Annotated in this window: 51 protein-coding genes, 1 tRNA gene and 2 pseudogenes (2 of these 54 running past the window's edge); 31 read left to right on the plus strand and 23 right to left on the minus strand. The window is 72.7% G+C overall.

Translation table 11 applies throughout. From position 1 onward, the window contains the following. The 8 genes from D7147_RS18705 to D7147_RS18740 form a co-directional block, all read left to right on the plus strand. On the plus strand, positions 1-358 hold the 3' portion of the coding sequence (locus D7147_RS18705; RefSeq protein ID WP_120679381.1) for a BON domain-containing protein. 314 nt of this gene lie to the left of the window's left edge; 358 of the gene's 672 nt are visible here — the last part of the coding sequence; its start codon lies beyond the left edge, outside the window; the stop codon is at positions 356-358. 204 nt (positions 359-562) lie between these two features. Continuing rightward, entirely contained in the window at positions 563-1,621 is a 1,059-nt protein-coding gene (locus D7147_RS18710; RefSeq protein ID WP_120679874.1) for a glycosyltransferase family 4 protein, read from the plus strand. Between the two features lie 155 nt (positions 1,622-1,776). Further along, complete coding sequence (locus D7147_RS18715) at positions 1,777-2,607, plus strand: patatin-like phospholipase family protein (RefSeq protein WP_120679383.1); 831 nt, start codon at positions 1,777-1,779, stop codon at positions 2,605-2,607. After that, on the plus strand, positions 2,607-3,653 hold the full coding sequence (locus D7147_RS18720) for a 1-acyl-sn-glycerol-3-phosphate acyltransferase (protein ID WP_120679384.1): 1,047 nt from the start codon (positions 2,607-2,609) through the stop codon (positions 3,651-3,653). Before D7147_RS18715 ends, D7147_RS18720 begins: the two co-directional genes overlap by 1 nt. A 9-nt stretch (positions 3,654-3,662) precedes the next feature. After that, positions 3,663-3,983 (plus strand): divalent-cation tolerance protein CutA, encoded by a 321-nt coding sequence (gene cutA, locus D7147_RS18725; RefSeq protein ID WP_120679386.1) that lies wholly within the window; start codon positions 3,663-3,665, stop codon positions 3,981-3,983. Positions 3,984-4,185: 202 nt separating this feature from the next. Further along, positions 4,186-5,235 (plus strand): fatty acid desaturase family protein, encoded by a 1,050-nt coding sequence (locus D7147_RS18730; RefSeq protein ID WP_199716589.1) that lies wholly within the window; start codon positions 4,186-4,188, stop codon positions 5,233-5,235. Positions 5,236-5,326: 91 nt separating this feature from the next. Next, complete coding sequence (locus tag D7147_RS18735) at positions 5,327-5,620, plus strand: 4a-hydroxytetrahydrobiopterin dehydratase (protein WP_120679389.1); 294 nt, start codon at positions 5,327-5,329, stop codon at positions 5,618-5,620. Beyond that, on the plus strand, positions 5,617-6,765 hold the full coding sequence (locus D7147_RS18740) for an FHA domain-containing protein (RefSeq protein ID WP_120679392.1): 1,149 nt from the start codon (positions 5,617-5,619) through the stop codon (positions 6,763-6,765). Before D7147_RS18735 ends, D7147_RS18740 begins: the two co-directional genes overlap by 4 nt. A 158-nt stretch (positions 6,766-6,923) precedes the next feature. On the opposite strand, the gene rocD is transcribed toward D7147_RS18740, so the two are convergent. From rocD to D7147_RS33115, 3 genes are all read right to left on the minus strand, one after another. Further along, positions 6,924-8,138 carry an ornithine--oxo-acid transaminase gene (gene rocD / locus D7147_RS18745; RefSeq protein ID WP_199734209.1) on the minus strand — a complete coding sequence of 405 codons (1,215 nt, stop codon included), beginning with the start codon at positions 8,136-8,138 and terminating at the stop codon, positions 6,924-6,926. Next, a complete protein-coding gene (gene ddaH / locus D7147_RS18750; protein WP_187398661.1) occupies positions 8,138-8,953 on the minus strand; it encodes a dimethylargininase in 816 nt (271 codons plus the stop codon). The genes rocD and ddaH overlap by 1 nt, the downstream gene beginning before the upstream one ends. Positions 8,954-9,403: 450 nt before the next feature. Continuing rightward, positions 9,404-10,117 carry a DUF4190 domain-containing protein gene (locus D7147_RS33115; RefSeq protein ID WP_233563217.1) on the minus strand — a complete coding sequence of 238 codons (714 nt, stop codon included), beginning with the start codon at positions 10,115-10,117 and terminating at the stop codon, positions 9,404-9,406. Positions 10,118-10,313: 196 nt separating this feature from the next. On the opposite strand from D7147_RS33115, the gene D7147_RS18760 reads away from it, so the two are divergent. Continuing rightward, on the plus strand, positions 10,314-11,159 hold the full coding sequence (locus D7147_RS18760) for an Fpg/Nei family DNA glycosylase (protein ID WP_120679396.1): 846 nt from the start codon (positions 10,314-10,316) through the stop codon (positions 11,157-11,159). Between the two features lie 146 nt (positions 11,160-11,305). On the opposite strand, the gene D7147_RS18765 is transcribed toward D7147_RS18760, so the two are convergent. Both D7147_RS18765 and D7147_RS18770 read right to left on the minus strand, forming a co-directional pair. Then, positions 11,306-11,671 (minus strand): hypothetical protein, encoded by a 366-nt coding sequence (locus tag D7147_RS18765; RefSeq protein WP_120679397.1) that lies wholly within the window; start codon positions 11,669-11,671, stop codon positions 11,306-11,308. Between the two features lie 85 nt (positions 11,672-11,756). Further along, positions 11,757-12,638 carry an aminoglycoside phosphotransferase family protein gene (locus D7147_RS18770; protein ID WP_120679399.1) on the minus strand — a complete coding sequence of 294 codons (882 nt, stop codon included), beginning with the start codon at positions 12,636-12,638 and terminating at the stop codon, positions 11,757-11,759. 189 nt (positions 12,639-12,827) lie between these two features. On the opposite strand from D7147_RS18770, the gene D7147_RS18775 reads away from it, so the two are divergent. Both D7147_RS18775 and D7147_RS18780 read left to right on the plus strand, forming a co-directional pair. After that, entirely contained in the window at positions 12,828-13,343 is a 516-nt protein-coding gene (locus D7147_RS18775; protein WP_120679401.1) for a SigE family RNA polymerase sigma factor, read from the plus strand. Between the two features lie 2 nt (positions 13,344-13,345). After that, positions 13,346-14,623, plus strand: a complete 1,278-nt coding sequence (locus D7147_RS18780) for a hypothetical protein (RefSeq protein WP_120679403.1) — start codon at positions 13,346-13,348, stop codon at positions 14,621-14,623. Positions 14,624-14,668: 45 nt separating this feature from the next. Here the strand turns inward: D7147_RS18780 and D7147_RS18785 are convergent, their stop codons facing one another. The 3 genes from D7147_RS18785 to D7147_RS18795 all read right to left on the minus strand — a co-directional run bounded on the left by D7147_RS18785 (position 14,669) and on the right by D7147_RS18795 (position 18,746). Continuing rightward, positions 14,669-16,090 carry a WGR domain-containing protein gene (locus D7147_RS18785; protein WP_120679405.1) on the minus strand — a complete coding sequence of 474 codons (1,422 nt, stop codon included), beginning with the start codon at positions 16,088-16,090 and terminating at the stop codon, positions 14,669-14,671. Positions 16,091-16,205: 115 nt separating this feature from the next. Then, complete coding sequence (locus D7147_RS18790; RefSeq protein ID WP_120679407.1) at positions 16,206-17,585, minus strand: FAD-dependent oxidoreductase; 1,380 nt, start codon at positions 17,583-17,585, stop codon at positions 16,206-16,208. Positions 17,586-17,597: 12 nt separating this feature from the next. After that, positions 17,598-18,746: a carboxylate-amine ligase gene (locus D7147_RS18795; protein WP_120679878.1), complete on the minus strand. Its 1,149-nt coding sequence runs from the start codon at positions 18,744-18,746 to the stop codon at positions 17,598-17,600. Between the two features lie 208 nt (positions 18,747-18,954). Here D7147_RS18795 and D7147_RS18800 point away from each other — a divergent pair, with 208 nt between their 5' ends. The 3 genes from D7147_RS18800 to D7147_RS18810 all read left to right on the plus strand — a co-directional run bounded on the left by D7147_RS18800 (position 18,955) and on the right by D7147_RS18810 (position 21,760). Then, the gene (locus D7147_RS18800; protein WP_233563218.1) at positions 18,955-19,248 is read left to right on the plus strand and encodes a DUF6412 domain-containing protein; all 294 of its coding nucleotides are present in this window, start codon (positions 18,955-18,957) and stop codon (positions 19,246-19,248) included. Positions 19,249-19,530: 282 nt separating this feature from the next. After that, a complete protein-coding gene (locus D7147_RS18805) occupies positions 19,531-20,274 on the plus strand; it encodes a YidC/Oxa1 family membrane protein insertase (RefSeq protein ID WP_120679409.1) in 744 nt (247 codons plus the stop codon). Positions 20,275-20,347: 73 nt separating this feature from the next. Further along, positions 20,348-21,760, plus strand: a complete 1,413-nt coding sequence (locus D7147_RS18810; RefSeq protein WP_120679412.1) for a carbohydrate-binding protein — start codon at positions 20,348-20,350, stop codon at positions 21,758-21,760. 51 nt (positions 21,761-21,811) lie between these two features. On the opposite strand, the gene D7147_RS18815 is transcribed toward D7147_RS18810, so the two are convergent. Both D7147_RS18815 and D7147_RS18820 read right to left on the minus strand, forming a co-directional pair. Beyond that, entirely contained in the window at positions 21,812-22,483 is a 672-nt protein-coding gene (locus tag D7147_RS18815) for a DedA family protein (protein ID WP_120679413.1), read from the minus strand. Positions 22,484-22,728: 245 nt separating this feature from the next. Further along, a complete protein-coding gene (locus D7147_RS18820) occupies positions 22,729-23,337 on the minus strand; it encodes a DUF1349 domain-containing protein (protein WP_120679882.1) in 609 nt (202 codons plus the stop codon). 69 nt (positions 23,338-23,406) lie between these two features. Here D7147_RS18820 and D7147_RS18825 point away from each other — a divergent pair, with 69 nt between their 5' ends. After that, positions 23,407-25,053: an alpha-amylase family protein gene (locus D7147_RS18825; RefSeq protein WP_120679415.1), complete on the plus strand. Its 1,647-nt coding sequence runs from the start codon at positions 23,407-23,409 to the stop codon at positions 25,051-25,053. A 101-nt stretch (positions 25,054-25,154) separates the two neighbouring features. On the opposite strand, the gene D7147_RS18830 is transcribed toward D7147_RS18825, so the two are convergent. Next, on the minus strand, positions 25,155-28,880 hold the full coding sequence (locus D7147_RS18830) for a S8 family serine peptidase (RefSeq protein WP_199734203.1): 3,726 nt from the start codon (positions 28,878-28,880) through the stop codon (positions 25,155-25,157). A gap of 219 nt (positions 28,881-29,099) precedes the next feature. Between D7147_RS18830 and fabG the strand changes: the two genes are divergently transcribed. Then, the gene (gene fabG, locus D7147_RS18835; protein WP_120679417.1) at positions 29,100-29,858 is read left to right on the plus strand and encodes a 3-oxoacyl-ACP reductase FabG; all 759 of its coding nucleotides are present in this window, start codon (positions 29,100-29,102) and stop codon (positions 29,856-29,858) included. Between the two features lie 136 nt (positions 29,859-29,994). On the opposite strand, the gene D7147_RS18840 is transcribed toward fabG, so the two are convergent. Next, positions 29,995-30,411 carry a hypothetical protein gene (locus tag D7147_RS18840; protein ID WP_120679419.1) on the minus strand — a complete coding sequence of 139 codons (417 nt, stop codon included), beginning with the start codon at positions 30,409-30,411 and terminating at the stop codon, positions 29,995-29,997. Continuing rightward, complete coding sequence (locus D7147_RS18845; RefSeq protein WP_120679422.1) at positions 30,404-30,802, minus strand: hypothetical protein; 399 nt, start codon at positions 30,800-30,802, stop codon at positions 30,404-30,406. The genes D7147_RS18840 and D7147_RS18845 overlap by 8 nt, the downstream gene beginning before the upstream one ends. A gap of 170 nt (positions 30,803-30,972) precedes the next feature. Between D7147_RS18845 and D7147_RS18850 the strand changes: the two genes are divergently transcribed. After that, the gene (locus tag D7147_RS18850; RefSeq protein ID WP_199734204.1) at positions 30,973-31,878 is read left to right on the plus strand and encodes a Gfo/Idh/MocA family protein; all 906 of its coding nucleotides are present in this window, start codon (positions 30,973-30,975) and stop codon (positions 31,876-31,878) included. 459 nt (positions 31,879-32,337) lie between these two features. Next, complete coding sequence (gene erm, locus D7147_RS18855) at positions 32,338-33,135, plus strand: ErmE/ErmH/ErmO/ErmR family 23S rRNA (adenine(2058)-N(6))-methyltransferase (RefSeq protein ID WP_120679423.1); 798 nt, start codon at positions 32,338-32,340, stop codon at positions 33,133-33,135. Between the two features lie 75 nt (positions 33,136-33,210). Here erm and D7147_RS18860 read toward each other — a convergent pair whose 3' ends face one another. After that, positions 33,211-33,402, minus strand: a complete 192-nt coding sequence (locus D7147_RS18860) for a DUF2795 domain-containing protein (RefSeq protein ID WP_120679425.1) — start codon at positions 33,400-33,402, stop codon at positions 33,211-33,213. 99 nt (positions 33,403-33,501) lie between these two features. Between D7147_RS18860 and D7147_RS18865 the strand changes: the two genes are divergently transcribed. Beyond that, positions 33,502-34,758 (plus strand): erythromycin esterase family protein, encoded by a 1,257-nt coding sequence (locus tag D7147_RS18865; RefSeq protein WP_120679427.1) that lies wholly within the window; start codon positions 33,502-33,504, stop codon positions 34,756-34,758. Between the two features lie 53 nt (positions 34,759-34,811). Here the strand turns inward: D7147_RS18865 and D7147_RS33710 are convergent. The 3 genes and pseudogenes from D7147_RS33710 to D7147_RS18875 all read right to left on the minus strand — a co-directional run. Next, positions 34,812-35,951: pseudogene (locus D7147_RS33710) on the minus strand (MMPL family transporter); the annotation flags it as partial. A gap of 122 nt (positions 35,952-36,073) precedes the next feature. Then, positions 36,074-37,079: pseudogene (locus tag D7147_RS33715) on the minus strand (MMPL family transporter); the annotation flags it as partial. Then, entirely contained in the window at positions 37,079-37,654 is a 576-nt protein-coding gene (locus D7147_RS18875) for a TetR/AcrR family transcriptional regulator (RefSeq protein ID WP_120679887.1), read from the minus strand. The gene D7147_RS18875 and the pseudogene D7147_RS33715, both read right to left, overlap by 1 nt. A gap of 193 nt (positions 37,655-37,847) precedes the next feature. Between D7147_RS18875 and ligD the strand changes: the two genes are divergently transcribed. Then, a complete protein-coding gene (gene ligD / locus D7147_RS18880) occupies positions 37,848-38,807 on the plus strand; it encodes a non-homologous end-joining DNA ligase (protein ID WP_120679431.1) in 960 nt (319 codons plus the stop codon). A 19-nt stretch (positions 38,808-38,826) separates the two neighbouring features. On the opposite strand, the gene D7147_RS18885 is transcribed toward ligD, so the two are convergent. Next, positions 38,827-39,465 carry an HD domain-containing protein gene (locus tag D7147_RS18885; RefSeq protein ID WP_120679433.1) on the minus strand — a complete coding sequence of 213 codons (639 nt, stop codon included), beginning with the start codon at positions 39,463-39,465 and terminating at the stop codon, positions 38,827-38,829. A gap of 168 nt (positions 39,466-39,633) precedes the next feature. On the opposite strand from D7147_RS18885, the gene D7147_RS18890 reads away from it, so the two are divergent. The 4 genes from D7147_RS18890 (at position 39,634) to D7147_RS18905 (ending at position 42,553) form a co-directional block, all read left to right on the plus strand. After that, positions 39,634-40,602 (plus strand): GlxA family transcriptional regulator, encoded by a 969-nt coding sequence (locus D7147_RS18890; protein WP_120679436.1) that lies wholly within the window; start codon positions 39,634-39,636, stop codon positions 40,600-40,602. 65 nt (positions 40,603-40,667) lie between these two features. Continuing rightward, positions 40,668-41,249, plus strand: coding sequence for a TetR/AcrR family transcriptional regulator (locus tag D7147_RS18895; protein WP_120679438.1), 582 nt, complete (start codon positions 40,668-40,670; stop codon positions 41,247-41,249). Between the two features lie 75 nt (positions 41,250-41,324). Next, a complete protein-coding gene (locus D7147_RS18900) occupies positions 41,325-42,137 on the plus strand; it encodes an oxidoreductase (protein ID WP_120679440.1) in 813 nt (270 codons plus the stop codon). A gap of 212 nt (positions 42,138-42,349) precedes the next feature. Beyond that, positions 42,350-42,553, plus strand: a complete 204-nt coding sequence (locus tag D7147_RS18905; protein WP_120688897.1) for a hypothetical protein — start codon at positions 42,350-42,352, stop codon at positions 42,551-42,553. A 213-nt stretch (positions 42,554-42,766) separates the two neighbouring features. Here D7147_RS18905 and D7147_RS18910 read toward each other — a convergent pair. The 4 genes from D7147_RS18910 to D7147_RS18925 form a co-directional block, all read right to left on the minus strand. Next, positions 42,767-42,838, minus strand: a tRNA-Arg gene (locus D7147_RS18910). Between the two features lie 195 nt (positions 42,839-43,033). After that, positions 43,034-43,726 carry a winged helix-turn-helix domain-containing protein gene (locus D7147_RS18915; RefSeq protein WP_120679445.1) on the minus strand — a complete coding sequence of 231 codons (693 nt, stop codon included), beginning with the start codon at positions 43,724-43,726 and terminating at the stop codon, positions 43,034-43,036. Between the two features lie 239 nt (positions 43,727-43,965). Continuing rightward, on the minus strand, positions 43,966-44,628 hold the full coding sequence (locus tag D7147_RS18920; protein ID WP_120679448.1) for a DUF305 domain-containing protein: 663 nt from the start codon (positions 44,626-44,628) through the stop codon (positions 43,966-43,968). A gap of 8 nt (positions 44,629-44,636) precedes the next feature. Beyond that, positions 44,637-45,437 carry a DUF3105 domain-containing protein gene (locus tag D7147_RS18925; RefSeq protein ID WP_120679449.1) on the minus strand — a complete coding sequence of 267 codons (801 nt, stop codon included), beginning with the start codon at positions 45,435-45,437 and terminating at the stop codon, positions 44,637-44,639. 99 nt (positions 45,438-45,536) lie between these two features. Between D7147_RS18925 and argS the strand changes: the two genes are divergently transcribed. The 6 genes from argS (at position 45,537) to D7147_RS18955 (ending at position 56,191) form a co-directional block, all read left to right on the plus strand. Then, positions 45,537-47,210, plus strand: a complete 1,674-nt coding sequence (argS, locus tag D7147_RS18930; RefSeq protein WP_120679451.1) for an arginine--tRNA ligase — start codon at positions 45,537-45,539, stop codon at positions 47,208-47,210. Between the two features lie 59 nt (positions 47,211-47,269). Beyond that, positions 47,270-48,655 carry a diaminopimelate decarboxylase gene (lysA, locus tag D7147_RS18935; protein WP_120679888.1) on the plus strand — a complete coding sequence of 462 codons (1,386 nt, stop codon included), beginning with the start codon at positions 47,270-47,272 and terminating at the stop codon, positions 48,653-48,655. Positions 48,656-48,663: 8 nt separating this feature from the next. Beyond that, positions 48,664-49,977: a homoserine dehydrogenase gene (locus D7147_RS18940; RefSeq protein ID WP_199734211.1), complete on the plus strand. Its 1,314-nt coding sequence runs from the start codon at positions 48,664-48,666 to the stop codon at positions 49,975-49,977. Positions 49,978-50,229: 252 nt separating this feature from the next. Then, positions 50,230-51,279 (plus strand): threonine synthase, encoded by a 1,050-nt coding sequence (gene thrC, locus D7147_RS18945; protein WP_120679455.1) that lies wholly within the window; start codon positions 50,230-50,232, stop codon positions 51,277-51,279. 287 nt (positions 51,280-51,566) lie between these two features. Then, positions 51,567-54,842 carry an efflux RND transporter permease subunit gene (locus tag D7147_RS18950; protein ID WP_120679457.1) on the plus strand — a complete coding sequence of 1,092 codons (3,276 nt, stop codon included), beginning with the start codon at positions 51,567-51,569 and terminating at the stop codon, positions 54,840-54,842. Between the two features lie 116 nt (positions 54,843-54,958). Next, positions 54,959-56,191, plus strand: a complete 1,233-nt coding sequence (locus D7147_RS18955; protein WP_120679459.1) for an MFS transporter — start codon at positions 54,959-54,961, stop codon at positions 56,189-56,191. Here D7147_RS18955 and D7147_RS18960 read toward each other — a convergent pair. Beyond that, complete coding sequence (locus D7147_RS18960; RefSeq protein ID WP_120679461.1) at positions 56,160-56,660, minus strand: hypothetical protein; 501 nt, start codon at positions 56,658-56,660, stop codon at positions 56,160-56,162. The genes D7147_RS18955 and D7147_RS18960 overlap by 32 nt on opposite strands. Before the next feature lie 103 nt (positions 56,661-56,763). Between D7147_RS18960 and thrB the strand changes: the two genes are divergently transcribed. After that, positions 56,764-56,949, plus strand: the 5' end (the start) of a protein-coding gene (thrB, locus tag D7147_RS18965) for a homoserine kinase (protein ID WP_120679463.1). Its footprint extends 759 nt past the window's final position; the window shows 186 of its 945 coding nt (coding positions 1-186); it begins with the start codon at positions 56,764-56,766; its stop codon lies beyond the right edge, outside the window.

Raw genomic sequence — 56,949 nt, forward strand, 5'->3', positions numbered from 1 at the left:
GCGGCTGGACGTGACCGTCGCCAACGGCTGGGTGATGCTCCGCGGCGAGGTGGAGTTCGGCTGGCAGCGCCGCAGCGCCGAGCGTGAGCTGCGCCGGCTGCGGGGCGTACGCGGCGTCACCAACCTCCTCGAGGTGCGCCCGCCCGCGCCGACGGAGACCGACCGGCTGCTCCGCGACGTCCGGCGGGCGATGGGGCGGGCTCTCGCCGGCGGGCGGGTCGAGGTGGCGGTGCACGGGGACGTCCTGGTCCTCAGCGGTGTGGTGCGCTCCTGGTGGGAGCGGGATCAGGCTGAGCGGATCGCCTGGGCGGCGCCGGGCGTACGGGAGGTGGAGAGCCAGCTGCTCGTCGGCGATTGAGGCGTCCGAGACGTCCGAGGCAGGGCGAGCAGAGCGTCCCGGTTGTCCGGTTTATCCGCGCCGCCTGCGGGAAAGCGGGCCGCCGGTGCGCCGGGGTACCGCGCGCACCTGCGGTCACCACGCACCGGGGAGCGACGGGGAGGACGCGTGGGCGGAATCCAGCTGACGGGCGATCGGTACGCCGGTCGGCCGCTGCGGATCGCGATGGTGGTGCCGCCGTGGCTCTCCGTGCCGCCACCCGGCTACGGGGGGCTGGAACAGGTCGTCGCGGGCCTGGTGGACGCCCTCGTGGGCCGCGGTCACCGGGTGACGCTCTTCGGCGCCGGGGAGTGGCACGGCACCACCGCCCAGGAGTTCGTCTCCACCGAGGCGCAGCTGCAGTTCGCGCGGCTCGGCGAGTCCCTGCCCGAGCTGGCCCACCTGGCGCGGGTACGAGAGTTGATCGACCCCGCCGACTTCGACATCATCCACGACCACACCACCATCGGGCCGCTGGTGGCCGGTCGGCGCAGCGTGCCGACGGTGGCGACGGTGCACGGCAACCCCGTCGGCGAGTACGGCACCGTGCTCAGCGACACCGACCACGGCGTCCGGCTGGTGGCCATCTCGCACGCCCAGCGCGGGTTGAACGCGGGGCTGCCCTGGGTCGGCACGGTGCACAACGGCCTGGACCTGCGGGACGTCCCGCACAAGACCGCGCCCGCGCCGGGCCCCGTGCTGTGGCTGGCCCGGTTCAGCCCGGACAAGGGGCCGGACATCGCGATCCGCGCCTGCCGCGCCGCCGGCCTGCCGCTGCTGCTCGCCGGGAAGTGCAACGAGCCCGCCGAACGCCGGTACTACGACGAGGTGGTGACGCCGATGCTCGGCGACGACGTCGAGGTGGTGCTCAACGCCGACCGGGCGGAGACGCTGCGGATGCTGCTCGACGCCCGCTGCCTGATCATGCCGATCCAGTGGGAGGAGCCGTTCGGCATGGTGATGGTCGAGGCGATGGCGACCGGTACGCCGGTGGTCGCGCTCGGTCGGGGAGCCGTGCCGGAGCTGGTCACGACCGGCGTCACCGGCGTCGTGTGCAGCGGGCCGGAGGAGCTGCCGGCGGCGCTGCGCGCCGTGGAGTGGATCGATCCGGCCGACTGCGTGCGGCAGGTGGCGACGAACTTCTCCACCGGCCGGATGGCGCAGGGCTACGAGGCGGTCTATCGGCAGGTCGCGGCCGCGCCCTGGCGGCCGGTCCAGGAGGCGGTGCGGCTCGGCCGGCGCTGACCGGACCCGGCCGGACTCGGCCGGCCGTACCCCCGTTCGCCGGTCCGGTGGTCGCCGCCCGGCTCGCCCGCTGCGCGACCTCCGCGCTGCACCGCGGCCCGGGGTGGTCGGGCTCACCAGGGTGAGCGGCGGCCAGTCGTGCCAGGATGAACGGCATGGCGGGGGGACCGGTGGCGTTCGTGCTCGGCGGCGGCGGTGTGCTCGGCGCGGTCGAGGTGGGCATGCTCCGCGCGCTGTTCCGCGCCGGTATCCAGCCGGACCTGGTGCTCGGCACGTCGATCGGGGCGGTCAACGGCGCCCTGGTCGCCGCGGACCCGTCCGAGGCGGTCACCGACCGGCTGGTCCGGCTCTGGGCGTCGCCGGAGGCGAGCGAGGTGTACGGCGACTCGGTCGCCCGCCAGCTCCGCCGGTTCGCCGCCCGTACGCACCTGCACTCGCCGCGCCCGCTGCGCCGGCTGCTCGAGTCGGAGCTGGGGGCCGAGACCACCTTCGCCGACCTGCGGGTCCCGTTCCGGTGCTGCGCGGCGCACATCGAACGGGCCGCCGAACACTGGTTCGACAGCGGGCCGGTGGTGCCGGCCGTGCTCGCCTCCGCCTCGGTGCCCGGACTGCTGCCGCCCAAGGAGATCAACGGCGCGCACTACATCGACGGTGGGATCGTCAACTCGATCCCGATCGGCGAGGCCGTCGCGGTCGGCGCGACCCGGATCTTCGTCCTCCAGGTGGGCCGGATCGAACGGGAGCTCTCGCCTCCCCGGCGGCCCTGGGAGATCGCCCAGGTCGCCTTCGAGATCGCCCGGCGGCACCGGTTCTTCCGGGAGATGGCCGCGCTGCCCGAGGGGGTCGAGGTGCACGTGCTGCCGACCGGCGGGCTCAACCCGCGCGACGACACACCGTGGGCGTACCGGGACATGGCGGCCGTGGGGCGGCGGATCAGCCGCGCCTACACCGCCTCACGGCGGTACCTGGCCAACCTGGACCGCTGATGCCGTTGCCGCCACGGTGGACGCGCCGGGTGCTGCTGGGGCCCGCCGTGGTCCTGCTCGCCGTCACGGTCGTCACCACCCTGCCGCTCTGGGCCCTGGTCGCGGCGGCCCTGTCCCCGCTCGTTCCCGGCCGGCTGCGCCCGCTGCGGCTGCTCTGGATCGGCACCGTCTACCTGGTGTGGGACGCGGCGGCGCTGATCGCGCTCTTCGTGCTCTGGGTCGGGGCCGGCTTCGGCGCCCGCGTGCACTCGCCGGCCTTCCAGCGCGCCCACTACGTGCTCGCCGGCTGGTTCCTGCGGGTGCTCTTCTGGCAGGCGCGCTGGACGCTGCGGTTGCGGATCGACGTGACCGGCGCCGACCCGGACACCGCCCTGCCCGGCCGGCCCGAACTGGTGCTCTGTCGGCACGCCGGGCCGGGCGACTCGTTCATCCTGATCCACGCCCTGGTGAACTGGTTCAAGCGCGAGCCACGGATCGTGCTGAAGGACAGCCTCCAGTGGGATCCGGCGATCGACGTGCTGCTCAACCGGTTGCCGAATCGCTTCATCGCGCCCTCGCCGGACCACGACCGGACCGAGGCGGTGATCCGTCAGGTCGGGCACCTCGCGGCCGGGCTGGACGACGACGACGCCTTCGTGATCTTCCCGGAGGGCGGCAACTTCACCCCCAAGCGGCGGCTGCGCGCCATCGCCCGCCTGCGGTCGCTGGGCCTGGAGCGGATGGCGCTGCGGGCCGAGCGGATGCGGCACGTGCTCGCCCCGCAACCCGGTGGGCTGCTGGCCGCGCTGGACGCCGCTCCCGACGCCGGGGTGGTCTTCGTGGCGCACACCGGTCTGGACCGGATGCTGACCGTCGCCGACGTCTGGCGTGAGCTGCCGATGGACAAGCGGATCGTGATGCGGTTCTGGTCGGTACCGCCCGAGGAGGTGCCGACGGGCCGGCAGGAACGCATCGACTGGCTCTTCGACTGGTGGGCCCGGATCGACGAGTGGATCGCGGCCAATCGGGACGGCGTGGACATGAGCGACGGTGAGCACGCCACGTAGGGTGCGATCGTGGACCAGATCTGCGTGGTGACGACCGTGGTGGATGCCCGTTCGGTCGCCGACGTGCTCGCGGCGGCCGCCGTGACCGGCCGACTCGCCGCCTGCGCACAGGTGGGCGGGCAGGTCGACAGCACCTACTGGTGGCGCTCCGATGTGGAGACCAGCAGCGAGTGGTCGGTGCAGTTCAAGACCGCCCCGGACCGGGTGGTCGCGCTGGTCGACCAGCTTCGGGCCAACCACCCGTACCAGGTGCCGGAGATCCTGGTGAGCCGGGTGGAGAGCGGGGACCCCGGGTACGCGGCCTGGGTGCACGAGCAGACCCGACCCTGAGCGCGCGCCCTGCCCCGGCGCGGCCGCCGGGAACGTCGCGGGCGTCGCGGAGGTCGCGGGCGGCGCGGGCGGTGTCAAGGTAGGGCGAACCCTACCCCCACTCGGGGGTGGACAGGGTTACTCAACGCTACCGATCTCCGGAGACTCGATGGCGGGGGTCGAGCCGCACGGCCGGCCGTACATCGAGGAAACAGGAGCGGCCATGGTGCTGTCAGCGGTGGCGGACCCGCCGGTACGGCGAGGGAGCGACTACGCACAGTTGTCCCGCAGGGTCAACCAGGCGGGCCTGCTGCAACGCCGTCCCGGCTGGTACGTGGCGCGGATCGCGCTCACCCTGGGCATCTTCGCGGCCGGCTGGGTGGCGGTCTTCGCCGTGGGGGACTCCTGGTGGCAGGCGCTGGTCGCGGTCGTGATGGCGGTGGCCACCACGCAGGTGGCCTTCCTCGGTCACGACGCCGGGCACCGGCAGATGTTCCGCCGGCGTGGCCCGAGCGAGGCGGTCGGTCTGATCGCCGGCAACCTCGCGGTGGGGCTCAGCTACGGCTGGTGGGTGGACAAGCACAACCGGCACCACGCCAACCCGAACCACGAGGACGAGGACCCGGACGTCGGCGCCGGCGCGCTGGTCTGGACGTACGAGCAGGCGCTCGGCACCCGGGGCTTCGGCCGCTGGCTGGCCCGGCGGCAGGCGTACCTGTTCTTCCCGATGCTGCTGCTGGAGGGGCTCAACCTGCACGTGGCGAGCATCCAGGCGATCGTCGGGCGGGAGCCGGACGGCCGGTTCCGGACGCCGATGCGGCACCGGCGGGTCGAGGCGCTGCTGCTGGGCGTGCACACGGCCGGCTACCTGGCCGCGCTGCTGCTGGCCATGTCGCCCGGTAAGGCGCTGCTCTTCGCGGCCGTCCACCAGGGGCTGTGGGGGCTCTACATGGGCTGCGCCTTCGCCCCGAACCACAAGGGCATGCCGATGCCGACGGCCGAGGACGAGCTCGACTTCCTGCGCAAGCAGGTGCTCACCTCCCGCAACGTGCGGGGCGGCCGGTTCGTCGACACCGCGCTGGGCGGGCTCAACTACCAGATCGAGCACCACCTCTTCCCGAACATGCCGAGGGCGAACCTGCGCCGGGCCCAGCCGCTGGTGCGGGCGTACTGCGCGGAGCAGGGCATCCCGTACGCGGAGACCGGGCTCTTCGACTCGTACCGGCAGGCGCTGGGCCACCTGCACGAGGTGGGGCGACCGCTGCGGAGCTGACGGGTTCGGCGCGGCCGGCCGCGCGGACGGCGGTGGACACCCCGCCGGTATGCGCGGCCGGCGGGGCTCTCCGTCCCGGTAGGGTCACCCCATGGCAGACGTGCTCACCGCGGAGGCGGTGGAACAGGAGCTGGGCGGGCTGGACGGCTGGTCGGGCGACCCGACCGGGATCAGCCGCAGCGTGGAGCTGGCCGGTTTCCCGGCCGCCATCGCGGTGGTGGACCGGGTCGCCGAGACGGCCGAGCAGCTCGACCACCACCCCGACATCGACATCCGGTGGCGCACCGTGACGTTCCGGTGCGTCACCCACTCGGTCGGTGGGGTCACTCGCCGTGACGTCGACCTGGCCCGTCGCATCGACGAGATCATTCGGAGTGCCCGATGAGATTCGAGATCAGCAAGGTGTTGGACGCCATCGAGGGGCGGGTCTGCGTCGACCCGTCGCTGGCCCGGGCCGTCCTCGATCTGGCCGACGTGATCCGCTACCAGGACATCGACGGTGGCCGACCGGCCAGCCTGTTGCGGCTCGGCATGGTGATCGACGCCCTCTCCCGGCAGTTGGAGGAGGACAGCGTCCAGGTCTACGCCGTGGTGCACCGGGCGCTGCTCTCCGACGCCGACCTCACCTCCAACGAGCGGATGGTGGTTCGCCGGTGGGCCGACGACGGGCTGGTCGAGGTGCTCGACAATCCGGGTGACCGGATGCTGGAGGTGGCCGACCTGCTCGGCCTTCCGGTGCTGACCCGGGCCCGGCTGGACGGGCTGCGTGGACGGTTCCCCTGGGTGGCGGAGGAGCCCGGCCGGGTCCTCGCCCCGGTGCCGGGCGCCGGCGGGCCGAACCTCGTCGCGCACGTCGGGGGCGGCGACAAGCCGGTCGCGGGCCGCCGCTCCCCGGCCGGGGCGAAGCTGCTCACCCGGCAGTGGCGGTGCCCGGAGTCGGGCTGCGCGCTCTTCGGCGGCGGTGGCGGCGGTTCCTTCGCCGATCTGGCCCGGGTGCAGCGCAGCCCCGCCGAGCAGGCGCCGCCCTCGCTGCGCGGCGGCGTACCGACCTGCCCCCGGCACGGCACCCGGCTCGGCGACGTGGGCCCGCGGCCGCGTACCGAGGTGCTCGCGGTACGCATCGGCGGGCTCGTCCGTCGCCGGTTCGTGGTCAGCGAGGAGCAGCCGGTGCTGGTCGGCCGGGCCCCCGAGGCGGAGGGCGGGATCGTCCTCGGGCAGTGGCTGAACGACGAGGCGCGGCGCTGGATCAGCCGGAACCACCTGCACCTCGAGCTGCGCGTCGGCGAGGTGATCGTGACCGACGTGAGCACCAACGGCTCGGGCATCCGCCCGGCCGGATCGATGACCGAGGCGGAGCGGATTCCGCTCGTGCCGAAGCAGTCGCGGGTGCTCGGCGAGAACGACATGATCGAGCTCTATCCGGGGGTGCAGATCGGCCGGGCCGAGGAGCTGCCCGTGGGGGCGTCGTTCACGCCGACCTCGGTGATGGCGGAGGCCCCCACCATGGCCATGCGCCTACCCCGCCCCTAACGCCCACCCCCCACGCCCCACGCCCCACCCCCCACCCACCCCCCCACCCGAAGCGGTTGATCAAGAGGTTTGCGTCAGGAAGCGGCTGGTTCGCGACGCAAACCTCTTGATCACCAAGTGCGGGGTGGGGTGGGAGGGGTGGGGTTGGGGGGGTTGGGCTAGGGGGTGAGGATGGCGGCGAGCTGGGCCACCGCGTGGTCGATCTCCTCCTCGGTGACGACCAGCGGCGGGGCGAGCCGGATCGTGGAGCCGTGGGTGTCCTTGGCGAGCACACCACGCTCGGCGAGGCGCTCGCAGGCCTGACGGCCGGTCATCAGCGCCGGGTCGATGTCGAGCCCGGCCCAGAGGCCCCGGCCCCGTACGGCGACCAGACCCTTGCCGACCAGCTCCTGCAGCCCGGCGTGCAGCCGCTCGCCCAGCTCGGCGGAGCGGCGCTGGAACTCGCCGGTCGCCAGCATCCGGACCACCTCGACGGCGACCGCGCAGGCCAGCGGGTTACCGCCGAAGGTCGAGCCGTGCTGGCCGGGCTTGAGCACGCCGAGCACGTCGGTGTTCGCGACCACGGCGGAGACCGGCACGATGCCGCCGCCGAGCGCCTTGCCGAGCAGGTACATGTCCGGCACGACGCCCTCGTGGTCACAGGCGAACGTCGCCCCGGTGCGACCCAGGCCGGACTGGATCTCGTCGGCGATGAAGAGCACGTTGCGCTCGGTGCAGACCCGGCGGACGCCCGGCAGGTAGCCCTCCGGCGGCACCACGACGCCCTGCTCGCCCTGGATCGGCTCGATCAGCACGGCGACGGTGTTCTCGTCGATGACGGCCGTCAAGGCGTCCAGGTCGCCGTAGGGGACCACGGTGAACCCGGGCGTGTACGGCCCGAAGTCCTCCCGGGCTTCCTCATCGGTGGAGAAGCTCACGATGGTGGTCGTACGCCCGTGGAAGTTGCCCTCGGCGACCACGATGTTGGCCTGGCCCGCCGGTACGCCCTTGACCTGGTAGCCCCACTTGCGGGCCACCTTGATCCCGGTCTCCACCGCCTCGGCGCCGGTGTTCATCGGCAGCACCAGGTCCTTGCCGCTGAGTTCGGCCAGCTCCCGGCAGAAGGCCGCGAACTGGTCGTGGATGAACGCCCGGCTGGTGAGGGTGAGCCGGTCGAGCTGCGCGTGCGCCGCGGCGACCAGCTGCGGGTGCCGGTGACCGAAGTTCAGCGCCGAGTAGCCGGCCAGGAAGTCGAGGAAACGACGCCCGTCCACATCGGTCAGCCAGGCGCCCTCGGCGGACGAGATCACCACCGGCAGCGGGTGGTAGTTGTGCGCGGTCCAGCGCTCCGCGTCGCGGACCGCGCCCGGCGTCCGCAGCATGTCGTCGACGATCACTTGCTTGCCTTTCCCTGTCGGAGCCGCAACGTGCAGCACTTCGGTCCGCCGCCCGCCTTAAGCAGCTCGGACAGGTCGACACCGATGGTTTCGTAGCCCCGGTCGCGAAGCTTCGCGGCCAGGTCGGTGGCCTGCGCCGGCAGCACCACGTGCCGCCCGTCGCTGACCGCGTTCAGGCCGAGCACCTCGGCGTCGGCCATCGTGGCGTGCACCGCGTCCGGGAAGAGCCGACGCAGTACGGCCTGGCTGCCGGGGGTGAACGCCTCCGGCAGGTACGCCACCGTGCGCTCGTCGAGCACGGTCAGCGCGGTGTCCAGGTGGTAGAAGCGCGGGTCGACCAGCTGCATGGTGATCACCGGGTATCCGAAGACCTCCTGCAACTGGGCGTGTGAGGCGTGCGCGGTGCGGAAGCCGGTGCCGGCGAGCAGCAGCTCACCGGCGAGGAGGATGTCGCCCTCGCCCTCGTTGACGTGCTTCGGGTCGTACATCTCGAAGCCGGCCGCCTCGAACCAGGCCCGGTAGGCCGGGGCCTCGTCGGCACGCTGCGGGTCGCGGAACTGCACCGCCATCGCCTTGTCGTCGATCACGGTGCCGCCGTTCGCGGCGAAGACCATGTCGGGCAGGCCGGGCACCGGAGCGATCTCCTCGACGGTGTGGCCCAGGTCGCGGTAGACCTGCCGCAGCTGCTCCCACTGCCGGATCGCCAGGTCGGCGTCGACGGGCGCGGTCGGGTCCATCCACGGGTTGATCGCGTAGTCCACGGCGAAGTACGTCGGCCGGCACATCAGAAAGCGCTGGCGCGTCGCGTCCATCGTCATTGTCCTGCTCCCAGGGGTCGGGCGCGCCCGGCCACCTCGGCCCACGGGCTGGCGCCGATGTTCAACGTTATTCGGCGCGGGCCGACAGGATCCACCGCAGAGGATTGCGCAGGACGGCTGTTCATTGCGTCTGGGCCAAGGCCGACGGCGATTCGTTGCGCGGACCGCTCTACGCGGCCGCTTCCTCCGGAGCCGGGCTCGGTCACCTTCGGTCAACGACGCGCCGGGCCCGGCGGGACGGGGTGGCGGCCACATCGACGCCGGTCGCGCTCGGGCCGGCCGCGCGGCGGCGAGCAGCCTCGACGGGAAACACATCAGGGGCGGCGAACCGCCGCCCCTGAAACTGTGTCGCCCGGCTGGTGAACCACCAGACTGGTCGGGCTCGACCGGTGAACCACCGGTCTCCGCTGGCCGGCGCACCGCCGGCGAGCCGGACAGTGCCCGCTAGATCCGATCGACAAACTGTGAGTCGAGCCACTCCCGGAACCGCTGCACCCAGTCGCCGTCGGTGGTCGGCCAGTCGAAGAGCCCCGTCATCGCGAGCACCCCGACGACCACCGCGGTGAGGCCCAGGGCGATGCCGAGCAGCGCGTCGGTCTTGCCCGCGACGTGTCGACGCCGGGTGGCGATCATTCCCAGCACCGAGAGGACCGCGCCGATCGCCCCCAGCCCGATCCCGTAGCCGGCGAGGGTGCCGGTGAGCACGAAGAGCGCCCCGGCCACCCCGACCACCAGGCCGAGGGTGGCGAGCAGGCTGGCGCGGGGGCGGGGACCGGGCGTCACCGTCGGCGCCGGCTCGTCCGGCCGTACGTCCGGGTCGAGCGGGCGGTCCCGCTCGGGGCGTACGGCCCGGTCGCCGTCCCGCTCCTCGTCGGGGCGGGCGGGTACCGGCCCCGGACGCAGCGCGGGGTCGACCTGCCGGGCGGGGGCGGCCCCGGTCGCGGCCCGCGTGCCGGTGGGCGGCGCGTCGGCGGTGCGCGGGGCACCGACGGGCGCGGCACCGTCGCGGGGCGACGTCCGCTCGGTCACCGCGGTCCGGGTCGCGTCCGGACGGTCCGCGTCCGCCGGAGCGGGAACGGTGGCGACCGAGCCGTCGCCGGTGCTGTCACGGTTCTCGTCGCGCGCGGGCCGGCGCGACGGGGAAGGAATTCCGGCCACAACACACCTCCTCGGGAATGCGGGGTGGCCGTGGAACCGGCGGCACCCACGCGATACGTCCCCGGAAGTACCCGCCTGGTCGTTTCCCGACACGTCCCGCGCCCACGGCCGTTCCCGCCCGGCCGGCTGTCGCGCACGCCGACCGCCCGAGCAGGCCGTCTGGCAGGCGTGAACGGCGGTGGCTACCCTTGCGCCCGTGCCAGAGGGACACACCATCCACCGCCTGGCGGCCCGGCACGCCGAGCTCTTCGCCGGCCGACCGGTGCACGCCAGCAGCCCGCAGGGCCGGTTCGCCGACGGCGCGGCCCGGCTCACCGGGACCGTGCTCGACTCCACCGAGGCGTACGGCAAGCACCTCCTGCACCACCACGCCGGTGAGCTGACCCTGCACGTGCACCTCGGGCTCTACGGCAAGGTGACCGACGGCGTCGGCGAGCCCCCGGAGCCGGTCGGCCAGGTGCGGCTGCGGCTCACCAACGACCGTCCCCGGCCTCGGCGCGGCGGCGGACCCGAGGACCGGCACTGGCTCGACCTGCGCGGCCCCACCGCCTGCGAGGTGCTCACCCCGCCGGAGGTGGCGGCGTTGCGGGCCCGGCTGGGGCCCGATCCGCTGCGCGCCGACGCCGACCCCGACCGGGCGTACGCCCGGATCTCCCGCAGCGCGACGCCGCTCGCCGCCCTGCTGCTCGACCAGTCGGTGGTGGCCGGCACCGGGTTGATCTTCGTGACCGAGGCGCTGTTCCGGGCCGGCCTGCCGCCGACGCTGCCCGGCCGGGCGTTGGACCGTGCCGGCTGGGACCGACTCTGGGCCGACCTGGTGACGCTGATGACCCTCGCCGTTCGGCAGGGCCGCATCGACACCGTGCGCGACGAGCACCTGCCGGAGGCGATGGGTCGGGAACCGCGCGTCGACCGGCACGGCGGCGAGGTGTACGTCTACCGCCGTCCCGGCGCGCCCTGCCACGTCTGCGGCACGGCGATCAGCCGCGGCGAACTCGCCGGCCGCAACCTCTACTGGTGCGCCACCTGCCAGCGCCGGTGAGGCTGGTGCCCCAGGGCCGGTGGGGGCTCTACTTCGGCACGGCGTCGAGCAGCCAGCGGACCACACCGGACGGTCTGGTCGTGCCACAACGCTCACCTTGCGAATCTGGGAACCCACCCCCCGGAGTCGACTCTGGCGAGCGTGGATCAGGCAGGCAGCTGGGCTGACACGTCGACGCGGATACGCCGTCCGAGGTGGGCGTCGTCGCTCTGCCCGGCACGTTCGGCTATATCCGACCAGCGCTCCAGCGACCCGGTCACCAGCTCCCACTGGACGTCGATGAGAGTGATCGATGTCATTTCGTCGTCCGGTGGCCATTGCTCCGCGGACCCGACGACCTGCTCCCATCCGGTCTGACGGACGTTCCGTCCCAGCGCTACCACATGCTCAGGGTCGCCATTCATCACCGCCGTATCGACCTCGTTATCGAGGGTCGCGTCGATGATCTGCCATTGGCGCACCGTCATCGTCACGGTGTGTGCGGCCCGACCGGACGGGTTCACCTCACGCATCGGTTCGGGCCCTCCTCACCACGGAAGTCGACGTCGCATTCTCTACTGGTGTCCCACCCGGCGGGCCGGTGAGGCTGGCTTCGACTCACCTCGCCTCGTCGAGCAGCCAGCGGACCACGTCGACCTGGTCGGGGAAGACGGCCCCGTCGCTGATGCTCCACGCCAGCGTCTGCGCGACCGTCCAGCCGCGCGCCCGATCGCGGTCCAGACCCAGCTCGACGGCGAGCCGGTCGAGCCGGTGACGTGCCGCCGCCGGGGAGTGCCCCAGCGCGGCGTCGCGCACCACCGGCGCCACCGCGAACTCACGCTCGCCGACCAGCGGCTTCGGGTCGATGACCAGCCAAGGTTCCCGGGTCGCCCGCAGCACGTTGCCGCCGTGCAGGTCCTGGTTGACCAGCACCTGCTCGCCCTGGGACGGGGCCAGCTCGGCGAGCAGCCCGAGCGCGGTGTCCAGCAGCCGCCGCTCGTACGGCCGGTTCGCCCGCTCCCACTTGCCCGGCAGCCGCTCCGCCCAGCCGGCCGCCTCCTCGGCGAGCGAGGTGAACGGGCCGGCGGCCGGCACGCAGAGCCGGGGGAGGAGCGCGACCATGACGTCCAGGGCCGCCTCCGCCGGCAGCCCGTTCAGCGGGGTGCCGGGAACGGCCCGCTCGACCAGCAGCGCCCGCCGCCCCGGGTCGTGCCCGAGCAGCCGGACCGCCCCCGCACCCGACCACCTCGCCAGCGCCGCCGCCTCGTGCTCGCTCTCGCTGTCCGGGTACTGGAGCTTGAGCACCGCCGGTGTTCCGTCCGGCAGCTCGGCCGGCAGCGCCAGCGAGGCGAAGGCGTACGGGAACGGCGGGCCGACCCGCAGCGACCAGCGGTCGACGCAGGCCGCCACCCGGTCCGGCAGCTCGGCCAACCACGCCCGGCCGACCGGAGTCCGCCGTACCCAGGTCAGCTGCTCGGGGATGGGCAGGAGGTCGGTCATGCGACCATCCTGGACCGCGCATTCGACACGCGTACAACCGATCCCGGCCGATTCCCGTCTTAAGGACGTGTGCCGAGGTAATCGGCCAGGACCTCGACACACGCCCTCGGGGCGTGCCTCGGAGGCGGACGCCGTTCGGCTCGACCGACGCGTCCGAGACACGCCCGTGGAACCGACGGAGGTAACCGGATGCCGGACGCATCGGATGAGGAATACGTCGCGTACCTGAGTGCGCGGCTGCCGGCGTTGCACCGGCTGGCGTACTCGCTCTGCGGCAATGCCGACCAGGCCGACGACCTGGTGCAGGAGGCAGCGACGCGGCTCTTCGAGCGCTGGTCGCGCGCGTCGAGGGCCGACGACGTCGACGCGTACGTGCGGGCGATCGTGGTGCGGCTCTTCCTCGACGGCCGACGCCGGGGCTGGTGGCGGATCCGGCTCTTCGCGGCCCCGCCCGACGTGCGGCGCAGCGAGGACCGCGGGGTCGAGGAGCGCACGGTGCTGCGCGACGCGCTGGCGCAGGTGCCACCCCGCCAGCGGGCCGTGCTGGTGCTGCGCTTCCTGTACGACCTGCCGGTGGACGAGGTGGCCCGCTCCCTGGGCTGCTCGGCCGGGACGGTGAAGAGCCAGACCTCGCACGGGCTGGCCGCCATGCGCCGGCTGCTCAGCGATCGGCAGCTGGCCGGTAGCAACGGAAAGGAGCGGTGACGATGAGGATCGACGAGGATCAGGTCGCTGACCTGCTGCGGCGGCTTGACGACGAACCGACTCGTCCGCCCCGGGTCGACCTCGGCGGGGCGATCCGGGAGGCGCGGCGACGCCGCCGCAACCGCCGGGCGACGGCGGCCGGGGCCGCCGCGCTGGGCGTGCTGGCGGTGGCCGTCCTACCGGTCGCTCTAAACGGGGTCGATCGGGGGGCACCGGCGCCGGCGACGTCAGCCAGTCCGTCGACGCCGTCCCCGAAACCGCGTCCGAGCGGCCCCTGGCAGGGGGTGTGCACGGCAGCACTCCTGCCCGGATCGGAGGAAGCCGCCGGCAGTGAGGTCACGGCAGGTGACCCCGACGGGCGGTGGCTCGTCGGCCGTCTGACCATGCACGACTTCCGCGACTACCGCCTTTTGATCTGGGAGGGGAACCGGGTCCGGGAAATTGCCATTCCCGGTGAGGAGCAGCAGTTGCGCGACGTCAACCGGGCCGGCCTGGCGGTGGGTGCGACGGGGCGCAGCCTCAAATTGTCGCAGCCATGGGCGGTGCGCGACGGCGAGGCCATCCGACTCAAGGGGGTCAACTCCGGCTCGGCGGCAGCGGTCAACGACGCCGGCCGGATCGTGGGCTTCCGGAACGCCGAGGACGGGCGTGAGGTGTGGACCCAGCAGCGGCCGGTGATCTGGGACTCGTCCGAAGCCTCGGCTGTCGACCTGCCGCTACCCGGCCCGGGGTGGGCGGGTTCGGCGATCGACATCGATGAGGACGGAACCATCCTGGCCGAGATGGCCGACATGGCTGGCGCGGACGATCCGGGCAGGCCGCGGCGGGCAGTCATCTGGCGTCCGGGCGCCACCCGGCCCGAGGTGCTGCCACTGCCTCAGGTGCCGGGCGGAACCACCATCCAGTTCACGCCCGTGTCGCTGGTCGGTGGCTGGGTGACCGGGATGGCGTACCGGGAGAAGCAGCCGGGCAAGTCCGGAAGGGCCCTGCAGGAGTATCCGGTGCGGATCGATCTGCGGACGGGAAAGGCGGACCTGATGCCCGCCGTCGTCTGGGCCGGGACCGGGAACGCGCGAGGGTGGCAGGCCGGCTCGATGGCTGGCACGGGCAACGGCACCGCCGTGGTCACCGATACCAAGTTGGTCAAGCTGCCCGGGCTGGACGGAACGACCGCCAGTGGGGACGGCTGGGTCAAGAGCCTCAGCGATGACGGCCGGGTGCTCGGCGGGCAGCTCTTCCAGAACGAGAGAGGTCACGCGGTGCGCTGGACCTGCCGGTGAAGACCGGTCCGGGGGCGGTCCCGCTCCGCCCCCGGACCGGAGCCTTCAGCGGAGACGGCGGATGTCGCCGTACGCCCGGTAGAAGCCACCCCGACCGGACTCCCGCACCTCGGTGACGAGGTAGCGGGCCCCCGGCTCGCGGATGCCCTTGGGGAACTGCACCGACCAGTCACGGTGGTACCCGTCGGAGAGCACCTGGATGCGCAGCCGGCCGCTGTGCTCGACGCACTGCACCACCACGCCGGACCGGTCGTCGGTGGTCACCTCGACCGAGGTCCAGGCGGCCGGCTCGGGCAGCCGGGTGGGAGCCTTCACGTCGACGACGTCCGGCACGCTGCCCGCCTCGGCGGCCCGGATCGCCGGCTCGCTGGCGTCGATGCAGGCCAGGTGGCCGCTGGTGGTCACCACGTAGAGCCGCTCCTCGTGGTACTGCATGGAGTAGGCCGAGCCGCAGCCGGTGCCGAGCTTCCAGAGCCGGTTACCGGCCTCGTCGAAGCAGTAGATCGAGGACGCGCTGTCACCGGCGAAGACGTAGCGGCCGCCCTCGGCGGTGGCGCAGGAGAAGACCGCGGCGTCGCAGCGGTACGTCCGCTCGGCGCGCCCGTCCTTGCGCAGCCGCACCACCTCGCGGGTGCCGGTGCCGGCGAAGACGGCGTTCCGTTCCTGCCAGCCGAAGAGGACCGAGCCGGTGTCGGTGTGCCACAGCTCCTGCCCGGTCCGCCAGTCGTAGCCGGTGACGCCCCGCGAGTGGCCGTGGTAGAGCGCGTCGGGGTCGCAGCGCACCATCCAGGCGGAGCGGCCGCGGCCCGGTCGGCGCCAGAGGAACTCGTCCTCGTGGTCGACGGCGGCGATGCCACCGTCGCGGTCGGAGACCCCCAGCACGCCGTCGTGGATGTCGAGCCAGTAGATGTCGATGTCGGGGGCGATCGCGTAGGCCACCCGGGGCACCTTGCCGGAGAGGTCGTAGACGTTGCCGTCGTCGCAGCCGGCGTAGATCCACGCGTCGTCGGCGACGATGCACTTCACCCCGTCGGGGAGCCGAACCTGGTTGAGCACCCGGGCGTCGTGGCCGAGCGTGGTGATCACGCCGTGCTCGTTGCCCACCATGCAGCTCTGCCCGTCGACGAAGATGCCGAACGCGGGCGCACCCGAGTTGTAGCGCCAGAGCACCGGCGCGGTGCGTGCGGTGGAGCGGGTGCTGACGATCTGGCGGCGGGAGACCGAGCGCTTCTGTCGTACGCCGGGCACCGCCGGGGCGTACCCCTTGCGGATCTTCTCACCGATCTTCTTCGCCGCGGCCGCCCGGGCGCGGGCGTTGTCCGGAAAGCTTGAGTTCTTCACCTGGCCCTGGTCGCCGATGCGGCCGTAGCGGATGGTCATGGCGGTGTCCTCGACCACCACCTCGTAGAACTTGTGCGCGCCGCCGTCGGACTCGGACAGCTCGAGGTAGGTCGTCTCCTGAGCCATGGGGGGATGCCTCCGGGGAAGGGGTGGGCGACCGGCGGATCGCCGGTGCGACAACGCGAGCACGCTAACCCGCGCCCCCGACAAGATCGGGGGGCCGAAGTGGACCGGGCCGTCGTTACCGGGTGGCGTGGTGCAGCGCGTCGACGGCCTTGCGCGCGGCGATCAGCACCGGATCCCAGACCGGCGCGTACGGCGGCGCGTAGCCGAGGTCGAGCGCCGTCATGTCGTCCACCGTCATGCCGTTCCAGAGCGCCGCGGCCAGCGTGTCGATCCGCTTCGCCGCCTCGGACCAGCCGACGATCTGCGCTCCGAGCAGCCGGCCGCTGGGCTTCTCGGCGATCAGCTTCACCGTCATCGGCCGGGTGCCCGGGTAGTAGCCGGCGCGGCTGGTGGATTCGGCGACCACCGAGACGAACTCGAACCCGACGGCCGCAGCGTCCTTCTCGCGGAGGCCGGTGCGTCCCACCTCCAGGTCGCAGACCTTCGTCACCGCCGTGCCGATGATCCCCGTGAAGGTGGCGTAGCCGCCGCCGATGTTCGTGCCGGCGACCCGGCCCTGCTTGTTCGCGTGCGTGCCGAGCGGCACGTGCACGGGCATTCCGCTGATCCGGTGCAGGCACTCGACACAGTCACCGGCCGCCCAGACCCCGTCCACCCCCGGCACCCGCATCCGCCGGTCCACCCGGATCGCCCCGGACGGCCCCAGGGGCACGCCGGCGGCGGTGGCGAGGTCGGTGTTGGGTCGTACGCCCAGGCCGAGCACCACCACGTCGGCGGGGATCGCCCCCTCCTCGGTGACGACCGCGCTCACCCGGCCGTCCCGCTCCTCGATCCCGGTCACCCCGAGCCCGGTGCGGATCTGGACGCCCAGCTCGCGCATCGCGGCCACGACGACCTCCGCCATGTCCTCGTCCACCGTGGACATCGGCTGTTCGGCCTTCTCGACCAGGGTGACCGCCAGGCCCCGCTGGAGCAGCGCCTCGGCCAGCTCCACCCCGATGTAGCCGCCGCCGACCACCACCGCCCGGCGCGGCTTCGGCTCGCCCTCCAGCCAGTCGCGCAGCGCCGCGCCGTCATCGAGGGTCTGCATCCCGAAGACGCCGTCGATCTCCGCCTCGGCCCAGGCCGGCCGGACCGGCAGCGCGCCAGCGGCGTACATCAGGTCGTCGAAGCGTTCCCGGACCTCGCCGCCGCCGACGAGGTCCCGGGCGATCACCTCGCGTTGCTCCAGATCGATCCCCACCACCTCGTGCCGCATGCGTACGTCGATGTCGAAGCGCCGGCGGAACGTCTCCGGGTCGCGGGCGATCAACTCCTCCGGCCCGTCCACCAGCCCACTGATCCAGTACGGGATACCGCAGCTCGAGTACGAGGTGAAGTGACCCCGCTCGAAGGCGATGATCTCCAGCTCGTCCCGCCCGCAGCGGCGCCGCGCCTGGGACGCCGCCGACATCCCGGCGGCGTTACCACCAATGACGATCAACCGTTGCGCCACGCAGTCATCCTGTCACGGGGTGTTGGTGCCGCGGGTCTGCCTCGCCACGTCCTGCACCACGTCGGCGAGCCGCCCGGTGCGGGCGAAGACCGCTCGCTGCCGCGCCGCGCCGGTGCCGTGCCGGCGCAGCCCGCCCAGCAGGTCGGTCACCTCGGGCCAGTCGCCGTGGCTCTCCAGCGCGGGACGGAGCCGCTCGACGAACCGGTCCAGCAGCTCCCACGCCGGGCGCAGCTCACCGGTGGTCACGTCCACCCCGTCGCCCTCCAGCCCGTCGTGGGCGGCCCGCCAGTGCGCGCCCACCAGCAGGTGGTGGTCGGTGGGGATGGCCGGTCGCCCGGCCCGGACGTCCTCGATCGCGGTCGCCACCATCGCCCGGACGAGCGCCGCGACCAGCACCGCGTCGTCGACCGTGGGGCAGACGTCGCCGATGCGGATCTCCACGGTCGGGTACTTCGCCGACAACCGGGCGTACCAGTAGAGCATCCCCTCGTCGAGCATCACCCCGCTGGCGATCAGCTGGCGGATCAGCCGGCGGTAGTGCTCGTGCGACTCCAGATACGGGGTGGGCGCCACCGAGGGCCAGCGCTCCCACTCCACCGACCGCCAGCTCGCGTAGCCGGTGTCCTCGCTCCGCGCGAACGGGGAGTTCACCGTCGCCGCGTGCAGCGTGGGCAGCCAGGGCCGGACGTGGTTGAGCACCTGGACGCCGATCTCCGGGTCGGGGATGCCGACGTGCACGTGCATGCCGTTGTTACCGGGGCCGGGTACGAGCAGACGGAACCGCTCGATCATCCGGTCGAACCGGGGCTTGTCGACCACCGGCGGCACCGGGCCGTCCACCGGCCCGGTGCCGATGGCGAGCAGGCGTACGCCTGCCCGCTCGGCCGCGTCGGCCAGGGCGGCGCGGAGCACGCCGAGTGAGTGCCGGATCGAGCGCAGCTCCAGTCCGGGCGGGCTGCCGATCTCGATCTGGCTGGTCTGGAACTCCCGCTCGACCTGCCCGCGCAGCTCCGGTGGCACCTGTTCCAGCACCAGGTCGACGGCGGGCACCGCCGCGCCGGTGTGCGGGTCGACGAGCAGGAACTCCTCCTCGACCCCCACCGTGAGGAGCTCGGTCCCGTCCGCGGTCCGACCGGGTGCCTCCGTCAGCTGGCCCGTCATGCCGATCACCGTCCGTTCCTGCTGGTCGCGGTCTGTCCACGACAGCTCGCCTCCGTGGTTACCCAGGGTGGCGAAGCCGGGAAACGCGCTACGCGCGGTGTGCGGCGTGTCTCCCCGGCGTGTCTGCGGTCCCACCCGAACGGGCGGCCGGATCGGGGTGCACCGGACGCCGGGTCGCGGGCTTGCGCGCGAGTCCTAGGGTGGCGCCGTGCTCGGGTCGGGGTTCGCGTTGGAGCTGTGGGCGTACGTCTGCGCCCAGGTCGCCGGGCTCGCGGACCAGCCGGCCGGGTTGCTCGCCGGAGCCGCGCTCGGGGCGGCGGCGCTGCTGGCCGCCCTGCTCGCCACGCGTGCCCTGGTCCTGGACCCCACGCCGCGGGCCGGCTCGCGGGCCACCGGTCTGCGGGCGCGGTCCCGCCGACGGCGGGTGCCCCGTCAGGTCGATCCGGACGCGCCCGGACGACCCCGTCCCCGCGCCCCCGGCGTCCGCCTCTCGGCCGCGTAGCGCAGCCGGCCGGTACGGCCGGCGAGGACTGCAGGATCCGGACCCCGACGCCGCCTCCCCGAGGCTCGGCCCGGGGGACCGCCCCTGCGCCCGGTCCCGGGACGCAAGCCCCTCCGCGGGCCGCCCGTCCTGGTTCTCCCGATCCCTCGCCCGACCGGTGTTCGCACCAGGGTGGGGACGGGCCCGGACCGGATCCGCGCCGCGCGGCCGATTCCGTCGTCATCCGTCCCACCGGGCCTGCCGCCCGGTCGGGACCACCCGGAATCGACCGAGGGACCTCCCATGCTCGCGTTCGCACCTCTGCACACCGCCGTCGGCTTCGCCGGCACCGCGCTGGCGCAGCTCAGCACCCTGCTCGAACCGATCGCCGGTGGCGCGGCCACGGCCGCCGCGATCGTGCTCTTCACCGTGGCCGTCCGGCTGCTGATCTCACCGCTCACCGTCGCGCAGATCCGCGGGGAGCGGCGTCGGGCGGCGCTCGCGCCCCAGGTCCGCGAAGTCCAGCAGAGGTACGCGGACGACCCGGCCCGCCTGCAGGGCGAACTCTTCGCGCTCTACCGGTCGGCCGGCGCCAACCCGGTCGCGGGCTGCCTGCCGATGCTGCTCCAGGCCCCCTTCCTGCTGGTGATGTACCGGCTGTTCAGCACCGCGGAGGGCGGCACCGGGCTGCTCGACGAGCGGTTGGCGGGCGTACCGCTGGGCCACCACCTCGGTGACGGAGTGGCCGGGGCGGCCGGCCCGCTCTTCGCCCTGCTGCTGGCCGCCCTCGTGCTGCTGGCCTGGTTGTCGTCGCGGCGGATGCGTCGCGCCGCCGCCGCGCCCGGTCCGCAGTCGGCGGCCGGGCCGGCCGCCCTGCTCGGCCGGCTGCTGCCGCTGCTGCCGTACACGACGGTGTTGGTGGCGCTGGTGCTGCCGATGGCCGCCGTGCTCTACCTGGTGACGACGACCGCGTGGACCGCGCTTGAGCAGGGGGTGCTGCGCCGGCCGCAGGCAAGCCCGGCGGAGGCCGGAACAGATCGACGTTGACAACTGTCCGAGGAGCCCGTACAACTCGTGAGAGAGCGCTCTCTCGCCCCCGTCCCCGCAGAGAGGCACACCCATGGAAGCTGCCCCGGCGGTACCCGCCGCCCTGCCCGTACGGCACCGAGCACGCCTGTCGCTCGCCCTGCTCGCCGTCGTGACCACCGCACTGGCCGGGGTCACCGTGACCGCGCAAGCGGCCGTGCCACCACCGCCGACCGGCTGGAGCCTCGTCTGGAGCGACGACTTCACCGGCGCCGCCGGCACGCTGCCCTCCGCCGCCAACTGGATCATCGACACCGGCACCAGCTACCCGGGCGGTCCGCCGAACTGGGGGACCGGCGAGATCCAGACGTACACCAACAGCACCGCCAACGTCAGCCACGACGGCGCGGGCAACCTGCGCATCACGCCGCTGCGCAACGCCTCCGGCGGCTGGACGTCGGCCCGGATCGAGACCGTCCGGAGCAACTTCAAGGCACCCGCGGGTGGGGTGCTCGCCATCGAGGGCCGGATCCAGATGCCGAACGTGACCGGCACGCCCGCCCTCGGCTACTGGCCCGCATTCTGGGCGCTCGGCGCCCCCTACCGGGGCAACTACCAGAACTGGCCCGGAATCGGCGAGTTCGACGTGATGGAGAACGTGAACGGGCTCAACTCGGTCTGGGGCGTGCTGCACTGCGGCGTCGCGCCCGGCGGCCCCTGCAACGAGTTCAACGGCCTCGGCAACTCGCGGGCCTGCCCCGGCGCCACCTGCCAGTCGACGTTCCACACCTACCGCTTCGAGTGGGACGCCTCGGCCAGCCCGCAGCAGCTGCGCTGGTACGTCGACGGCCAGCAGTACCACACCGTGACGCAGAGCCAGGTCGGTGAGCCGTACTGGTCGCAGATGACCAGCCACGCCGGCTACTTCCTGCTGCTCAACGTGGCGATGGGCGGTGGCTTCCCGAACGGGGTCGCCGGCTTCACCACCCCGACCGCGCAGACAGTCCCGGGCCACCCGATGCTGGTCGACTACGTGGCGGTCTACAGCCGCGGCACCCCGCCGACCGACCCGCCGCCGACCGATCCGCCGCCCGGCGGGGCACGCGACGCGTACGCCACGATCCAGGCGGAGTCCTTCAACGCCCAGAACGGGGTGCTCGTCGAGGCGTGCAGCGAGGGCGGCCAGAACATCGCGGCGCTGCGCAACGGCGACTGGGTCCGGTTCGACAACGTCGACTTCGGCTCCAGCTCGCCCCGCGACTTCGTGGCCCGGGTCGCCTCCGGCGCCGGTGGCGGGGTCAGCGGGCTCGTCGAGGTGCGTCTGGGCAGCCCCACCAGCGCGCCCATCGGAAGCTTCGCCATCGCCAACACCGGCGGTTGGCAGAGCTGGCGTTCGGTGCCGGGCAACGTCGGCGCGGCCACCGGCCGGCACTCGGTCTACCTGACCCTCACCAGCGGCCAGCCGAACGACTTCGTCAACGTCAACTGGTTCACCTTCCGCCGCTGACCCGGTCGGAGGGGCCTCGCGCGACGCCGGGGCCCCTCCGACCGGTACGCCTCAACGGCCGGCGGGCACCTTCGGGCGATCACCACGCCCGTTGCGCCGACGGACCTTCTTCACCACCCACATCGTGATCATGGCGGCGAAGAGCGCGAGGATGCCGTAGTCGAACCAGGTGCTGTACTGCTCGACCTGCTGCCAGCGGGAGCCGAGCGCGTACCCGCCCCCCACGAAGAGCGCGTTCCAGATTCCGCTGCCGAGGGTGGTCAGCACGACGAACTGCACCAGCGGCATCCGGTTCGTTCCGGCGGGGATCGAGACGAGGCTGCGCACCACCGGAATCATCCGGCCGAAGAAGACCGCCCACCTGCCGTAGCGCTCGAACCAGCGGTCGGCGCGCTCCAGATCGTCCAGGTCCACCAGGGGCAGCCGGTCCAGCCACCGCTTCAGCCGGTCCTCGCCGACCCCGGCACCCACCCAGTAGAGGATCAGCGCGCCCAGCAGGGAGCCGGCGGTGGCGGCGAGCGCCACCACGACCACGTTGAACCGTCCCTCGCCGGCCAGGAAACCGGCCAGCGCCAGGACGATCTCGCTGGGGATCGGCGGGACGACGCTCTCCAGGGCCACGAGCAGCGCGACGCCGATCACGCCGGCCGCGTCGATCACGCCGGCCACCCAGCCGGTCAGCCCGCCGAGTTGAGTCGGGTCGACGTCCTGGGCGCTCGCCATGGCCGATCCTTTCCGCTACGGGAGGGGATCGGACTCCTGTACCCCGCAACGCGGGCGCCACACCTAGGGTCTGTTTCATAAGACCGTGCCCGGCTGCGCCGGCCCCAGGCGGCGACCGGCGGCGTTGGAGGTTCGTCCGGATACAACACCGGTATCCGGACGAACCTCCGCCTTGCCGGACCGCCGCCTGGGACTCGGCTCGCTCGGGCGAGCCTCATGAAACAGACCCTAGCGCCCGCCGGACGTCACTCCTGCGGGTGCAGTGCCGCGTCGGCCGGCCCCCGGTGCCAACCGGTGAACCGGACCGTCAGCCCGCCCCGCGTCGGCGAGCAGCAGAACGGTCCGGCGCTCACCTCGACGTCCGGCGCCAGCGGGGCGAGACGGACCAGCCGCCACGGCTCCCCGGCCACCCGGGCCCGTACGGTGAGCGCGTCACCCGCCCGGCTGGCCCGCACCGTCACCTCCCGCCCGGCCCACTCCGGCACCGGGGCGACCGACCAGTCCGACAGCTCCCGGGTCACCACCGCGCCGACCTGCGGCTGACCGTCGCTGACCTCCACCCCGGCCTTGATCCAGTTCCGTTCGTCGACCCGGACCAGCACGCCGGCCTGGTCGAACTGCTCGGTCCACTCCAGCCGGAAGGTGACCTCCACGGCCGTGTCGGCGGGCAACGGAGCGAGCAGCGCGGGCGCGTCGTCGTGCACGAAGCCGTAGCTGGTGTGCCGCCAGAGGTCGCTGCCGGCGGCGGGCTCCACCACGAGATCTCCCTCGGCGGTCCGCTCCGCGCGGACCGGCTGGTGCAGCCATTCACCGGTGGACCAGTCGACCGGCTCGGTCTGGGGTGCGTCGGGCATGACCGGCACGCTACCGGTGGGAACGCGAACCGGTTTGCCCGGGCGACGGATCGGAGAAGTTGAACGGGCATGGGCGACAGGTGGTACTCCGAGGCGGTCGTCTACTGCCTCGACATCGACACGTACGCGGACTCCGACGGCGACGGCGTCGGTGACATCCCGGGGCTCATCGGCCGGCTCGACTACCTCGCCCGGCTCGGCGTGACCTGCCTCTGGCTGCACCCGATCCATCCGTCGCCGAACCGGGACGACGGCTACGACGTCACCGACTTCTACACCGTGGACCCGCGCTTCGGCACCCTCGGCGACTTCGCCGAGCTGCTGCACCAGGCCCGCAACCGCGGCATTCGCGTGATCATCGACCTGGTGGTGAACCACACCTCCGACGAGCACCCGTGGTTCCAGTCCGCCCGCTCCTCGCCGGACTCGCCGTACCGGGACTGGTACGTCTGGTCCGAGCAGGAGCCGCCGGACCGCAAGCAGGGCATGGTCTTCCCCGGCGAGCAGAAGGAGACGTGGAGCTACGACCGGACGGCGAAGGCCTGGTACTACCACCGGTTCTACCGGTTCCAGCCCGACCTGGACATGGCCAACCCGGCGGTACGCGCCGAGGTCAAGAAGATCATGTCGTTCTGGCTCCAGCTCGGCGTCTCCGGCTTCCGGATGGACGCGGTGCCGTTCATCATCGAGCTGACCGAGCCGGGCAACCCGAACTCGCCGAAGGACCTGGACTTCCTCACCGAGCTGCGCGAGCACGTCCAGTGGCGTCGGGGCGACGCGATCCTGCTGGCCGAGGCGAACGTGGAACCGGACCAGCTGCCGGTCTACTTCGGTGACCGCGGTGGCTCGGCGAACCGCGTGCACATGCTCTTCGACTTCATGCTCAACGGCCGTCTGATGCTCGCGCTGGCCCGGGAGGACCCGGAGCCGGTGATCGAGGCGCTGCGCGACACCCCCATGTTGCCGACGGGCGGGCAGTGGGCCACCTTCCTGCGCAACCACGACGAGATCGACCTGTCCCGGCTCACCGCCGAGCAACGCAACCAGGTCTACGCCCGGTTCGGGCCGGACGAGCAGATGCGCCTCTACAACCGGGGCATCCGTCGGCGGCTCGCCCCGATGCTCGGCAACGACCGGCGGTGGATCGAGCTGGCGTACGCGTTGCAGTTCTCGCTGCGGGGCACACCGGTGCTGCGCTACGGCGAGGAGATCGGCATGGGGGAGGACCTCTCCCTCCCGGGGCGGCATGCGATCCGTACCCCGATGCAGTGGTCCTTCAAGGAGAACGCCGGCTTCTCCACGGCCGAGCCGGGCAAGCTGGTCCGCCCGGTGATCGACAAGGGAGAGTACGGCTACGAGAAGGTCAACGTCACCGCCCAGCGGCGTGACCCGAGGTCGCTGCTCGCCTGGTTCGAGCGGATGATCCGTACCCTGCGCGAGGCGCCGGAGATCGGCTCCGGCTCGACCACCCACATCGACGTGCCGATGCCCTCCGGGGTTCTCGCGCACCGCGCCGACGGGCCCACCGGGACCATGGTCTTCCTGCACAACCTGGGCACCGACGACGTCGAGGTGGACCTCAGCCTGCTCCAGGCGGAGGCGGACCAGCCGATCGATGTCCTCACGGACCGTGGCTACGGCGAGGTGGGCAAGCTGGAACGCCTCCAGCTCGCCGGGCGCGGCTACCGCTGGATCCGGCTGCGGCGGGGCCGCTGAGGCCACAGGCAGACGGCCGCGCCCACCCCGGCCGTCGCCGAGGAGCAACGGAAAAGGGGGCCACGGCGTCCGCCGTGGCCCCCTGCTCCGCGCTCGGATCGTCAGCGCACGCCGAAGGCCCGGATCACCGTCTGGTCGACCGAGTTGCCCGAACCGTCGGTGGCACGGGCGCGCAGCGAGACGTACGACGCGCCCTTCGGCGCGTTCAGCGCCGCCGTCCAGGAGCCGTCCTTCGACCGGCGCACCGACTGCGTCCGCCAGTGCGCGCCGTCGTCGTAGGAGACCTCCAACCGGACCGCCCGCACGTCGCCGCAGCCGGTGACGCCGGGCAGGTGCGCGGCGGAGACGGCCAGCGTGCTATTGCGCTTCGCGGTGCCGGCGGCGTCGGTGTCGACCACGTAGTCGAGCTGGAGCAGCGGCAGCACGCTCGACTCCACGCCGGCGGCCGGCGCCTTCGACCGGAACGTCCACTCCGACTCGGTACGCGTCGAGTACGCGCCGGCGGTCGGGTCCTGGGCGGTCCGCACCACCAGCCGGTACGGCAGGTCACCCGCGCCCGGCGCGGTGCCGCTGATCCAGGTGCTGGTGCCCTCGGCGAGCAGCTCGTCACCCTGGTAGAGCTGGTTGGTCTGGGTGGCGCCGTTCATCGCCATGCCGACGTGGTCGGCCCCGCCCCAACCAGGCACGTCCAGGTTGAGGGTGTCACCGGCGCGGGTGGGCAGCTTGAAGTTGTCGTTCAGGTGCGGTCGTTCGATCGGCTCGAAGAACTGCTCCGTCCCGCTGCTGCCCGCCCGGTAGCCGGTCCGCTCGTCGATCTGGTAGGTGCCGCCCTCGACGTACGCCTCCTGGCCCCACTCGTTGAGCTGGCCGGTGGAGACCCAGTCGGTGCGTACCGGGGCGAGCGGCCGGTTGCTGGTCTGGCCGATGCCCCAGTCCGAGTACGACGGCCAGTCGAAGCGGAACTCGCCGCCCCGGGTCTGACCGGGCGGGAAGGCGAAGCCCACGTCGATCCGGGCCAGCGTCTTCTTCGTCTCGGTCCGGCTGAGTTCCCGCGGGATCCGGTTGTGGTACGCCTGCATGAGGTCGTACACGTAGTCGGCGACGGGCTGCGAGGTCACCTGGACCGTCGTCGACCCGCGCTGGATCTGCTTGATCAACGCCTCGCCCTCGTCGAGGCTGACCAGCGCCACCTCGATCGGGGTGGGGGTGAAGAAGTCGATCGAGTAGTCGCGCACGTCGCGCCAGGGCTGGTCGCTCACGACCAGCAGCAGCTTCGCCCCGGCGGCGGTCGCCGCGGCGGCCTGATCGGCGTCGAAGACGTCCTGGTTGCGGCGGACCACCACGACCTTGCCCCGGGCGTCCAGGCCGGCGTAGTCGCTCGCGGCGCCGTTGCCCGCGTAGACGGTGGGCAGCGTCCAACGCCCCTTCGGAAGCTGGGTGGTGCCCTGCTGCCGGACCACGTCGTCGAAGTCGACGGTCCTCGTGCCGACGCTCAGCACCGGCTGCTCCTTGCGCCACCGGGCGCCCAGGTAGAAGTCGCCGTGCCGCACGTCGCGGCTGGTCGGCTGGGCCCAGAAGCTGTCGAAGAAGACACCGCCCTCGACGAACGAGCGCCACCGGCCCTCACCCTGCGACCGGTAGTAGTCCAGTCGGGTGTACGTGTCGGCGGTCTGCTGTGGCACCCGCGAGTCGATCCGGCGCGCCGCGCTCGCGTCCAACCGGACCACGGTGTCCTTGCGCAGGTCGATGTCGGGGTCGCCGACCAGGGCCACGCCGAGCGAGTTCGGACCGTGCACGCCGGTGACGTTCAGGAAGCTCATCGCCGAGTAGACGCCCTCGGGCAGGTAGAGCTGCGCGACACCGTTCTCGTCGGTGTTGAGGAAGTCCGGGCCGTACGCGCCGGGCTGGCCCAGCTCGATGAGGCCGGCGGCCGGCTTACCGGCCCGGTCGGTCAGCTGCATCCGCAGCCAGTGGTACGGCGTATAGGTGCCGACGCTGATCGCGGTGCGGGCCGAGGCGGCCCGGTCCGCTCCGGTGGCGACGATCTGCCCGGTGTATCGGCTGCCCGCGTTCGCCCGGGTGGTGTCCGTGGTGAGGGTGACCGTGGCGGTGCCGTGCGCGGGCACGGTCACCCGCGCGTTGGAGAGGCGGAACAGGCCGGCCGGTGCGTTCGGGGCGTCGACCGTCAGCTCCAGCGGGATCGGCTGGCCGGTGGTGTTCGTGTACGTCACCGGCCGCGTGCTGCCACCCACCTTCGCCGTCTCGTCCCCCATGACGGTGTGCACGGTGCCGGTGGCGAAGACCGGGGCCCGCACCGCCGCGGCCACGTCGACCCGGCCCGTGCCGCCCTGGTACGCGTCGTACTGCGGCGTGCGCCGGGTGGTGCTGACCAGCGCGTCCTTGAGCTGCTGGCCGGTCCAGTCCGGGTGCTCGGCGGCGAGCAGGGCGGCGGCGCCGGCCACGTGCGGCGCGGCCATCGACGTGCCGTCCATGCTCTGGTACGCGCCCTCACCGGGCGTGTACTGCGACCGGGCGGCGAGCACGCCGACGCCCGGTGCGGTCAGCTCCGGCTTGACGGCCTCGTCGCTGATCCGCGGCCCCTGGCTCGAGAAGGAGGCGAGCTGGTCGTCGGCGTCGACCGCGCCGACGGTCAGCGCCGCGTCGGCCGCGCCGGGGGCGGTGACGCTGCCCGGCGCGCCGATGTTGCCGGCGGAGATGACGAAGAGCGCACCGGTCTCGGCGCTGAGCGAGTTGACCGACTGGCTGAGCAGGTCGGTGCCGTCGCTTGGCTGGTTCGACCCGAGGCTCATGTTGATGACCTTCGCGTCGGCGTCCCGCGCCGCCCACTCCATGCCGGCGAGGATCCAGGAGTCCTGCCCGGAGCCGGCGTCGCTGAGCACCTTGCCGACGAGGAGCCGGGCGTCGGGGGCGACGCCCCTCTCCCGGCCGCCGGACGCGGCGCCGGTGCCGGCGATGGTCGAGGCGACGTGGGTGCCGTGCCCGTACCGGTCGGTCAGCTCCTCGCCGGGCACGAAGACGGCGGACTCGGCCACCCGGTCGACCAGGTCCGGGTGGGTGGCGTCGATGCCGGTGTCCAGCACGGCGACGCGGACACCCTGCCCGGTGTCGCCGCCGGCCCACACCTCGGGAGCGCCGATCTGCGCGGTGGTGTCGGCGAGGTCGGCGCGGACCCGCCCGTCCAGCCAGATCTTCGCGATCCCGCCGCCGAAGCGTCCCGCGCCGCTGTTCCCGGTGGCCGACCTCGCGGCGGGGGTGGCGGTGATCGCGGCCCAGAACTCGTCGGCCCGGTCGCGGGCCTCGTTCATCGCGCTGCCGGAGATGCTGCTCAACGTGCGGGTGCGGGTCGCGCCGGTGGGTGCGGTGGCGCGGAGCCCGGCGCCCGCCCCGGCGTACGACACGATCAGCGGCAGGTGGTCGGAGTGCGCGTCGTCGTACTCGTCGGCGATCAGCCGGGTCACGTTGAACAGTCGCTTGTCGAGGGTGTCCGCGGCCACGTAGGGCAGCACCGCCTGCGGGTAGACGTAGAGCTCGTCGCCGGCCTCGACCACCCGTACCGGCGTGGGAGCGCCGTCGGGCCGTCGGACGTCCACTGTGCCGCCGTTCGGGGTGCTGCGGGTGGTGACCACGTCACCGGTGATCAGCGTGACCGAGTGGGTGCCGGGTGGGGTGGGCAGATCCGTCGGGGGAGCGGGGGTGGGGCCGGCCGGAGAGCCCGGGGCGGCCAGGGCGGGTGACCCGTTGGTCGCCGCGAGGGCCGTGGCGACCACGGCGGCGAGCCAGGCCCCACGGGTACGCGAGAGCTTCACGTGATGTCGTCCTTGTCTCGTCTTCTGCACCGGTCGCTACAGGGGTGGTAGCGACCTCTCCGGATGCGTGTCCCGGTTCGGGGATCGGGGCGCGCAGGTGTCGGAGGGCGGAACGAGACGCTACGCCGCAATGATCATTTCGTATAGGGCAACGATCGCGCCCGGCGGCGGCTGGCGGCTAAGCTCCTTCGATCGACCCTGAGTTACCGGGAGGTAGTCATGTCGGAGGAGCCCCGCGTCGCCATCGTCACCGGAGCCGCGCGCGGTATCGGCGCGGCCACTGCACGCCGGCTCGCCGCCGACGGCCTGGCGGTCGCCGTGGTCGACATCGAGGAGTCGGCGACGAAGGAGACGGTCGACGGGATCGTGGCCGCCGGGGGCCGCGCGCTCGGCGTGGGCGCGGACGTCGCCGACCGCGGCCAGGTGGAGGCCGCCGTGGAGCGGGTCGTCGCCGAGCTGGGTACGCCGACCGTGCTGGTCAACAACGCCGGGGTGCTCCGGGACAACCTGCTCTTCAAGATGACCGACGCCGACTGGGACACGGTGATGGGTGTGCACCTGCGCGGTGCCTTCCTCTTCAGCCAGGCCACCCAGCGGCACATGGTGGAGCGGAGGTGGGGCCGGATCGTCAACCTCTCCAGCACCTCGGCGCTCGGCAACCGCGGCCAGGCCAACTACGCGGCGGCGAAGGCGGGCCTGCAGGGCTTCACCAAGACCCTCGCCATCGAGCTCGGCCCCTTCGGTGTCACCGTCAACGCGGTCGCGCCCGGCTTCATCGTCACCGACATGACGGCGGCGACCGCCGCCCGGATGAAGGTGGACTTCGCGGAGCTGCAGAAGCACGCGGTCGCGGAGATCCCGGTACGCCGGGTGGGTCGACCGGAGGACGTGGCCCACACCATCTCGTTCCTGGTGGGCGAGGGCGCGTCCTTCGTCTCCGGCCAGGTCATCTACGTCGCCGGCGGCCCCCGCGCCTGACCCCCAGCCCGCCCCGCCCATCCCGCGCGAATGGCCACTCTTTCACCGAAGGAGTGGCCATTCCGCTCACCACAGCAACTCTTTCGGTGAAAGAGGCGCTTCGTGGCCTGACCTGGCCCGGCGGGTCAGGGGCGGGTCAGCGGGGGGTGGCGCGGGTACGCCAGAGCCAGAAGAGGCCGAGCAGGGGGAGGAGCAGCGGGATGTAGCCGTAGCCGCTGCCGAACTGCGACCAGACCGTCTCGTCCGGGAAGAGCGCCTTGTCGGCCAGGCTGAGGATGCCGACCACCACCACGCCGACCAGCTCCACGGAGCAGCAGATCAGGGCCAACCGGCGCCCGGCGTGACCGGCCCGGGCCAGCCCGATCGCCGCCACGATGTAGATCAGCGCGGCCACCGCGGAGAGCGCGTACGCCACCGGCGCCTCGCCGAACTTCGTGACGATCTGGAGCAGCGCCCGCGAGGTCGCCGCGATCGCGAAGAGGATGTAGACGGCGATCAGCAACCGGCCGGGACCCCGGTTCGTGCTGCGCCGGGGCGTCGCTGTCTCAACCACCGAGCACCTCCCAGGTCTGCTGGAGCCGGACCACCACGACCGGCGTGACCAGGCAGACCGCGCCGACGATCGCCGAGCCCCACCGGGTCGGCTCCATCCGGGCCAGCACCGCGGCGAGCGGCGGCAGGCAGACCAGCGTCACCAGGTAGCCGAAGAAGGCGCCCGGCTCGCCCGGCTGGTCACCCCCGCCGACGGCGACCAGGGCGAGCACGGCCAGCCCCAGCAGCGCCAGCTCCAGCACGCCCAGTCCGATCAGCTGCCAGCGGTCCGGCGGCCGGTTGCGCGCGGCGGAGACCAGGCTCCAGATCGCGATCAGGAGCGACAGCACGATCGACGCGGTGGCGAGGAGGCCGTCCACCGGCGATCCCGTCGCGGCGGCGGCGACGGTCATCGGGACCACCCGGTCCTTGGCTCGGTCACCGGCACAGCCTACTAATTGTCGTAGTAGCGGCTGCTCGCCCCCGCCCCGACCTGGCCCCGCGCCCGCGCGGCCCGGATCGGGCGACTAGCGTGGATCACGTCCGTGGCACTGCCGCGGGGACGACTAAGGCGGGGGTTCACGTGCTGCGGTTCGGTTTGTTCGGCACCGGTCACTGGGCGGCGGAGACGCACGGGGCGGCGCTCGACGCGCACCCGCGCGCCGAGTTGGCCGGGGTGTGGGGGCGGAACCCGGAGCGGGCCGCGGCGCTGGCCGACCGGTACGGCGTACCGGCCTTCGCCGACGTCGACGCGTTGATCGAGGCGTGCGACGTGGCGGCGGTCGCCCTGCCGCCGGACATCCAGGCGGACATCGCGGCCCGGGCGGCCGTCGCCGGACGGCACCTGCTGCTCGACAAGCCGATCTCGCTGAGCCTCGCCGACGCCGACCGGGTGGTCGGGGCCGCGCAGTCCGCCGGGGTCGCCTCGGTGGTCTTCTTCACCCAGCGGTACCAGCCGAACGTGACAGCCTTCCTCGCCGCCACCGCCGCGGCCGGCGGCTGGCAGCACGCGAAGGCGATCATGTTCTCCTCGATCTACCAGCCGGGCAGCCCGTACAGCGGGTCGCAGTGGCGGCGCGACCACGGCGCGCTCTGGGACGTCGGCCCGCACGCCCTCTCGATCATCCTGCCCGTGCTGGGCCGGGTGGAGAAGGTGGCCGCGACGGACGGGCCGAGCGGCCTGGTGCACCTGCTGCTCACCCACGACGGCGGTGCCACCAGCAGCGTCTCGCTGACGCTCGACGCCCCAGCCGAGGCGATGACCCGCGAGTTCACCTTCTACGGCGAGAACGGCATCGAGACCGTGCCGAACGGCCAGTACGAGCCGCCGGTCGCCTTCGGGGTGGCGATCGACCAGCTGCTCGAGGAGATCGAGGCGGGCACCCGGGACCACCGCTGCGACGTGCGCTTCGGCCGCGAGGTGGTGGCCGTGCTGGCCGCCGCCGAGACGGCCCGGGCCGAGTCCCGCACCGTCGTCGTTCCCGCCTGAGCGCGGGCCTTTCGCCCCGGCGCGCACGGAAGCCGCGTCCGGGCGAGTTCGAGTGGGTCCGGTCGCGTGGTCAACTCGAGGTCAGGAAGTCGGGGCATCCGCGCCCTCGGGATGCCCCGACCTCATTGAAGTCGAGTCGATCATCCGCGGGCAGTAGCCGTCGCTCGTCGGCCGGTAATCCGGTGGTGAGGCGGCCGAGCGCGGGATAGCGTGCGGCCATGTTCACGCACGCCCTGATCGAGGTGGCCGGCACGCCGGCCGCCCGGGGCCCCCTGTTGGCGTCCCGCCCGCGTGTCCGGCGTCCGGCCCTGGTGGGCCGGGACGCGACCCGCGACTGACCGCCGGGCGCTTCCCCGCGCCGTATCCAGGGCCGTCCGAGTCCCATCCACTCGGACAGGCCCCCACTCCGGGCTGCCTGTCCCCGCGTCGCCGCACCGGCGACAGACAGGACGACGACACGTGGCGCCCCGCCGTACCCGCTCGACCGAACGCGACCGGAACCGTCGCGTACTCTCGCAGAACTTCCTCGCCGACCCGGCCGCGATCGCCCGGGTCCTCCGGTCGGCGGATCCCGACCCGACCGGCCTCGTGCTGGAGGTCGGCGCCGGCCGAGGCCAGCTGACCCGCCCGCTCGCGGCCCGCTGCGGGCAGCTCGTGGCGTACGAGGTCGATCCCACGGCAGCAGCCGAACTGGCCGCCCTCTGCGCCGAACTGCCGCACGTCCGGCACCGGCAGGCCGACTTCCTCACCGCCGAGCCGCCCGGCGAGCCGTTCGCCGTGGTCGGCAACATCCCCTGGTCACTGACCTCGGCGGTGGTCCGGTGGTGCCTGGCCGCGCCACGGCTGCGCACCGCGACGCTGCTCACCCAGCTGGAGTACGCCCGCCGGCGCACCGGCGACTACGGGCGGTGGTCCCGACTCACGGTGCTGAGCTGGCCGGAGTTCTCCTGGCGGCTCGCCGGACGATTGCCGCGTACGGCGTTCCGCCCGGTGCCCACCGTGGACGCGGGCATCCTGCGGATCGAGCGGCGGCCGCAGTCGCTGGTCGCACCGGCCGCGCTGCCCGCGTACCACCGGATGGTGGAGCTGGGCTTCGGCGGCGCCGGCGGCTCGCTCGCGGCCTCGCTGCGCCGGCGGTACCCGCCGGGTCGGGTGTCGGCGGCCCTGCGAGCCACCCGACTGGACCCGGCCACCCCGGTCGGGTACGTCTGGCCGGAGCAGTGGCTGGTGCTGTTCCGGCTGCTGCACGCTCGCTGAGCCGCTCACTCCGGTGGTCGGGCCCTCCGGCCCGGCCACCGGCGCCCCGCGCGAGGTGACGGCTGCGGCGGGCGGTCAGGCCAGCGTGCCGAGCGCCTCGTGCAGCTCGGCGGGAGCGTCGAACTGCTCGGCCGGCAGGGCCCGCAACATCTGCAACATCTCCGTGCTGGCCCCGTTCTCCTGCCCCCAGCGGACCAGGTCCTCGCGGGAGACCGGGTAGTCGAGCCCGGCCAGGAACTCCTGCCACTGCACCCCGGTGACGGTCATGTCCGGCGGCTACCCGCTCAGCGGGCCGGCACACCAGCCGCCGCCCGCGACGCCTCTCCCGCCCCGGTTTGCCCGCCGACCCGCCGGGTAGCCGCTCGCATGCTGGTTCAGCGGCTCGGCGCGCCGAGCGACTTCGACCCCCTGTTGGAGCGCGTCCGGGACGCCCGGGTGGTGATGATCGGCGAAGCCACCCACGGAACCTACGACTTCTACCAACTCCGGGAACAGCTCACCCGGAGACTCATCGCCGAGTGCGGATTCTCGTTCGTCGCCGTCGAGGGGGACTGGCCGGACTGCGACCGGGTGCACCGTTCGGTCACCGCTGCGCCCGGTGGGATGGTCGAGCCACTGGCCGCGCTCGAACGCTTCGAGCGCTGGCCCACCTGGATGTGGGCGAACGCCGAGGTGGCGCGCTTCGCCGGCTGGCTGCGGGCGTGGAACGCGCGACGGCCGGAGGGGGAGCGGGCCGGCTTCCACGGGCTGGACGTCTACAGCCTCTGGGAGTCGATGCAGGCGATCTTCGACTACCTGGGCGAGGAGAACCCGGCCGGGCTGGAGGCCGCGCAGGACGCGTACCGCTGTTTCGAGCCGTACGGCCGGCGCCCCGAGGAGTACGGCCTCGCGAGCCGCTTCGTCTCCGCGCGGTGCGAGGAGGAGGTGGTCCGGCTGCTGGCCCGCACCCGGGAGCAGGCGCTCGCCGACGGTGCGGAGAGCTTCTCGGCCTGGCAGAACGCCGAGGTGGTGGCGGGCGCGGAGCGGTACTACCGGGCGATGGTCGGCGGTGGACCGGAGTCCTGGAACATCCGTGACATCCACATGCAGGACACCCTGGACCGACTGCTCGACCGGTACGGCCCGGACGCGCGGGGGGTGGTGTGGGCACACAACACCCACGTGGGCGACGCCCGGGCCACCGACATGTCGGCGGAGGGAATGGTCAACATCGGGCAGCTGGCCCGGGAGCGGCACGGAGCCGACGCGGTGGTGCTGATCGGCTTCGGCTGTTACGAGGGCAGCGTGATCGCCGCGCCGCGCTGGGGTTCACCGGCCGAGTCGATGGTGGTGCCGCCGGCACGGCCCGGCTCGATCGAGCGGCGGCTGCACGAGCTGATGCCGGACCGGGCGGTGCTCGTCTTCGGCGGTGACGACCAGCCCGGGTGGGTCACCGACACGATCGACCACCGGGCGATCGGGGTGGTCTACGACCCGACGTTCGAGTCCTGGGGCAACTACGTGCCGACCCGTCTCGGCGAGCGGTACGACGCCTTCATCTGGTGCGACGACAGCACGGCGCTGCATCCGCTGCCCGCGATCAGCACCACCGGCGAGATGGAGACCTACCCGGCCGGGGTGTGACCCGGCCGCGCCGGCGGGGCCTCTCGCAGTCACCGAGGGGCCCCGCCGCTCGCTCAGACTCCGGCGGGCTCGCGGTCGGCCAGGTGGGCGCGGAGACCCTCGCCCTCGATGTCGACGTTCGGCAGGGCCCGGCCGAGCCACCTCGGCAGCCACCAGGCGTGCCGGCCGAGCAGGGACATCACCGCCGGCACGATGGTCATCCGGACCACGAAGGCGTCGATGGCCACGCCGACGGCGAGCGCGAAGCCGATCGACTTGATCACCGGGTCGTGGAGGAAGAAGACGAAGCCGCCGAAGACCGAGATCATGATCAGCGCGGCCGCGGTGACCACCCGGGCGCCGTGGCCCATGCCGTTGATCGTCGCCTGCTGCGCGGTGTCGCCGTGCACGAAGTCCTCCCGCATCCGGGAGACGAGGAAGACCTCGTAATCCATGGCCAGGCCGAACAGGATGCCGATCAGCAGGATCGGCAGGAAGCTGATCAGCGGGCCCGGGGTGTCGAGGCCGACCAGGTCGGCGAGGTGACCCTGCTGGAAGACCCCGACGGTGATGCCGAAGGTCGCCGCGACGGTGAGCAGGAAGCCCAGCGCCGCCTTGACCGGCACCAGCAGCGAGCGGAAGACCAGCATCAGCAGCAGGACGGAGAGGCCCACCACCAGCACCAGGTAGATCGGGAGGGCGTCCGCGAGCTTCTCCGAGACGTCGATGCCGATCGCGGTGGCCCCGGTCAGCAGCACGTCCACGTCCTTGATCCCGCCGACCGCGTGCCGGATGTCGTGCACCAGCGTCTCCGTGGCGGCGTCCGTCGGCCCGGTCTTCGGCACCACGCCGAGCAGGGCCGTCCGGCCGTCCGGGCTGAGCTGCGGCGGCGCCACCGCGAGTACGTCGTCGGTGCGCTGGACCAGGGCGGTGACCTGGGGTACGGCCGCCGCCGTGGCCTCCGGGGTCTCCCCGGCCACCACCACGGCCAGCCGGCCGGTGAAGCCCGGACCGAAGCCCTCGGTGATCAGGTCGTTCGACACCCGGGCCGGCGAGCCGACCGCGGCCGTGCCGGCGTCAGGCAGGGCGAGCCGCATCTCCGAGGTGGGGACCGCGAGCAGCCCCAGGCCGAGCAGCCCGACCAGGATCACCGGTACGCGCAGCCGGGTGACCAGCCGAGCCCAGCGGAACCCGAAGCCGGACCGGTTCTCGGCGGCGGGCTCGTGGCGGGTCGAGAGCTCCTCGACCGGCGTGCCCGGCCCGGCCCGGCGCATCACCCGGGCGACGCTGTCGCCGTCGAGGGCCGGCACGCCGTCGACCGGCGCGGTCCCGCGCAGCCGGCGGGGGAGCACCTTGCGGCCGGCGAAGCCGAGCAGCGCCGGCTGGAGGGTGATCGCGACTAGCACCGCCACGGTGACCGTGCCCGCCGCGGCGAGACCCATCACGGTCAGGAACGGGATGTCGACCACCGCCAGCCCGGCCAGCGCGATCACCACGGTCGCCCCGGCGAAGACGACCGCCGAGCCCGCCGTGCCGACCGCTCGGCCCACGGCCTCGTCCGGTGGCAGCCCGTCGAGCAGGTTCTGCCGGTGGCGGGAGGTGATGAAGAGCGAGTAGTCGATGCCGACCGCGAGGCCGAGCATCAGCGCGAGGATCGGCGCGGTGCCGGTCAGCTCGACGGTGCTGCTGAGCGCGAAGAGGCCGGCCATGCCGACGGCCACCCCGATCAGGGCGTTGAGCATGGTCATTCCGGCCGCCACCAGCGAGCCGAACGTGATGACCAGGACGACGGCGGCCACCGCCACCCCGATCGCCTCGGTCGAGCCGACCTCCGGCTCACCGCCCAGCACCTCACCGCCGGGGGCCACCTGCCAGCCCTGGGCCTCGGCGTTCGCGCCGATCTTCTCGTACGCCGCGTGCTGCGCGTCGTCCACCTCGTCGGCGCCGCCCGCGAACTGCACCTGGACCAGGGCGTACTGGCCGTCGGGGGAGACCGCGCCGACGGCGAGTGGGTCGACCGCGCCGACCACGCCGGGCACGTTCGTGGCCTCCTGCACGATCTCCTTGATCACCGCCTGCCCCTGTGGTGTGCCCAGCTCGCCGTCCGCGGGCGCCTTCACCGCGATCGTTCCGGTGGCGCCGCTGGCCGACGGGAACTGCTGGGAGAGCAGGTCGAGGGCCCGCTGTGATTCGGTGCCGGGCATGGTGAAGTTGCTCGCCGTCGGGCCGCGCAGGAACACGGCGGCCAGGCCGAGACCGACGAGTACGACGAGCCAGACCGCGACGACGAGTCGCCGCCGGCGCAACGAGCCCCGGCCGAGCCGGTAGAGCAGGGTCGCCATCAGGTTTCCTTGTCCTGGGTCGGGGATTGGTCAGGTACGGGTTCGAGCGCCCGCCCGGCGAGGGCGAGCAGGGCCGGGCGCAGTTCGTCGTCGGGAACATCGACGAACTCGGCGCACCCCTCGGAGATCCCGGCGAGCAGCACCAGCGCCGCGATCCGGGCGCCAGGCTGGGCGCTGTGCCCGGCCAGGGCGTCCCGCATCCGTTCGGAGATCCGCTGGATGTGCGCGAACGCCGGCTGTTGCAGCAGTTCGGGGAACTCGCCGCGGAGCACGGCGATCTCCCGCCGGAAGCGGACCGCGAGGTCGATGAAGCCCGCTGCGGCGGTCTGTTGCGCCGCGCGCCCGGTCAGCCCGACGAGGGAGTCGTCGAGCGACTGGAGCATCGCGATGGCCGGTGCCATCAGCTCGGTGAGCAGGGCTTCCTTGTTGGCGAAGTGGTAGAGCACGGTGGCTTTCGAGCAGCCCACCTCGGTGGCGATGTCCTGCAGCGACGTACCCCGGTAGCCGGTCGCCGCGAAACGCCGCGTCGCCGCGGCCAGGATCTCCCCGCGGGTCTCCGGTTCCGTCCGTCGCATGCCGTCACCTCCGTTGACCAGCATGCCTGACCGATCGGTCAGACCCTGACCGATCGGTCAGAAGAAAATCGTGGCCTTCCCCACAGGCGTGCTGCCGCGCCGCGGACGACGAACCACCGGCCCCGGTGGGGAATCTCCGACCGGCCCGTCGCGCCCGGTTGACCTCCGTCTCGGCGGCCGGGAAGGTGGGCTGATGAGTGCGGCGGACGAAACCCGGGACGGGGTGTCGCTGACCAACCTGGACCAGACGCTCTTCGAGGGCGCCACGGCCAGCAAGCGGGACCTCGTCGACTACCTCGACGCCGTCCGGGACCGGATCATCCCGCAGCTGCGGGAGCGGCCGCTGTCGGTGATCAGGGCGCTGCGCGGGCAGGCGCCGTTCATGCAGAAGAACCTGCCGAAGTACACCCCGGAATGGGTGCGCCGGGTGCCCGTCTGGGCCGAGGCGTCGCAGCGGCAGGTGTCGTACGCCCTCTGCGACGACCGCCGGACGCTGCTCTGGTTCGCCAACCAGCGGGCCGTCGAGTACCACCCGACCCTGGCCCGCGCCGATCACCTCGACCGCCCCACCCACCTGGTGCTCGACCTCGATCCGCCGGAGGGGGACTCGTTCCCGGCTGCGGTGGCCGCCGCGCTGCTGGTGCGGCAGGCGCTCGCCGACGCCGGCCTGGCCGGCGCGGTGAAGACCAGCGGCGCCAAGGGGGTCCACGTCTTCGTGCCGGTAGCGGCCGGCTTCGACGCGGAGGAGATGGCGGCCGCCACCCGGGCGCTCGCCGCCCGCGCCGAGCGGCTCGACCCCGCACTGGCCACCACCGCCTTCATCCGCGAGGACCGGGGTGGCCGGGTCTTCGTGGACTCCACCCGGGCCGGCGGCGCCACGGTGGTGGCCGCGTACAGCCCGCGGCTGCGCCCGGGGCTGCCGGTCTCCTTCCCGGTCGACTGGGCCGCCCTGACGGACGTCACGCCGGGCGACTTCACCGTGCGTACCGTCCCGGGGCTGGTCGCCGCCGGTGACCCGTGGCTGGACCTGATGCCGGAACCGCAGCCCCTTCCGACCGATCTGGTCGAGGAGGGGCGGGCCATCCCGATCGCCCGGGTGCAGGCGATGCACGAGGGCAAGCGTCGGGCCCGGGCCCGACGTCAGGCGGGCTGACGCCGGGCCCGGCCACGGCTCACTCCGGCCAGTCGTTTCCCAGGATGATCTGCACGAAGTCCTCCCGTACGAACGACGGGTCGAAGTGCGCGAGCACGTCGTCGTTCACCGTGCCGAACGTGGTCTGCGGTCGGTGCGTCACGCCCCGGTTGAAGGCCGCCAGGATCTGGCGCTTGAAGTCCGGGCGCGGGTGGGCCGCGGTCACCTCGGCGACCCGCGCCGGGTCCAGGTCGCGGTAGCCGATGCCGAGCACGTCGGTCTCCACCCCGGCAGTCACCAGGGCGATCTCCGGATCGAGATGCTCGGGTACGCCGGGCGTGGTGTGCAGCGCCACGGCTAGCCAGACGTTGCGTGCCTCCTGCGCGGAGCGGCCGTGGTCGAGCAGGAACCGCTCCGCCGCCCGCGCCCCGTCGACCTCGAAGCGCAGCTCGGTGCCGCCGTACTCGCCGGTGAGGCCGAGATCGTGGAACATCGCGCCGACGTAGAGCAGCTCCGGGTCCGGGTCGAGGCCACGGCGCTCGCCCTGGAGCGCGCCGAAGAGGAACACCCGGCGGGAGTGGTGGTAGAGCAGGTCGTCGGTCGCCTTCCGGACCAGTTCGGTCGCGGCGGCGACGAGCGGCGTGTCCGGGATCGTTATCCCGGCGATGATCTCGGTCATCCGAGTTCCTTCCGTGCTGGCGGCGGCCGGCCTTCGCCCGGCTCGATCCGATGCTGCCGGGGCTAGACTCGACGGGCCATGTCCCTGAGGACGGGCACCCCACAGATACGGACATGGGTGACCGGGGGAGCGGGTGGCTCCCCGCCGGCCGTGAGGAGGCACCGCGAAATGACCACGCAGGGACCGCACCGGGTCGGTGTGCTGGTCTTCGACGGCGTGCAGCTGCTCGACGTCTCCGGGCCGGTGGACGTCTTCGACGCGGCCACCCGATGCGGCGCGCACTACTCGGTGCAGCTGATCGGCTGGCGGTCTTCGCAGGTACGCACCTCGTCCGGGGTACGGCTGACCGCCGACACCACCCTCGACGAGGCCGATCCGGTGGACACCCTCGTGCTCACCGGCGCCGACGATCTGACCGCGCTGCCCGACACGGCGGAGGTCCGGGCCCGGCTGGGCCGCCTGGTCCGCCCCGAAACGCGCCTGGCCGCGGTCTGCACCGGGGCGTTCGTACTGGCCCGGACGGGGTGGCTGGACGGGCATCCGGCGACCACCCACTGGCGGCACGCGGAGCGGTTGCGCGCCGAGTTCCCCCAGGTGGAGGTGGAGCCCGACGCCATCTACGTCCGCAGTGGCCGCCTCCTCACCAGCGCCGGGGTGACCGCCGGGATCGACCTCGCGCTCGCCCTGGTCGAAGCGGACCACGGTGCCGGCCCGGCCCGGGAGGTGGCCCGCGAACTCGTGGTCTTCATGCAGCGTCCAGGCGGACAGTCCCAGTTCTCCGTCCGGCAGGATCTTCCGCCCAGCGGCGACCAGCGGCTGCGCCGGGTCGTCGACCGGGTGGCGGCCGACCCGGCCCGGCCGTACCCGATCGAGGCGATGGCCCGCGACGCGACCGTGACCCCGCGGCACCTGCGGCGGATCTTCCAACAGGAGCTCGGCCTCACGCCCGGGCGCTACCTGGAGCTGGCGCGCATCGAGGCGGCCCGGGTCTTCCTGGAGCAGGGCGGCACCGTCGGGGACGCCGCCCGGCGCAGCGGGTTCGGCAGCGACGAGACGCTGCGGCGGGCCTTCATCACGGCGTACGGCATCCCGCCCTCGGTCTACCAGCGCCGTTTCCGCACCACCGGGGTGGCCTGACCAGGGCGGACGCCGTGGGCCAGGTTTCTTGACTGACCGATCAAGAAACGGTGTAGGGTGGTGTCATGGGGCGGGCGAGGGAGTTCGACACCGACACGGCACTGGATGCGGCCATGCGTACGTTCTGGGAGCGTGGCTATGAGGGCACGTCGCTCACGGATCTGACCGAGGCCACCGGTGTGGGGCGCCAGTCGCTGTACCTGGCGTTCGGCGACAAGCAGAAGCTCTATCTGGCGGCGCTGGACCGCTACCGGGAGCACTTCTACCTTCCCCTGGTGGAAGCCGTGTCCGGCAGCGTCGACGTTCGGGTGGCGTTGCGGGAGGCGATCCTGCCGCTGCTCGACGGTAGCTGCGCCGATGACCCGAGAGGGTGCCTGTTGGTCGCCGCGGCCGCCGAGCGGGCCGGTGAGGACGCCGCGGTCCGTTCCCGGGTCACGGCGGCGTTCGCCGGCCTGGAGGCCGCGCTGCTGGAGGCGGCGCAACGCGGCCGGGCGGCCGGCCTGGTCGCCGACACGGTGGACCTCACCGGCTGGGCGGCGCTCACCGTGGCCACCATTCAGGGCTTGCGGGTGATGGAAGCGGGCGGCGCCGACCGGAGCACCCTGATCCGGGCGCTCGACACCGCCTTGGCGATGCTCCACCCCTGACCTCTTGCTCACCCCTGGGCGTGGCATCCGCCTGCCCATTTATTTGACCGACCGATCAAGAAAATAGGGACACGCATGTCTGTTTCGTTTGATCTCACCGACAAGGTCGCCGTCGTGACCGGCGCCGGCAAGGGCATCGGCGCTGCCGTCACCCGCGAGCTGCTCGATGCCGGCGCCCGCGTGGTCGCGGGCAGCCGCAGGGCCAGCAGCGATCTTGCCGGGCTGGCCTCCGACAAGGTGCTGGCGACGGTCGACGTCGACCTCTCCACCGCAGCGGGGCCGGGCCGGCTCGTGGCCGCCGCCATCGAGCGGTTCGGTGGCCTGGATGTGCTGGTCAACAACATGGGCGCGCTTGCCGGCGGCGGTCCCCGGCTCGGCGGGTTCCTGTCGGTCAGCGACGCCGACTGGATGAGCAGTTTCGAGCTCAACCTGCTCTCCGCGGTGCGGGCCACCCGCGTCGCGGTGCCCGCGCTCATCGAGCGCGGCGGCGGCGCGATCGTCAACGTCGGCTCCGTCAACGCCCTGCTGCCCGATCCCGGCGTCGTGGACTACTCCGCCACCAAGGCGGCGTTGACCAACCTCGGCAAGTCGCTGTCGGCGGAGTTCGCGTCCCAGGGCATCCGCGTCAACACCGTCTCACCCGGCCCGGTGGCGACCCCGTTGTGGACCGCGCCCGGCGCACTCGGCGAACAACTCGCCACGGCCATGGGCACCGACATGGATGGTGCGATGAGCGCGATGGCCGACGGCCTCGGCGGGATCAAACTCGGCCGGTTCGGCACCGCCGAGGAGATCGCCCATCTGGTGGTGTTCCTGGCCAGCCCCGCCGCATCATGGATGACCGGCAGCGATGTCGTCATCGACGGTGGACTCGTCAAGACCCTCTGACCGGCGCTCGAAGTGATCCGCGCCGCGCCAGTGGCCCGGAGCGGAGACACGAAGCGGCCGCCGCCAGGTTCCCCTGGTCGGCGGCCTTCTTCGTGCCGTCCTCCACCACCTCTCCTCCTCCGGGGCGATTCCGTGCGGGCTGCGCGTGCCCCGGCCGGAGTTACTGTGTGGACGGTGGCTCGGGCCCCGGGTTCCGCAGGGGGGAGATCGCGGTGCGACTGGTGAAGCTCGGCGCGTTCGCGGCAGTCGCCGGCCTGGTGGGTGCGCTCACCAACCTCTGGGCGCGACAGGCGTTCCCCGAGGCATGGGGTGGCCCCAACATCGGCGGCGGGATCCTGCAACTGCTGTGCTACGCGCTCATCGTCGGCGGGGTCATCCTGGCCGTCGCCGGCGGGTTCGCCGCGCGCAAGCGGTGACCAGCCGGTCCCGGACACGGACGTCGACCCCGCGCTGACGGCTCAGCAGGAGTGCGCGGGACGCGGGCCGGCTCAGGCGAACGACGAGAGAGCCGGCACGCGGAGGAACACCAGGCGGTGGAGCGCCGGACCCGGTTCGAGACAACGACGAAGGCCGCTGCCCAGTTGCCTGGTCAACGGCCTTCAGTGCTGGTCAAGCTTCCTTAGCAAGTGTGCCCCCGGCAGGATTCGAACCTGCGCCCCCGCCTCCGGAGGGCGGTGCTCTATCCCCTGAGCTACGGGGGCTCAGCGACTGGGAAAGACTAGCAAACGCCCGGTACGAACGCCGAATCGGTATCCGTCGCGCGCGTCACCCCTGTTCAACCTCACCCACCCCACCCTGCCCCTGGACGTGTTGATCAAGAGGTTTGCGTCAGGATCCGCGCGGAAGTTGACGCAAACCTCTTGATCAACACGGTTCTGAGCGACCGCACCGCAGGGTCAGGCGGCCTGGGCTCGGCCGCAGCTGGGCAGGGGGTGCAGCACGATCCGCCGGGGTAGCCGGCGAGGCCACTCGTTGCGGGCCCACGAGCCGTCCACGATCAGGTGCACCGTGCGCTCCTCCGCGCCGCTGAGCCGCAGGACGAAGTCACGGGGCAGCGGCGGGTCGACGTTCGGGGTAGTGATCATGAAACGCACCCGGCCGCGGGAGGAGACGGCGGAGATGACGTCCGCCGCCGGCATCGTGCCGCGCAGGCGGACCCGACCGATCCAGTAGACCTCGGCGAGGTGCTCCTGGGCGGCCCGGGTGATCGCCGGGTACTCGCTGCGTACCCAGCGCTCGACCGCGCCCACGCAGAGCCCGCAGGCCCGCTCGCGGGGCTCCCGCGGACCCAACCCCCAGGCCCGCAGGTACGCCCCGACCGCGCCGGCGTCCATCGGCAGCTCGAACTGACGCTGGATGAGGGCGGTCAGGCTCTGCCGCGTCCACAGCTCCTCATCCAGATCGAACTGGTCCGGGTGGACACCTCGCAGGGTGTCGATCAGTTCGAGTTCCTGTTCGCGGCTGAGCATTCCCGGCTCGCTCTGCCGCTGTCCGCGACGGGCGGCTGCCACCGCCCCGTCACCGCCGATGGTGTGGCGACGGCACCAGCTGGTGACCGAACGCCGTGCGTCTCTCAGTGCAACCCCCACGTCTTGCGCAACGAGCCCGAATCGCAACTGGTCACGATATGTGTGGAGAAAACTCTCCAACGCACGTAATCGGGCAGACCGCCCAAAGCGCGCAGGATGCTCGGTGTGCTGGACGAAGATCTCCGCGTGGGTCGGGGTCGATCACCGCGCCAACCGGCCGGAAACGACCGAGAGGTCCGGATCGGCCGGTGGAACCGGTTAATCCAGACCTCTCGGTCGTCGGGAGAGTCAGCGACGCGTCAGCCGCCGAGGCGCTTCTTCGCGTTCTGCAGGTTGGTGAGATCGGTCTGCTGGGTGTTCTTCATGATCTGCGCCGTCCGGAGCACCTCCGACTCGTCGCCGGCATCGAGCACGCCGTCGATCATGTGGATACCGCCCAGGTGGTGATTGATCATCATGTTCAGGAACAGGAGGTCGAACTCCCGGCCCTGGGCGGCGCGCAGCCGCTCCATCTCCTGCGGGGTGGCCATGCCCGGCATCAGCCCGTTCTTGACCAGGCTCGCGCCGTCCGGCATCCACGCCATACGCGGCTGCGACCCGGTCGGATCCAGCCCCCATCCGCGGAGCCAGGTCTGCATGATGCCGATCTCGCCCTGCTGGCCGCTGGCGATGTCGCCGCCGATCTGGCGTACCTCGGGGTCGGTGCCCCGTTGGAACGCCATCATCCCCATCTCGACCGCCTGGGCGTGGTGGGCGGTCATGTCCCGGGCGAAGCCGGCCTCCACCGAGTCGTCACCGGGGCGGGTCAACCGGGGGGTCAGCAGGCCCCCCGCGAAACCGAGGAGCAGGGCGACCACGACGGCGACGGCGACTCCCACCAGGCCGAGGCGGGTGCCGGACCTCCGGCCGCCGTCGGCGGCCGGGGATTCGGGTGAGCTGTCAAGCGTGGCGGGAGCCGTCATCACGATCCTTACTGGGTCGGCATCTGCACACCGTTGTCACGCGGCGTGGTGCCGGTGGCGGTGATGCCCTGGTTGCACAGCGCGGTCGGCCCCTCGATCGAGGCGTTCACCCGCAGCGTCTTCACGAACTCGTCGATCCGGCTGTCGTCGGCGTTGTCGAGCTTGAGCTGGTAGCCCCAGGCCTGCAGCGAGATCGGCTTGTCGAGCCCCTCGAACGGGCTCATGAGCATCTTCTCGTTGCCGCGCACCTTCTCGGCGAGCTTGCTGACCTGGTCGGCCGGGAGGTCGGGGCGGTAGGTGATCCAGATCGCCCCGTGCTCCAGGCTGTGCACCGCGTGCTCGTTGGCGATCGGGGCGTCGTAGACGTCGCCCATGCAGTTCTGCCAGGCCTGGTTGTGCGGGCCGGCCACCGGCGGGGAGACCGTGTACTTGATCGGGCCGGGCTGGTGGTTACTGCCCTTGACCAGCTCCGGGTCCTTCTCGCGGTAGTTCACGATGCCGCTGATCGCGTCGGCCCGCTCCTCCCACGGCTTGGAGCCCTGGAACGCGGCCCAGGCGCCGAAGCCGATGATGCCGGCGGCCACCAGGCCCACGACGACGAAGAGGATGATCGGGCCCTTGGCGCGGCCCTGACTGACCTTGACCGGGGCGATCGGCTTGCGGGGACCCTTGCCCCCGCCCGCGCGGGCTGCCGTCGGCTTGCCGGATCCGGCCTTGGCGCCGGACGCCGGCCGGCCTGCGGCCGGCTTCTTGCCCGTGCTGACCACGGTCGGACGGCGCTGCTCGCCGCCCGGGGTGCTGATGCTCATCGTGCCTCGTCAGGTCGGTCGGTCAGGGAGCCGGCGGGTCTGGTACGCACAACGGGTCACCGCCGCGGGCACCGAGTCTACCCCCGATAACATGGATCGGTGACTCCCGCAGAACTCGCCGAGGTCGTCCTCGCCGCAGCCCACGCCGTCTTCACCCAACGGGGCCTCGACCCCGCTGTTCTGCCGGGGGAGACCACCGTCGAGCGACCCCGGAACCCGGAGCACGGCGACTACGCCTCCACGCTGGCGTTGCAGCTGAGCAAGAAGGTCGGTCGGCCGCCGCGGGAGCTGGCGAGCGCCCTCGCCGAGGAGCTGGGCAAGGCGCCGGGCGTCAAGTCCGTGGAGATCGCCGGCCCCGGCTTCCTCAACATCCGGCTGGACGCGGCCGCCGCCGGTCAGCTCGCCCGCGTGATCGTCGAGGCCGGTGCCGAGTACGGCCGCAGCGAGCGGCTCACCGGGCAGCGGATCAACCTGGAGTTCGTCTCCGCCAACCCCACCGGCCCGGTGCACATCGGCGGTGTGCGGTGGGCCGCCGTCGGCGACGCGCTGAGCCGGCTGCTGCGGGCCACCGGCGCCGAGGTCGGCACGGAGTACTACTTCAACGACGCCGGCTCCCAGATCGACCGGTTCGCCCGGTCGCTGCTGGCCGCGGCGCGGGGCGAGGCGGTCCCGGAGGACGGCTACGGCGGGGCGTACATCTCGGAGATCGCCGCCGAGGTGCAGGCCCGCCGGCCGGAGGTGCTCTCCCTCGACGACGCCGCAGCCCAGGAGGTCTTCCGGACCGAGGGCGTCGCGCTGATGTTCGACGAGATCCGCTCCTCGCTGCGCGACTTCGGGGTCGAGTTCGACACGTACTTCAACGAGAAGGACCTGCACGACCGGGGCGAGCTGGACCTCGCCCTGGCCCGGCTGCGGGAACAGGGCCACGTCTTCGAGGCCGAGGGGGCGACCTGGCTGCGCACCACCGAGTTCGGCGACGACAAGGACCGGGTGCTGCGCAAGTCCAATGGCGAGTGGACGTACTTCGCGGCCGACTGCGCCTACTACCTCGACAAGCGGGAGCGCGGCTTCGAGCGGGTCGTGATCATGCTGGGCGCCGACCACCACGGCTACATCGGCCGGATGAAGGCGATGGCCGCGTGCTTCGGCGACGACCCGGAGCGCAATCTGGAGATCCTCATCGGCCAGCTGGTCAACCTGGTCCGCGACGGGCAGCCGATGCGGATGAGCAAGCGGGCCGGCACGGTCATCACCCTGGAGGACCTGGTCGAGGCGATCGGCGTGGACGCCGCCCGGTACGCGCTGGCGCGCTACTCCAGTGACTCGCCGATCGACATCGACGTCGAGCTGTGGACCCGGGCGAGCCGCGACAACCCGGTCTACTACGTGCAGTACGTCGCCGCGCGGACGGCTGGCGTGGCCCGGCAGGCTGCTGAGGTCGGGCTGGTCCGCGGCGACAGCGCCGACTTCCGTCCCGAGCTGCTCGGCAACGAGAAAGAGAACGAGCTGCTCAAGGCGCTCGCCGAGTTCCCCGCCGTGGTGGCCACCGCCGCCGAGCTGCGGGAGCCGCACCGGGTGGCGCGTTACCTCGAGGAGACGGTCGCGCCGGCCTATCACCGGTTCTACGACGAGCCGGCCTGCCGGATCCTGCCGCGCGGCGACGAGCCGATCGGCGACGGCAACCGGGCCCGGCTCTGGCTCAACGACGCCACCCGGACCGTGATCGCCAACGGCCTGCACCTGCTCGGCGTCACCGCACCGGAGAGGATGTAGTCGGTGAGCGCGAGGAGTGAGCTTGCGAGCCCCGCAGTCGCGAACGGAAGGTGGTACTGATGCGGGCTCACGAGGCCGGCGCGCTGCACGGTGAGATCGGCAGCCGCGGGCCGGGCTGGCTGCGTACGCCGGAAGACGTCAACGCCCTGATGCCGGCGCTCTGGCCGCGCACCGTCCGGCGTGCCGACGACGGCGCGCTCAGCGTCGCCGGGCTGAGCGTGCGCGACCTCGCCGCCGAGTTCGGCACCCCGGTCTACGTGCTGGACGAGGACGATCTCCGGTCGCGCTGCCGGGACTTCCGGGACGCCTTCCCCGACGTGGACGTCTACTACGCCGGCAAGGCCTTCCTCTGCCGGGCCGTGGTCCGGATGATCGACGAGGAGGGGCTGCACCTCGACGTGTGCAGCGGCGGTGAGCTGGCCACGGCGTTGGCCGCCGGGATGCCGCCGGAGCGGATCGGCTTCCACGGCAACAACAAGTCGATCGCCGAGCTGACCCGGGCGGTGGACGCCGGGGTCGGGCGGATCATCGTCGACTCGTTCACCGAGATCGACCGGCTGACGGCGCTCGCCCGCGAGCGGGGCGTACGCCCCCGGGTGCTGGTACGGGTCACCGTCGGCGTCGAGGCGCACACGCACGAGTTCATCGCCACCGCCCACGAGGACCAGAAGTTCGGCTTCTCGCTCGCCGGTGGAGCGGCCGCGGCGGCCGCCTTCAAGATCCTCGACGAGGACGTGCTGGAGCTGCGCGGCCTGCACTCGCACATCGGGTCGCAGATCTTCGACGCCAGCGGCTTCGAGGTCTCCGCCCGACGGGTGCTCGCGCTCCAGGCGCAGATCCGCGACGCCCGCGGCGTGGAGCTGCCCGAGCTGGACCTCGGCGGCGGCTTCGGCATCGCGTACACCACCCAGGACCACCCGGCCGCGCCGGAGGACCTGGCGAAGCGGCTCCGCAAGATCGTCGACGGCGAGTGCGAGGCCGAGCGGCTGGCGGTGCCGCGCCTCTCCATCGAGCCCGGTCGGGCGATCGTCGGCCCGGCCGTGTTCACCCTCTACGAGGTGGGCACGGTCAAGGACGTCGACGGCATCCGCACCTACGTCAGCGTCGACGGCGGAATGAGCGACAACATCCGTACGGCCCTCTACGACGCCTCCTACTCCGCGACGTTGGCCTCCCGGGCGTCGACCGCCGAGCCGATGCTCGCCCGCGTGGTGGGAAAGCACTGTGAGTCCGGGGACATCGTGGTGAAGGATGAATTCCTGCCCGCCGACGTGCAGCCCGGAGATCTTGTCGCGGTGCCCGGCACCGGCGCCTACTGCCGGAGCATGGCCAGCAACTACAACCACGTGCCGCGCCCCCCGGTGGTCGCGGTGCGTCACGGCCAGGCACGTCTGATCGTCCGGCGGGAGACCGAAGAGGACCTGCTCGCATTGGATGTTGGATGACCTCACCTGTGCGCCTGGCGCTGCTCGGCTGCGGCACCGTCGGCGGGGAGGTGGTGCGGCTGCTGCACGAGCAGTCGACCGACCTCGCCGCCCGGATCGGCGCCCCGTTGGAGCTCGCCGGCATCGCCGTACGCCGGCTCGGTCGTGACCGCGGCGAGCTGCCGGTGGACCCGGCGATCTTCACCACCGACCCGCTCGGCCTGATCAAGCGGGACGACGTGGACGTCGTGGTCGAGGTGGTGGGGGGCATCGAGCCGGCGCGCGGTTGGCTGGTCGAGGCGCTGCGGGCCGGCAAGAGCGTGGTGACCGCCAACAAGGCGCTGCTCGCCGAGGACGGCGGCGCGCTGCACGACGCGGCCGCCGAGGGCGGCGCGGACCTCTACTACGAGGCCGCGGTGGCCGGGGCGATCCCGCTGCTGCGCCCACTGCGCGAGTCGCTGCACGGGGACCGGATCACCCAGGTCACCGGCATCGTCAACGGCACCACCAACTTCATCCTCTCCGCCATGGACGCCACCGGCGCCGGCTTCGCCGAGGCGCTGGAGGAGGCGACCGAGCTGGGGTACGCCGAGGCCGACCCGACGGCCGACGTGGAGGGCTTCGACGCGGCGGCGAAGGCGGCGATCCTCGCCTCGCTGGCGTTCCACACCCGGGTGAACGCCGCCGACGTGCACCGGGAGGGGATCACCGAGGTCACCGCCGCCGACGTGGCCAGCGCCAAGGCGATGGGGTGCACCATCAAGCTGCTCTGCATCGCCGCGCGGGGGGTGGACACCGCCGGCCGGGAGACCGTCAACGTCCGGGTGCACCCGGCGATGATTCCGCTGACCCACCCGCTGGCCGGTGTCGGCGACGCGTTCAACGCGGTCTTCGTCGAGGCGGAGGCGGCCGGTCAGCTGATGTTCTACGGCCGTGGCGCGGGCGGGGCGCCGACCGCCAGCGCGGTGCTCGGCGACGTGGTGGCGGTCGCCCGCAACCGGCTCGCCGGGGTGCGCGCGGCCAGCGAGAGCGCGTACGCCGACCTCTCCGTACGGCCCATGGGGGAGGCGCTCACCCGCTACCACGTGAGCCTCGACGTGGCCGACCGGCCGGGTGTGCTGGCCGCGGTGGCCGGGGTGTTCGCCCGGCACGACGTGTCGATCGCGACGGTGCGCCAGGGCCCGGCGGAGGGCTCGACGCCCGGCAGCGGCACGGATGCGGACCTGGTCATCGTCACCCACGTCGCGCCGGACGCCGCGCTCGCCGCGACCGTCTCCGAGCTGCGGGGTCTGGAGATGGTCCGTTCGGTGACCAGCGTGCTCCGGGTCGAGGGCGGGGTGTGACTCGTTTGACCCGGTGACGGGTCTCCGGCGAGGGCGACCGGGGCCGGCGCCGGGCGTGCGCCCGGCGGTGGAGCTGCGCCGGAACGGTCGTGAGCCGCGTCAGGCACGGCGTGGACGGCGGCGGCGCGTGCCGCGCGTCGAGGGGTGTCCCGCCAGGTGGGTAACGGGGGGTGTTTCGGGGGCCGGTCGGCGAGGCTGGTCCAGGCTTGGCGTGCCCCTGGTCGGTGGAGCGGACGAGGCGAGGAGAGCGACATGTGGCGGGGTCTGATCGAGGCGTACCGGGACCGGCTGCCGGTCACCGACGCCACGCCCGTCGTCACCCTGAACGAGGGGAACACGCCGCTGCTGCCGGCGCCGGTGCTCTCCGCGCGGCTCGGCTGCGACGTGCACCTGAAGGTGGAGGGGGCCAACCCGACCGGCTCCTTCAAGGACCGCGGCATGACGGTCGCGGTCTCCAAGGCGGTCGAGGCCGGCAACAAGGTGATCATCTGCGCCTCCACCGGCAACACCAGCGCCTCCGCCGCCGCGTATGCGGCCCGCGCCGGACTGACCTGCGCGGTGCTCGTGCCGCAGGGCAAGATCGCGTTGGGCAAGCTGGCTCAGGCGCTGGTGCACGGCGCGAAGCTGCTCCAGGTCAACGGCAACTTCGACGACTGCCTCGCGCTCGCCGCCAAGCTCGCCCAGGACTATCCGGTGGCGCTGGTCAACTCGGTGAACATCGACCGGCTGCACGGCCAGAAGACGGCCGCGTTCGAGATCGTCGAGGCGCTCGGCGACGCGCCGGACATTCACTGCCTGCCGGTCGGCAACGCGGGCAACATCTCGGCCTACTGGATGGGCTACAGCGAGGAACTGGCGGACGGGCGGGCCACCCGCGCCCCGAAGATGTTCGGTTTCCAGGCTTCCGGGGCGGCGCCGCTGGTCACCGGCGAGGTGGTACGCGAACCGTCGACGATCGCCACCGCCATCCGGATCGGCAATCCGGCCAGCTGGACCCGGGCGATCGACGCCCGGGAGGCCTCCGGCGGGCTGATCGCGGCGGTGACGGACCGGGAGATCCTCTCCGCGTACCGGCTGCTCGCCCGGGAGGTCGGGGCCTTCGTGGAGCTGGGGAGCGCGGCCAGCGTGGCGGGGCTGCTCCAGCAGGCGGCCGCGGGCCGGATCCCGGCCGGGGCCAGCGTGGTGTGCACGGTCACCGGGCACGGGCTCAAGGATCCGGAGTGGGCGATCTCCACCGCGCCCGCCCCGATCACCATCCAGAACGACCCCCTAGCGGCCGCCCGCTCCCTAGACCTGGCCTAACCCCCACCCCTCCACCCCCCACCTCCCGGGCCGGCCTCCCGGCCCCACCGCCTGGCGCCGTTGATCAAGAGGTTTGCGGTGCGACACGCCGAACGGAGTGACGCAAACCTCTTGATCACCGGGGTGGAGGCGGGGCGGGGGCGGGGTGGAGGCGGGGGCGGGGGCGGGCCGTGCCCGTGGGGGCGGATGAGAGCTGGGGTACTGCTCAGTACCCGGCGCGGGGCGGGGCGAGCGGGTCGGGCACACTTTGCATGCCCTGCAAATTTTTCTAGGAGTGAGCCAGGCCGATGTCGCTGCTCGCCAGATCAAGCCTTGCCAACCGAGGGCTGGTCGCCCTCATCGCGGTGGTGACCACCGTCTTCGGACTGTTCGCCGTGCCGTCGCTCAAGCAACAACTGCTGCCGTCGCTGGAGTTCCCGGCCGCCTTCGTGATGGCCACCTACCCCGGCGCGACACCCGAGATCGTCGAGTCCCAGGTCGTCGAGCCGATCGAGAACAGCCTCCAGGGCCTGCCCGGCCTGGAGACGGTCAACTCGACATCGCGCGAGGGCATGGCGACCGTCCAGGTGCAGTTCGAGTTCGGCACCGACCTCGACGACACGGTCAACAAGATGCAGACCGCTTTGAACCGGATCGGCGCGCAGCTGCCGGAGGGCGTGGAGCCACAGGTGCTCGCGGGCAGCACCGACGACCTGCCGGCGGTGGTGATCGCCGCCACCGGTGGCGATGACGAGCGTGCCCTCGCCGACAACCTGCGCGCCGAGGTGCTGCCGGAGCTGGAGGCGATCGACGGGGTGCGGACCGTCGAACTGACCGGCACCCGCAGCGACGTGGTGGTCGTCAAGCCCAACCTGGCGAAGCTGGCCGCCGCGAAGCTCGACCCGAGCGCGATCGGGACGGCGTTGAAGACCAACGGCGTCGCGGTGCCGGCGGGCACGGTCACCGACGGCGCCCAGGCGCTCCCGGTCCAGGTCGGCACCCCGGTGGGCACCCTCGACGACCTGCGCGGCATCGTCGTCGCGCCCGGGGCGAACCCGGTCCGGCTCGGCGACGTGGCGACCGTCGAGGAGACGCTCGCCCCGGCCACCGCGATCACCCGCACCAACGGCGAGGAGAGCCTGGGCATCGCGGTCACCGCCAGCCCGGACGGCAACGCGGTGCAGATCTCGCACGAGATCCGCGACCGGCTCGACGCGCTGCGCGACGCCTCCGGCGCCGGGCTGACGGTGATCTTCGACCAGGCGCCCTTCGTGGAGAAGTCGATCGAGAGCCTCACCACCGAGGGCCTGCTCGGCCTGGTCATGGCGGTCATCGTCATCCTGGTCTTCCTGCTGTCGGTCCGCTCCACCGTGGTCACCGCGGTCTCCATCCCGCTCTCGGTGCTGGTCGCGCTGATCGCGCTCTGGATCGGTGACTACTCGCTCAACCTGCTCACCCTCGGCGCGCTGACCATCGCGGTGGGCCGGGTGGTGGACGACTCGATCGTCGTGTTGGAGAACATCAAACGACATCTCGGGTACGGCGAGCCGAAGCGCGACGCGATCGTCAACGCCGTACGCGAGGTGGCCGGCGCGGTCACCGCGTCCACCCTCACCACGGTCGCCGTCTTCGCCCCCATCGCCCTGGTGGGTGGCTTCGTCGGGCAGCTCTTCGCGCCGTTCGCCATCACGGTGACCGTGGCGCTGCTCGCCTCGCTGCTGGTCGCGCTCACCGTCATCCCGGTGCTCGCGTACTGGTTCCTGAAGCCCTCGGGCGGCACTCCGGACGACGCCGCCGTGCGCCGGGCCGCGGAGGAGAAGGAGCTGCGCAGCCCGCTTCAGCGGGCGTACCTGCCGGCGATCGGCTTCGCCACCCGCACCCGCCGCACCCGGTGGATCACCGTCGGGCTGGGCGTGCTGGTGCTCTTCGGCACGTTCGGTCTCGCCAGCAAGCTGGACACGAACTTCCTCGACGACTCCGGGCAGGACACCCTGAGCATCCGTCAGGAGCTGCCGGCCGGCACCGGCCTGGCCGCCACCGACGAGGCGGCCCGCAAGGTCGAGGCGGTGCTGAAGCAGACCGACGGCGTCGAGACGTACCAGGTGACGGCGGGCGGCGGCGACCTGGGCTTCCTGGGTGGCGGCCGGAACAACGTGGCCAGCTGGTCGCTGGCGCTGGGCGACGACACGGACGCCCAGCAGATGCGGGAGGAGCTGCGCAAGGAGTTCGACGCGCTCGGCTCCGACGCCGGCGAGTTCACCTTCGGTGGCGGGCAGGACGCCTCCGCGAGTCGGCTCGAGGTGGTCGTCCAGGCCGCCGACCCGGAGGTGCTCGACCGGGCCGCGAAGGCGGCCGAGGAGGCGGTGGCCGGTACGCCGGACGTGGCGGACGTCACCAGCAGCCTCGCCGACCGGGTGCCGCGGGTCGACGTGACGGTCGACCGGGTGAAGGCCGGTCGAGCGGGTCTCACCGAGGCCGCGGTCGGCCAGCTCGTGGCGCAGGCGTTCCGGGGTGCTCCGCTCGGGCAGGTCGCCCTCGACGGCGGCCAGCAGAACGTGCTGCTCCGACTCTCCGACAACCCGCCGCTCAGCATCGACGAGCTGCGTGCGTTGCCGGTCGGACCGGTGAAGCTGGGGGACATCGCCACCGTCGAGCGGGCCGAGGGTCCGCAGCAGGTCACCCGGATCGACGGCGCGCGCAGCGTCACGGTGACCGGCACCTCCACCGGTTCGAACCTCGGCGCGACCACCGAGGAGCTGCGTCAGCGTCTCGACGCGATCGACGTACCGGGGGCGACGTTCGTGATCGGTGGGGTCAGCGCCGACCAGGCGGATGCCTTCGGCGACCTGGGGCTGGCGGTGCTCGTCGCGATCGCGATCGTCTTCCTGATCATGGTGGCCACGTTCCGTAGCCTCATCCAGGCGCTGATCCTGCTGATCTCGATCCCGTTCGCGGCCACCGGCGCCATCGGTCTGCTGCTGGTCACCGGGACGCCGCTCGGGGTGCCCGCGCTGATCGGCATGCTGATGCTGGTCGGCATCGTGGTGACCAACGCGATCGTGCTGATGGACCTGGTGAACCAGTACCGGGCCCAGGGCCTGAGCGTGCAGGACGCGGTCGTCGAGGGCGGCCGGCACCGGCTGCGGCCGATCCTGATGACCGCGGTGGCGACCATCTTCGCGTTGCTGCCGATGGCGTTCGGGCTCACCGGCGAGGGCGGCTTCATCTCGCAGCCGCTCGCGATCGTGGTGATCGGCGGTCTGCTCACCTCCACGCTGCTGACCCTGCTCCTGGTACCGACGCTCTACACGATGGTGGAGAACACCAAGGCGTCGTTGCGGGAGCGGCGTCGGCGGCGGGCCGACGGTTCGCCGGCGGGGCCGGCGGAGCCGACCGACCCGGCGGGTACGGCGGCCGAGCCCGAACCGGTCCCCGCGGGCGCCCGGACGGACGCGGGCAACGGCAACGGGAACCGGCCGGAGACGCGGCCGGCTCCCTCGGCGGCGCTGATCGACGGCACCGACCAGTTCGAGGTGCTCAAGCTGCCCAAGAGCCGCACCTCGCCGCTGCCGCCCACCGAGTAGGCAGCACAGCTCCAGGTACGCCCCCGGCGGGTTCCGATCCGCCGGGGGCGTTCCATTCGAGACGGACGGGCGTACCGCGCAGGGGTGTTCCGGCCGGCGGAGTAGGGTCCTGGTCCGTGGCGTCCACCCTGTCGGTCCTTACCCACAACCGGAATTTCCGCAATCTTTTCCTCGCCGAGCTGGTGGTCTTCGGAGCCGACTGGTTCGTCATGGTTCCGCTGCTGGTGCTGCTGCCGCAGCTCACCGGCAGCGGCGTGTGGGGCGCGCTGGTGCTGGCCGTGGACACCGGCGTCGTGGCGCTGCTGCTGCCGTTCACCGGCGCCATCGCCGACCGGTTCGACCGGCGGAAGATCATGATGGCGGCGAACGTGGCCGCCCTGCTCGGGGTGCTGCTCCTGCTCGGCGTCCGCAGCGCCGACACCGCCTGGCTCGGCCTGCTGGCGATCGGGGTGGTCGCGGTCGCCAAGGGCTTCTACTCGCCCGCCGCCCAGGCCGCCCTGCCCAACGTCCTCGACCCGGAGGAGCTGGCCGCCGGCAACGCGATCGCCGGCTCGGCGTGGGGGACCATGACGGTCGTCGGCGCCTCGCTCGGCGGCGTGCTCAGCGACCGGGTCGGGCCGTACGCCTGCTTCTGGATCGCCGCGGTCGGCCTGGCGCTCGCCGCGATCCTGGCCGCGACGATCCGCCGGCCGTTGCAGGCCCCGCGGGAGCCCGGCGTGCCGCCGCAGCGGGCGTGGGCCGCGGTCAGCGAGGCGTTGCGCTACATCGGACATCGCCCGCGGGTGCTGGCGTTGGTGACCGTGAAGTCGGCGGTCGGCCTGGGCAACGGCGTGCTGACGGTCTTCCCGCTGCTGGCCGCCGTGTACGGGGCCGGGCCGGCCGGCACCGGGCTGCTCTTCGCGGTCCGCGGCGCGGGGGCGCTGGTCGGGCCCATCCTGATGCGGCGGGTGCTCACCAACCGGTCGCTGCTGCTGCCCGGCCTGGCCGTGTCGATGTCCCTGTACGGGTTGGCCTACCTCGGCACCTCGGCGGTGGGCTGGTTCCCGCTGGTGCTGGTGCTGGTCTTCGTGGCCCACTTCGCCGGCGGCAGCAACTGGGTTATGTCGAACTACGCGCTGCAGGGTGAGGTGCCGGACCGGCTGCGCGGGCGCGTGTTCGCCACCGACATGATGCTGGCGACGCTGGCCATCTCGATCAGCCAACTCGCCGTCGCGCTCGTGGTCGACGCGGTGGACGAGCGGGTGGTGCTCGCCGGCTGCGGCCTGGTCACCGTGGTCTACGCGGTCGGCTGGCGGATCGCCACCCGGCGACTCTCCCTCACCGATCCGGTTCCCGAGCCGGCCCGCTGACCGACGGGACAGCCGGGTGGGCCGGTGCCGGCAGCGGCGGGAGGTCGCCCGCGTACGGAGCGCCGCTGGGGTTCGCCGTTGCCACGGGCGACGTCGGCCAGCTCCCCGGGCCGGTGGCCGGCACCGGTTCAGGCGTACGACGGCCGGTCAGCGCCGCCGCGATGACCAGGCCCAGCCCGGCCGGCTGCAGCAGGGTGCTGATCAAGCCCGTCACCACGACCAGCTGCACGACGTCGAAACCGGGGCTCCCGGTCGTCTCGGCCGAGAGCAGGGCGGGCAGTACGAACGACACACCGACTCCGAGGCCGACGTCGACCAGCAGTACTCCCAGACCGGCGACCATCAGCCTGAGGGGGCGGCCGGGCAGTCGTCTCCGGGCCACGCCGGTCAGCACCAGACCGATCACCAGCACCAGCAGGGACGGTAGGTGGCTGAGCGCTTGCACCGCCGTGTACCAGAAGGGACTCACCCGGCCTCCGATCCGTGATCGCGGCACAGGCTAGCGGAGACGGCGGAATCTCACGGGTCGGGCGGACGGCGGGGATGTCGGAGCCGGGCCATAGCATGAGCCGGTGCCGAAGAACTTCGAAGCCGGGCCGGTCCGCGTCCGGGCTCCCGCCACCAGCGCAAACCTGGGGCCGGGCTTCGACGCGCTGGGGCTCGCCCTCGGGCTCTACGACGACGTGTCGGCGGAGATCGCCCCGTCGGGCGTCCGGGTCACCGTCTCCGGCGAGGGCGCGGGCGAGCTGCCCACCGAC

The sequence above is a fragment of the Micromonospora musae genome (assembly GCF_003626545.1).
Lineage (GTDB): Bacteria > Actinomycetota > Actinomycetes > Mycobacteriales > Micromonosporaceae > Micromonospora > Micromonospora musae.

Bases quoted from the DNA above. Each gene is read 5' to 3' on its own strand.
- D7147_RS18720 (WP_120679384.1), top strand. From the start codon at position 2,607: ATGCCGTTGCCGCCACGGTGGACGCGCCGGGTGCTGCTGGGGCCCGCC.
- D7147_RS18805 (WP_120679409.1), top strand. From the start codon at position 19,531: ATGCTCGCGTTCGCACCTCTGCACACCGCCGTCGGCTTCGCCGGCACC.
- D7147_RS18765 (WP_120679397.1), bottom strand. From the start codon at position 11,671: ATGCGTGAGGTGAACCCGTCCGGTCGGGCCGCACACACCGTGACGATG.
- ddaH (WP_187398661.1), bottom strand. From the start codon at position 8,953: ATGGACGCGACGCGCCAGCGCTTTCTGATGTGCCGGCCGACGTACTTC.
- ligD (WP_120679431.1), top strand. From the start codon at position 37,848: ATGAGTGCGGCGGACGAAACCCGGGACGGGGTGTCGCTGACCAACCTG.
- D7147_RS18920 (WP_120679448.1), bottom strand. From the start codon at position 44,628: ATGACGGCTCCCGCCACGCTTGACAGCTCACCCGAATCCCCGGCCGCC.
- D7147_RS18890 (WP_120679436.1), top strand. From the start codon at position 39,634: ATGACCACGCAGGGACCGCACCGGGTCGGTGTGCTGGTCTTCGACGGC.
- D7147_RS18845 (WP_120679422.1), bottom strand. From the start codon at position 30,802: ATGACCGTCGCCGCCGCCGCGACGGGATCGCCGGTGGACGGCCTCCTC.
- D7147_RS18810 (WP_120679412.1), top strand. From the start codon at position 20,348: ATGGAAGCTGCCCCGGCGGTACCCGCCGCCCTGCCCGTACGGCACCGA.
- D7147_RS18785 (WP_120679405.1), bottom strand. From the start codon at position 16,090: ATGGCTCAGGAGACGACCTACCTCGAGCTGTCCGAGTCCGACGGCGGC.
- D7147_RS18770 (WP_120679399.1), bottom strand. From the start codon at position 12,638: ATGACCGACCTCCTGCCCATCCCCGAGCAGCTGACCTGGGTACGGCGG.
- D7147_RS18875 (WP_120679887.1), bottom strand. From the start codon at position 37,654: ATGCGACGGACGGAACCGGAGACCCGCGGGGAGATCCTGGCCGCGGCG.
- fabG (WP_120679417.1), top strand. From the start codon at position 29,100: ATGTCGGAGGAGCCCCGCGTCGCCATCGTCACCGGAGCCGCGCGCGGT.
- D7147_RS18710 (WP_120679874.1), top strand. From the start codon at position 563: ATGGTGGTGCCGCCGTGGCTCTCCGTGCCGCCACCCGGCTACGGGGGG.
- D7147_RS18730 (WP_199716589.1), top strand. From the start codon at position 4,186: ATGGTGCTGTCAGCGGTGGCGGACCCGCCGGTACGGCGAGGGAGCGAC.
- D7147_RS18860 (WP_120679425.1), bottom strand. From the start codon at position 33,402: ATGACCGTCACCGGGGTGCAGTGGCAGGAGTTCCTGGCCGGGCTCGAC.
- D7147_RS18715 (WP_120679383.1), top strand. From the start codon at position 1,777: ATGGCGGGGGGACCGGTGGCGTTCGTGCTCGGCGGCGGCGGTGTGCTC.
- D7147_RS18820 (WP_120679882.1), bottom strand. From the start codon at position 23,337: ATGCCCGACGCACCCCAGACCGAGCCGGTCGACTGGTCCACCGGTGAA.
- D7147_RS18780 (WP_120679403.1), top strand. From the start codon at position 13,346: ATGAGGATCGACGAGGATCAGGTCGCTGACCTGCTGCGGCGGCTTGAC.
- D7147_RS18775 (WP_120679401.1), top strand. From the start codon at position 12,828: ATGCCGGACGCATCGGATGAGGAATACGTCGCGTACCTGAGTGCGCGG.
- D7147_RS18900 (WP_120679440.1), top strand. From the start codon at position 41,325: ATGTCTGTTTCGTTTGATCTCACCGACAAGGTCGCCGTCGTGACCGGC.
- D7147_RS18825 (WP_120679415.1), top strand. From the start codon at position 23,407: ATGGGCGACAGGTGGTACTCCGAGGCGGTCGTCTACTGCCTCGACATC.
- D7147_RS18895 (WP_120679438.1), top strand. From the start codon at position 40,668: ATGGGGCGGGCGAGGGAGTTCGACACCGACACGGCACTGGATGCGGCC.
- D7147_RS18740 (WP_120679392.1), top strand. From the start codon at position 5,617: ATGAGATTCGAGATCAGCAAGGTGTTGGACGCCATCGAGGGGCGGGTC.
- D7147_RS18735 (WP_120679389.1), top strand. From the start codon at position 5,327: ATGGCAGACGTGCTCACCGCGGAGGCGGTGGAACAGGAGCTGGGCGGG.
- D7147_RS18815 (WP_120679413.1), bottom strand. From the start codon at position 22,483: ATGGCGAGCGCCCAGGACGTCGACCCGACTCAACTCGGCGGGCTGACC.
- lysA (WP_120679888.1), top strand. From the start codon at position 47,270: ATGCGGGCTCACGAGGCCGGCGCGCTGCACGGTGAGATCGGCAGCCGC.
- thrC (WP_120679455.1), top strand. From the start codon at position 50,230: ATGTGGCGGGGTCTGATCGAGGCGTACCGGGACCGGCTGCCGGTCACC.
- D7147_RS18795 (WP_120679878.1), bottom strand. From the start codon at position 18,746: ATGACGGGCCAGCTGACGGAGGCACCCGGTCGGACCGCGGACGGGACC.
- D7147_RS18925 (WP_120679449.1), bottom strand. From the start codon at position 45,437: ATGAGCATCAGCACCCCGGGCGGCGAGCAGCGCCGTCCGACCGTGGTC.
- D7147_RS18865 (WP_120679427.1), top strand. From the start codon at position 33,502: ATGCTGGTTCAGCGGCTCGGCGCGCCGAGCGACTTCGACCCCCTGTTG.
- D7147_RS18885 (WP_120679433.1), bottom strand. From the start codon at position 39,465: ATGACCGAGATCATCGCCGGGATAACGATCCCGGACACGCCGCTCGTC.
- D7147_RS18950 (WP_120679457.1), top strand. From the start codon at position 51,567: ATGTCGCTGCTCGCCAGATCAAGCCTTGCCAACCGAGGGCTGGTCGCC.